The sequence below is a fragment of the Tropicibacter sp. S64 genome (assembly GCF_049803835.1).
Taxonomy (GTDB): Bacteria; Pseudomonadota; Alphaproteobacteria; order Rhodobacterales; family Rhodobacteraceae; genus Pacificoceanicola.
Window position 1 is genome coordinate 55,403 of sequence record NZ_JBNAGK010000016.1, and the last position, 57,032, is coordinate 112,434.

At 66.9% G+C, this 57,032-nt stretch carries 50 protein-coding genes (2 of these 50 running past the window's edge); 25 read left to right on the forward strand and 25 right to left on the reverse strand.

The genetic code is table 11. The features are described from left to right. The 4 genes in view from qhpC to qhpG are tightly spaced (at most 12 nt apart) and all read right to left on the reverse strand, a layout consistent with a single transcriptional unit that may run on beyond the window. Nucleotides 1-15, reverse strand: the start of a protein-coding gene (gene qhpC, locus ACP159_RS21760) for a quinohemoprotein amine dehydrogenase subunit gamma (protein WP_425101829.1). The gene continues 309 nt to the left of window position 1, outside the view; 15 of the gene's 324 nt are visible here — the first part of the coding sequence; it begins with the start codon at nucleotides 13-15; its stop codon lies off the left edge, out of view. Next, complete coding sequence (gene peaB / locus ACP159_RS21765; protein ID WP_425101830.1) at nucleotides 12-1,442, reverse strand: quinohemoprotein amine dehydrogenase maturation protein; 1,431 nt, start codon at nucleotides 1,440-1,442, stop codon at nucleotides 12-14. The genes qhpC and peaB overlap by 4 nt, the downstream gene beginning before the upstream one ends. A gap of 12 nt (nucleotides 1,443-1,454) precedes the next feature. After that, nucleotides 1,455-2,990 carry a quinohemoprotein amine dehydrogenase subunit alpha gene (gene peaA, locus ACP159_RS21770; RefSeq protein WP_425101831.1) on the reverse strand — a complete coding sequence of 512 codons (1,536 nt, stop codon included), beginning with the start codon at nucleotides 2,988-2,990 and terminating at the stop codon, nucleotides 1,455-1,457. Further along, nucleotides 2,987-4,249, reverse strand: a complete 1,263-nt coding sequence (gene qhpG / locus ACP159_RS21775) for a flavin-dependent monooxygenase QhpG (protein ID WP_425101832.1) — start codon at nucleotides 4,247-4,249, stop codon at nucleotides 2,987-2,989. Before qhpG ends, peaA begins: the two co-directional genes overlap by 4 nt. Before the next feature lie 167 nt (nucleotides 4,250-4,416). Here qhpG and qhpR point away from each other — a divergent pair, with 167 nt between their 5' ends. Beyond that, a complete protein-coding gene (gene qhpR / locus ACP159_RS21780; RefSeq protein WP_425101833.1) occupies nucleotides 4,417-5,463 on the forward strand; it encodes an AraC-like transcriptional regulator QhpR in 1,047 nt (348 codons plus the stop codon). Here the strand turns inward: qhpR and ACP159_RS21785 are convergent. Then, nucleotides 5,421-7,175 carry a phospholipase D-like domain-containing protein gene (locus ACP159_RS21785; protein ID WP_425101834.1) on the reverse strand — a complete coding sequence of 585 codons (1,755 nt, stop codon included), beginning with the start codon at nucleotides 7,173-7,175 and terminating at the stop codon, nucleotides 5,421-5,423. The genes qhpR and ACP159_RS21785 overlap by 43 nt on opposite strands. Nucleotides 7,176-7,217: 42 nt before the next feature. After that, nucleotides 7,218-8,498: a lamin tail domain-containing protein gene (locus ACP159_RS21790; protein ID WP_425101835.1), complete on the reverse strand. Its 1,281-nt coding sequence runs from the start codon at nucleotides 8,496-8,498 to the stop codon at nucleotides 7,218-7,220. Nucleotides 8,499-8,847: 349 nt separating this feature from the next. Between ACP159_RS21790 and ACP159_RS21795 the strand changes: the two genes are divergently transcribed. Then, the gene (locus ACP159_RS21795; protein ID WP_425101836.1) at nucleotides 8,848-9,342 is read left to right on the forward strand and encodes a CAP domain-containing protein; all 495 of its coding nucleotides are present in this window, start codon (nucleotides 8,848-8,850) and stop codon (nucleotides 9,340-9,342) included. A gap of 9 nt (nucleotides 9,343-9,351) precedes the next feature. On the opposite strand, the gene ACP159_RS21800 is transcribed toward ACP159_RS21795, so the two are convergent. After that, nucleotides 9,352-10,704: a cytochrome-c peroxidase gene (locus ACP159_RS21800; RefSeq protein ID WP_425101837.1), complete on the reverse strand. Its 1,353-nt coding sequence runs from the start codon at nucleotides 10,702-10,704 to the stop codon at nucleotides 9,352-9,354. Between the two features lie 32 nt (nucleotides 10,705-10,736). After that, entirely contained in the window at nucleotides 10,737-12,701 is a 1,965-nt protein-coding gene (locus tag ACP159_RS21805; protein ID WP_425101838.1) for a CRTAC1 family protein, read from the reverse strand. A 275-nt stretch (nucleotides 12,702-12,976) separates the two neighbouring features. On the opposite strand from ACP159_RS21805, the gene ACP159_RS21810 reads away from it, so the two are divergent. Next, nucleotides 12,977-13,501: a hypothetical protein gene (locus ACP159_RS21810; protein WP_425101839.1), complete on the forward strand. Its 525-nt coding sequence runs from the start codon at nucleotides 12,977-12,979 to the stop codon at nucleotides 13,499-13,501. A gap of 3 nt (nucleotides 13,502-13,504) precedes the next feature. Here ACP159_RS21810 and ACP159_RS21815 read toward each other — a convergent pair whose 3' ends face one another. From ACP159_RS21815 to ACP159_RS21860, 10 genes are all read right to left on the reverse strand, one after another. After that, on the reverse strand, nucleotides 13,505-14,080 hold the full coding sequence (locus ACP159_RS21815; RefSeq protein WP_425101840.1) for an NADPH-dependent FMN reductase: 576 nt from the start codon (nucleotides 14,078-14,080) through the stop codon (nucleotides 13,505-13,507). Continuing rightward, nucleotides 14,077-15,135, reverse strand: coding sequence for a pyridoxal phosphate-dependent aminotransferase (locus tag ACP159_RS21820; protein ID WP_425101841.1), 1,059 nt, complete (start codon nucleotides 15,133-15,135; stop codon nucleotides 14,077-14,079). Before ACP159_RS21820 ends, ACP159_RS21815 begins: the two co-directional genes overlap by 4 nt. Then, the gene (locus ACP159_RS21825; RefSeq protein WP_425101842.1) at nucleotides 15,132-15,812 is read right to left on the reverse strand and encodes a class I SAM-dependent methyltransferase; all 681 of its coding nucleotides are present in this window, start codon (nucleotides 15,810-15,812) and stop codon (nucleotides 15,132-15,134) included. Before ACP159_RS21825 ends, ACP159_RS21820 begins: the two co-directional genes overlap by 4 nt. After that, on the reverse strand, nucleotides 15,809-16,393 hold the full coding sequence (locus ACP159_RS21830) for an NAD(P)H-dependent oxidoreductase (RefSeq protein ID WP_425101843.1): 585 nt from the start codon (nucleotides 16,391-16,393) through the stop codon (nucleotides 15,809-15,811). Before ACP159_RS21830 ends, ACP159_RS21825 begins: the two co-directional genes overlap by 4 nt. After that, nucleotides 16,390-17,382, reverse strand: coding sequence for an NAD-dependent epimerase/dehydratase family protein (locus ACP159_RS21835; RefSeq protein ID WP_425101844.1), 993 nt, complete (start codon nucleotides 17,380-17,382; stop codon nucleotides 16,390-16,392). The genes ACP159_RS21830 and ACP159_RS21835 overlap by 4 nt, the downstream gene beginning before the upstream one ends. Further along, the gene (locus ACP159_RS21840; RefSeq protein ID WP_425101845.1) at nucleotides 17,379-19,250 is read right to left on the reverse strand and encodes a hypothetical protein; all 1,872 of its coding nucleotides are present in this window, start codon (nucleotides 19,248-19,250) and stop codon (nucleotides 17,379-17,381) included. Before ACP159_RS21840 ends, ACP159_RS21835 begins: the two co-directional genes overlap by 4 nt. Nucleotides 19,251-19,427: 177 nt before the next feature. Then, nucleotides 19,428-19,655: a hypothetical protein gene (locus ACP159_RS21845; protein WP_425101846.1), complete on the reverse strand. Its 228-nt coding sequence runs from the start codon at nucleotides 19,653-19,655 to the stop codon at nucleotides 19,428-19,430. A 224-nt stretch (nucleotides 19,656-19,879) separates the two neighbouring features. Continuing rightward, entirely contained in the window at nucleotides 19,880-20,788 is a 909-nt protein-coding gene (locus tag ACP159_RS21850) for an alpha/beta hydrolase fold domain-containing protein (protein WP_425101847.1), read from the reverse strand. 3 nt (nucleotides 20,789-20,791) lie between these two features. After that, nucleotides 20,792-21,844, reverse strand: a complete 1,053-nt coding sequence (locus ACP159_RS21855) for a glycoside hydrolase family 88/105 protein (protein ID WP_425101848.1) — start codon at nucleotides 21,842-21,844, stop codon at nucleotides 20,792-20,794. After that, nucleotides 21,841-24,306: a hypothetical protein gene (locus tag ACP159_RS21860; protein ID WP_425101849.1), complete on the reverse strand. Its 2,466-nt coding sequence runs from the start codon at nucleotides 24,304-24,306 to the stop codon at nucleotides 21,841-21,843. The genes ACP159_RS21855 and ACP159_RS21860 overlap by 4 nt, the downstream gene beginning before the upstream one ends. A gap of 82 nt (nucleotides 24,307-24,388) precedes the next feature. Between ACP159_RS21860 and ACP159_RS21865 the strand changes: the two genes are divergently transcribed. From ACP159_RS21865 to ACP159_RS21940, 16 genes are all read left to right on the forward strand, one after another. After that, complete coding sequence (locus ACP159_RS21865) at nucleotides 24,389-25,327, forward strand: alpha/beta hydrolase family protein (RefSeq protein WP_425101850.1); 939 nt, start codon at nucleotides 24,389-24,391, stop codon at nucleotides 25,325-25,327. Between the two features lie 111 nt (nucleotides 25,328-25,438). Continuing rightward, complete coding sequence (locus tag ACP159_RS21870) at nucleotides 25,439-26,713, forward strand: ABC transporter substrate-binding protein (RefSeq protein WP_425101851.1); 1,275 nt, start codon at nucleotides 25,439-25,441, stop codon at nucleotides 26,711-26,713. 77 nt (nucleotides 26,714-26,790) lie between these two features. Further along, nucleotides 26,791-28,221: a carbohydrate ABC transporter permease gene (locus tag ACP159_RS21875; RefSeq protein ID WP_425101852.1), complete on the forward strand. Its 1,431-nt coding sequence runs from the start codon at nucleotides 26,791-26,793 to the stop codon at nucleotides 28,219-28,221. 1 nt (nucleotide 28,222) lies between these two features. Continuing rightward, on the forward strand, nucleotides 28,223-29,305 hold the full coding sequence (locus ACP159_RS21880) for a carbohydrate ABC transporter permease (protein ID WP_425101853.1): 1,083 nt from the start codon (nucleotides 28,223-28,225) through the stop codon (nucleotides 29,303-29,305). Then, entirely contained in the window at nucleotides 29,302-30,384 is a 1,083-nt protein-coding gene (locus tag ACP159_RS21885) for an ABC transporter ATP-binding protein (protein ID WP_425101854.1), read from the forward strand. The genes ACP159_RS21880 and ACP159_RS21885 overlap by 4 nt, the downstream gene beginning before the upstream one ends. Further along, the gene (locus tag ACP159_RS21890; RefSeq protein WP_425101855.1) at nucleotides 30,381-31,385 is read left to right on the forward strand and encodes a Gfo/Idh/MocA family protein; all 1,005 of its coding nucleotides are present in this window, start codon (nucleotides 30,381-30,383) and stop codon (nucleotides 31,383-31,385) included. The genes ACP159_RS21885 and ACP159_RS21890 overlap by 4 nt, the downstream gene beginning before the upstream one ends. A gap of 93 nt (nucleotides 31,386-31,478) precedes the next feature. Further along, nucleotides 31,479-32,483: a Gfo/Idh/MocA family protein gene (locus ACP159_RS21895; protein WP_425101856.1), complete on the forward strand. Its 1,005-nt coding sequence runs from the start codon at nucleotides 31,479-31,481 to the stop codon at nucleotides 32,481-32,483. After that, on the forward strand, nucleotides 32,480-33,538 hold the full coding sequence (locus ACP159_RS21900) for a Gfo/Idh/MocA family protein (protein WP_425101857.1): 1,059 nt from the start codon (nucleotides 32,480-32,482) through the stop codon (nucleotides 33,536-33,538). Before ACP159_RS21895 ends, ACP159_RS21900 begins: the two co-directional genes overlap by 4 nt. A gap of 128 nt (nucleotides 33,539-33,666) precedes the next feature. Continuing rightward, a complete protein-coding gene (locus ACP159_RS21905; RefSeq protein WP_425101858.1) occupies nucleotides 33,667-34,305 on the forward strand; it encodes an aspartate/glutamate racemase family protein in 639 nt (212 codons plus the stop codon). A 218-nt stretch (nucleotides 34,306-34,523) separates the two neighbouring features. Then, complete coding sequence (locus tag ACP159_RS21910; protein WP_425101859.1) at nucleotides 34,524-36,119, forward strand: ABC transporter substrate-binding protein; 1,596 nt, start codon at nucleotides 34,524-34,526, stop codon at nucleotides 36,117-36,119. Nucleotides 36,120-36,178: 59 nt separating this feature from the next. Beyond that, nucleotides 36,179-37,132: an ABC transporter permease gene (locus tag ACP159_RS21915; RefSeq protein ID WP_425101860.1), complete on the forward strand. Its 954-nt coding sequence runs from the start codon at nucleotides 36,179-36,181 to the stop codon at nucleotides 37,130-37,132. 3 nt (nucleotides 37,133-37,135) lie between these two features. Then, entirely contained in the window at nucleotides 37,136-38,023 is an 888-nt protein-coding gene (locus tag ACP159_RS21920; protein WP_425101861.1) for an ABC transporter permease, read from the forward strand. After that, nucleotides 38,010-39,056, forward strand: a complete 1,047-nt coding sequence (locus ACP159_RS21925) for an ABC transporter ATP-binding protein (RefSeq protein WP_425101862.1) — start codon at nucleotides 38,010-38,012, stop codon at nucleotides 39,054-39,056. Before ACP159_RS21920 ends, ACP159_RS21925 begins: the two co-directional genes overlap by 14 nt. Further along, complete coding sequence (locus ACP159_RS21930) at nucleotides 39,053-40,030, forward strand: ABC transporter ATP-binding protein (RefSeq protein ID WP_425101863.1); 978 nt, start codon at nucleotides 39,053-39,055, stop codon at nucleotides 40,028-40,030. Before ACP159_RS21925 ends, ACP159_RS21930 begins: the two co-directional genes overlap by 4 nt. 8 nt (nucleotides 40,031-40,038) lie before the next feature. Beyond that, nucleotides 40,039-41,223, forward strand: a complete 1,185-nt coding sequence (locus ACP159_RS21935; RefSeq protein WP_425101864.1) for an amidase — start codon at nucleotides 40,039-40,041, stop codon at nucleotides 41,221-41,223. Continuing rightward, a complete protein-coding gene (locus tag ACP159_RS21940) occupies nucleotides 41,220-41,684 on the forward strand; it encodes a RidA family protein (protein ID WP_425101865.1) in 465 nt (154 codons plus the stop codon). Before ACP159_RS21935 ends, ACP159_RS21940 begins: the two co-directional genes overlap by 4 nt. Here the strand turns inward: ACP159_RS21940 and ACP159_RS21945 are convergent. The 7 genes from ACP159_RS21945 to ACP159_RS21975 form a co-directional block, all read right to left on the reverse strand. Further along, nucleotides 41,681-42,592, reverse strand: a complete 912-nt coding sequence (locus ACP159_RS21945; protein ID WP_425101866.1) for an N-carbamoyl-D-amino-acid hydrolase — start codon at nucleotides 42,590-42,592, stop codon at nucleotides 41,681-41,683. The genes ACP159_RS21940 and ACP159_RS21945 overlap by 4 nt on opposite strands. Before the next feature lie 101 nt (nucleotides 42,593-42,693). Beyond that, nucleotides 42,694-44,007 carry an amidase gene (locus ACP159_RS21950; protein ID WP_425101867.1) on the reverse strand — a complete coding sequence of 438 codons (1,314 nt, stop codon included), beginning with the start codon at nucleotides 44,005-44,007 and terminating at the stop codon, nucleotides 42,694-42,696. Beyond that, entirely contained in the window at nucleotides 44,004-44,729 is a 726-nt protein-coding gene (locus ACP159_RS21955) for a hydratase (RefSeq protein WP_425101868.1), read from the reverse strand. Before ACP159_RS21955 ends, ACP159_RS21950 begins: the two co-directional genes overlap by 4 nt. Nucleotides 44,730-44,908: 179 nt before the next feature. Then, nucleotides 44,909-45,295, reverse strand: a complete 387-nt coding sequence (locus ACP159_RS21960) for a hypothetical protein (RefSeq protein WP_425101869.1) — start codon at nucleotides 45,293-45,295, stop codon at nucleotides 44,909-44,911. 50 nt (nucleotides 45,296-45,345) lie between these two features. Further along, nucleotides 45,346-46,572: a S8 family peptidase gene (locus tag ACP159_RS21965; RefSeq protein ID WP_425101870.1), complete on the reverse strand. Its 1,227-nt coding sequence runs from the start codon at nucleotides 46,570-46,572 to the stop codon at nucleotides 45,346-45,348. A 32-nt stretch (nucleotides 46,573-46,604) separates the two neighbouring features. Continuing rightward, nucleotides 46,605-48,095 carry a tyrosinase family protein gene (locus ACP159_RS21970; RefSeq protein WP_425101871.1) on the reverse strand — a complete coding sequence of 497 codons (1,491 nt, stop codon included), beginning with the start codon at nucleotides 48,093-48,095 and terminating at the stop codon, nucleotides 46,605-46,607. A 363-nt stretch (nucleotides 48,096-48,458) separates the two neighbouring features. Next, on the reverse strand, nucleotides 48,459-50,336 hold the full coding sequence (locus ACP159_RS21975) for a multicopper oxidase family protein (RefSeq protein ID WP_425101872.1): 1,878 nt from the start codon (nucleotides 50,334-50,336) through the stop codon (nucleotides 48,459-48,461). A gap of 509 nt (nucleotides 50,337-50,845) precedes the next feature. Here ACP159_RS21975 and ACP159_RS21980 point away from each other — a divergent pair. From ACP159_RS21980 to ACP159_RS22005, 6 genes are all read left to right on the forward strand, one after another. Further along, nucleotides 50,846-51,712 carry an FAD binding domain-containing protein gene (locus ACP159_RS21980; RefSeq protein ID WP_425101873.1) on the forward strand — a complete coding sequence of 289 codons (867 nt, stop codon included), beginning with the start codon at nucleotides 50,846-50,848 and terminating at the stop codon, nucleotides 51,710-51,712. Continuing rightward, nucleotides 51,709-52,191, forward strand: coding sequence for a (2Fe-2S)-binding protein (locus ACP159_RS21985; protein WP_425101874.1), 483 nt, complete (start codon nucleotides 51,709-51,711; stop codon nucleotides 52,189-52,191). Before ACP159_RS21980 ends, ACP159_RS21985 begins: the two co-directional genes overlap by 4 nt. Then, nucleotides 52,191-54,425: a xanthine dehydrogenase family protein molybdopterin-binding subunit gene (locus tag ACP159_RS21990; RefSeq protein WP_425101875.1), complete on the forward strand. Its 2,235-nt coding sequence runs from the start codon at nucleotides 52,191-52,193 to the stop codon at nucleotides 54,423-54,425. Before ACP159_RS21985 ends, ACP159_RS21990 begins: the two co-directional genes overlap by 1 nt. A gap of 1 nt (nucleotide 54,426) precedes the next feature. Beyond that, the gene (locus ACP159_RS21995; RefSeq protein ID WP_425101876.1) at nucleotides 54,427-54,675 is read left to right on the forward strand and encodes a hypothetical protein; all 249 of its coding nucleotides are present in this window, start codon (nucleotides 54,427-54,429) and stop codon (nucleotides 54,673-54,675) included. Nucleotides 54,676-54,970: 295 nt separating this feature from the next. Further along, nucleotides 54,971-55,891 (forward strand): LysR family transcriptional regulator, encoded by a 921-nt coding sequence (locus tag ACP159_RS22000; protein ID WP_425101877.1) that lies wholly within the window; start codon nucleotides 54,971-54,973, stop codon nucleotides 55,889-55,891. A gap of 97 nt (nucleotides 55,892-55,988) precedes the next feature. Beyond that, nucleotides 55,989-57,032, forward strand: partial view of an alkaline phosphatase family protein gene (locus ACP159_RS22005; protein ID WP_425101878.1) — the 5' portion only. 630 nt of this gene lie beyond the right edge of the window; the window shows 1,044 of its 1,674 coding nt (coding positions 1-1,044); the start codon lies at nucleotides 55,989-55,991; the stop codon falls past the right edge of the window.

Genomic DNA, 57,032 nt, shown 5'->3' on the forward strand with positions numbered 1-57,032 from the left:
GTTCAGCGGTTTCATTTGTGGTTCGCCTTTCTCGGGGCAATGTGATCGTGGAAATACGCGGGGTTGGTGGCGATCAGGTCGCCGTAGACTTCGATGCCGAAGTCCACCCAGTCCCGCATCAGGTCGCAGTAGTGATAGGCCGGTTTCAACGGATCGCTGAAATGGGCATAGCTTTCGTGGTAGCAGCCGCCGGAACACAGGTTCCGGATACGGCAGGTGGCGCAGCCCTTGTTCGTGCGGTCGAGCCGGGATTCGAGGAAGCCCGCGAGGCGGTCCTTCTCGATGCCTTTATCGACGTCGCCGAACTTGAGGTCGGTGCCGGTGAAGCGATGGCAGAGGTTGATCGTGCCCGAGTGATCCACCGCCAGCATGCCGATACCCGCCCCGCAGGGCAGCGCCTTGGAGCGGCCTTCCCAGAGGTCCTGCATCAGCTGATGCATGTTGGAAAAGCCGATGTTGCGGCCATTGCGGGCCTCTTCGTGGTACTTGCGGCCGAGGGACTTCATTCCCTCGAAGACCTCCAGCAGCTCCTCGCCGTTGAGGTTGAACGCCGTCATGTCGCCGGACGTCACCGGGCTGAAACCGACCTCGGCAAAGCCGATGTCGTTTTTCAGGTGGTCCCAGATTTCCTCCACCGCCGTCACCCCGGCGGTCAGCGTCACCCGTGCCCCGACAGGCCGGGATTTGTACCGTGACAGCAGCATCCGCGCCTTGGCGGCGACGGCATCATAGGACCCCTTGCCACCCACCGTCTTGCGGTTCCTGTCGTGCAGCGCCTTCGGCCCGTCCATGGAGACGGTCAGGCCGAAACGGTGTTCGTCCAGCCAATCCACGAGGGGTTCGGTCAGCAAGGTCGCATTGGTCGTCAGCGTGAAGTTCACCTCCTTGCCCAAAGCGGCAAAGCGCGGCTCGGCGTGCGCCACCACATCGCGGATCAGCGGCATGTTGGACAGGGGCTCGCCCCCGAAGAAGACGATGTTGTAGGCCTCCCGGTCGGGGCTTTCCTTCAAGAGCAGGTCGATGGATTGCACCGCCGTGTCGAAGGCCATCTTGCGGCCTGCGTTCGGGGTGTCGAGGTCCTCCTTGTAGCAGTAGGTACACGACAGGTTGCAGCCGGTGTTGACGTTCAGGATGATCGTCGAGAGCGGGAAGTTCTCGATCCTGATGTCCGGCCGCTCCGCCTTCGCGGGGCTGCCGTCGGTGATGAGATCGAGGTCGATCAGTCCCTTGATCCGCCCGGCGAGGTCCGCCGGATCGGAGGCGGGGAAGCGGTCGCGCATCTCGGCTTCGGCCACTTCGCCGCGTTCGGCGAAGAAGCTGAGCACTTCGCCGTCGAGCGCGTCCAGCTCGAACAGTGAGGTGGTCGGAATGTGGAACAGCAGATCGCGGCTGTCCACCCGGACGCGGTGCGCGTTCTGGGGTTGGAACTTGAGATAGCCCATGTCAGTCCTCCCTCAGCGGATCGGCGGGTCGATGAAGCGTTGCACGGTCACGACAAGCCGCGCCGCCGCCGTCTGCCCCGCCGCCTCGGCCACCACCTTCAGATCACCGGCGTTGTTGGTCGAGAAGGGGCGCTCCGGGTTCGGACCGGCCATGGCCGGCTCGAAGATGCCGGTGGCGTCGATCTTGCCCGCAAAGGTTGCGTCCTCCATCGCCTCGGCGATCTCGTCGCTGTTCTCGAGACGCCAGTCCGCCGCGAGAGTGCCGACGCGGATGTCATCCTCCGTGCCGGGTTGCCCGTCCTGTCCGTTCCACCAGCCGATGGCCTTGAAGTGTGCTGGGACCGCTGCCGGGCCAACGTCAGAGCCGCCGCCGACGCGGGCGATGGTGAAGTCCGGCTCAACCGTGAGCGTGTCCACCGTGCCGTAAAGCGCGGCGGTGGCGGTGTTCTCGCCTGCGGTGAAGGTGAAGAGAGCAGCCTCCCCGGCTAGGTGGACGGAGGCGCCCGCCGCGTTGGCAGTGAGCTGATCGGCGAGGCCGTTCATGCCTTCGATCTGCACGTCATCGAGGCCCGTGCCGACGATCTGCGCCATGGCGTCCTGTCCCGGAATGGCCTCCGGCACCACGCCGAGCAACATCGGATCGCTGCCCGCCTTCGCCGCCTTGAACACACCGCCGAGGCTGTCGTTGTCGCGTTCGAACTGGCGTCCCGTGAGGCTGGTGCCATCCTCGGACATCGCCAGAACCTGCCGGTAGGCCATGCCGCCGACGGTGACATTCGCCCGCCATTCGTAGCCGGTATAGAGGTTCATCTGTCCCCCGATGGGCTCGGTGGAGCCATTGGCGAGGGTCAGTTCCCCGGAAATGGCATAGGGCGCGGCATCGCCGGTGACAGTGAGCACGCCATAGGCCGGGCCACTTTCGGGCAGGTCGGTCAGGACCACCCAATCGCCGGTGACGGCGGGCTTCTCCGCCGCCTCCCATGCTGTCCATGCGTCCGTTTCCAGCGGGTAGGTCTCCGCCAGAAGCGGTACGATCTCGTCCCTGGCGATCTTGTACCATTCGCGGTCACGGCCAAGCGCCTGGTATTCGATGGTCGGGAATTGCCCGACGTGGAAGTCGATGTGCAGCGCCCATTCCTCGGGCGTGCGCCGTTGCAGGCCGACCCGCGCGGCGGTGTGGCAGCGGGCGCACATGGAAGCGAGCGGCTCCTCCACCATCTCGATATGGTTCGGGTCCTTCTCCAGCGCATAGCGCCACGGGGCGGCTTCGGACGGGGCGAGGCCCTGCGTGTCGGCGAGGTAGGAGACCAGCGCCGCCTGATCCTCGCCGGAAATCTCCAGCCCGTGCGCCACGCGCATCCGCACGATGGTCATCAGCCAGCCCTCGGGCGTCTTGCGCTGTCCGGCGATACGGGAGAGCCCCGCGTCGGTCTCGGAATGGCAGCCGCCGCAGGACGCGGCCAGAAGCGCCGGGCCGTCCTGTGCGAGCGCCGCCCCGCCGGGCAGCAGGAGCGCGGCGGCACAGGCCGCCACCTTGGAATATCTCATGTCAGAACCTCCTTGTGTTTCGGGGCGGACGCGGCTGTCATCCCGCGTTCTGCCAACCAGTCGTAGAGACGCGCCGCCTGTTCGGGCGGCATGCCGGGAAGGATATGGGCCGCGAAGGATGCGCGGTCGGGGACCGGGGTGCGGCGAAGCTGCGCCAGCACCGGGCCAAGTTCGATGCCGAAGGCAAAGGCCGCGCCCTCCGGCTCCTGCGGCGTGACGAGCACATCGGTCTCCGCCAGCCGCCCGCCCCGGACCACCACCCGGCGGTCGAGGACAGGGGAGGGGGGCGGCGGGGTCTCGTAGGGCAGATCGTCCGGCCAGGCGCTGCGCCGGGCCCAGAACGGTGTCGCGAGTCCGGCGGCGCGGTAGAAGTCGCGGCCGACGCGAGCCTGTTTGAAGAAGGTGGCGGTGACGCGGTCCGTGTAGAAGCGTTCCGCGAGAGCCGTCCTGCCATGCAGCAGGGCATCGGCGAGCGGCGCGGCCATCAGCGCGGAGCCGAGCGCCCAGAACAGGCCATGCCCGGAAAGCGGGTCCATGGCGACGGCGGCATCGCCGAGCCGGGGCAAGGCCGGGTCCAGGGTTGGGACGGAAAGGCGCAGTTCGGAGGCGCGGACGACGAGGGGGCCGGTGGGTTCAACGCCAGTCATCCGACGCCAGACGCTTTCGGGATCGCGGGCGTTTTCGGCGTCCACGGTGACTTGCGCCCATGTGCCGATCCGCCAGAGCCAGCCTTCGGGCAGGGCGCGGACTTCGGCTTGGTCGATGGCATCCGACACTGGCGCCGAAATGCTGACGGAGGGCGTCCCGCGCACCCGCTCCGCGGCCACCGGCGCACGACGCCCGCGTGCCTCGAAGACCAGCCCGGCATGAATTCGGCCCTTCGTGGTGTCGATCACGCCCGGCGCGACGCGGGTCACGCTGGCGGAACACACCAGCACGCCCTCGTCCTTCGCCTGCGCCACGAGAGCGGCGTCGAAGGTCGGACGGGACAGGCTGTGTTCGGTGTTTTCGCTGGCGCTCAGGTCGCCCCAGACCACGCGGCGTGTCACCAGCGGACCAAGGCCGGCGAGGGGCAAGCGTTGTGCTTTCAAGGCGGCGATCAGCCGCTGCCCGGCGCCTTCCATCCGCCTCGCACCATGCGCGCCCTGCACAAGCGTCACCCGCGCTCCCGCCCGTGTGAGCAGGATGGCGGCAATCGTCCCCGCCGGGCCAGCCCCGGCAATGGCGATGTCCGGTCGTGATGATGCGTGTGCGTTCATGCCATCAGCTTAGGAGCGCCTTTGCGGGTTCGATCCGACATTTCCGGACAGACACCCGCAAATTTTGCTCCGGAAGGCCCGGAGGAGCATATTGCGATCACAAGGCGGCGTGTTAGGCTCGGCGGATCACGTCACCTTCAGGCATTTTCGGGGACGGCCTGCCCGCCATGAGCGAATCAGCCCACATCCTGACTTCCGCGATTCGCGACCCGCTGCGGACGGCGCGGGAGTTCGGCTGCGACGTGGACCGGCTGGTGCATTCGGCGGCCATCGACACCGCGTCGCCGGGCTTCGCCGCAGGCACCCTGCCGTTGCACCGCTTTGTGGCGCTGAATCAGCTGGCGGCGCGTGATCTGGCCGCGCCGCATTTCGGGCGGCTCGCGGCGCAGCGGTTCGACCTGTCCAGCATCGGCCCGGTGGGCCGCGCCGCCCTCGCCGCGCCGACTCTGGGGGCGGCGCTGCGGTTGCTGGAAAGCAGCTTCCTTGCAATCCAGGGCGAGACCGACCTGCGGCTCGAGGTTGCGGAGGGTGTCGCGACGCTCTCCTACCGGATTCTCGATCTGGACATCTGGCCACGGGATCAGGACGCGGAATTGACCATCAGCGTCATGATGCGCCTCGTGGGCAGCGTCGCCGGGCCGGGATGGCAGCCGCTTTCGCTGGGGTTCGAACATGGGGCGGGCGGGGCGGAGCGCCATGCCGGGGGCGATCCGCGCTGTCCGGTTGTCTACGGAGCACAGACCAACTCGGTCAGCTTTCAGGACGGGCTTCTGGATCGGCGGTTGCCCAGCTGTGACGCGATGCTGTTCGCGCGGCTTTCGGACGTGTTGCGGCGCAGGATCGACCTGCTGGAACAGGAGGCCAGCGTCACGGACAAGGCCCGTCGCCTGATCAGGCGCGGAATCGGCACACCGGCTGTGGATCAGACCGGCATTGCCCAGGATCTCGGGATGTCGCGGCGCAGCCTGCGGCGGCACCTGGCGGAAGAGGGCACGAATTTCGCGCTGCTGCTGGGGGAATGCCGGGACGAGATGGCCCGCAGGCTGCTGCGCGAGACGCAATTGCCGCTGGCGGAGATCGCGGACCGGCTGGGGTATTCCGAAACCAGCGGTTTCGAACGGGCCTTCCGCAACCGCACCGGCGCGACCCCGGCGCAGTACCGGCGCGGCGCTCAGGGCGCGACGCCGAACAACTCGCGGCGTTTCGACCGGTAATTCTGCGCACGGAAATGCCCCCGCACCCAAGTGTCCGTTTCGTGGAGAAAGCGGATATCCGGATCGCTGGTGCCATCCGCGGCTTTCCGATTGGCGACTTGGCGGAAGTAGAAGTGATTGAGAAGGCGGAAGAATTCCGTCAGATAGACGTCCGACACCCGGGTGTTTCCCCGGATCAGCAGCATGTTTTCGTCGTTCGACGTGAGCGACCCCGGCGAGAAATTGGCGGAGCCGGTGAAGACCATGGGATCGTCGGTCAGCACGTCGATGCCCATGTACTTCGTATGCACGAAGAAGACGTGCCCCGAGGTGCGGAAGTGATGCTCGCGCCACATCCAGTGTTCGAGTTTGAACCCCGGCACCTTGCGCCAGCGGCCCTTGCTGCCGGTGAAGCCGAGGCCCTGGCCGAAGACGACGCGGGTGTCCCGGTCGCGTTCCACCATTTCCTGTGCGCCCTCGCCCCGGCTGCGTTGTTCCATCAGCACGTACCGCAGGTAATCGCGGTCGTTGTCGAAATACCGCGCCAGCCGGGTGGTGACACCGAAGGCGGAGGTCAGGATGACGGTCTGCTCGGCCTCTTCGATCCGACGTCCGTACCAGTCGAGTTCGGTCGACCCGCTGCGCGGCGAGAACAGCGGGGTGATGGAATTCTCCGGCAACTGTTCGGGCGGCGGCGGGGTGCGGGCTTCGGTGAAGGCTCGCATCTCCTCGCGTTCCGCGTCACGGGCCAGCATCTCGAAGTAGTCGGCAAAGGCCCGCGCGACGGTCTCGTCGCGGACGATGTGGCCGGTGTTGCTCTGGCCGCAGAACCCCGACGCGGTGATGTTGGTGGAGCCGGTCCAGACCTGCACCGGGTGTCCGTTCTCCTTGAGCACCATGAACTTGTTGTGGGTGATGGCGATGAAGCGGATGCGTTCGCGGAAATGCAGGTTGGCGCGGCCCGTGTAGGGGGCAATCGCGGCGCGGTTCATCTTGCCGTAATTGGTCTCGACGCGCGCATTCTCCTTGCGGCTCCAGAAGTCCGCCTCGAAGGTGACTTCCACCCGCGCCCCGCGTGCGGCGGCGTCGGCGAGGGCTTGCAGGATCGGCGGATAGGTCAGCTCGTAGAAGCCGCAGTGCAGGCTGAACCGGCTGTCCCGCGCCTGCGCGATGAAATTCAGCGCCCCGTCGAGCAGCCCGCGCGAGAGCCATTGCGTCCGTTCGGACTGCGCGTCGTTCAACTCCGCCTCCAGTGCGGTCTCGTCCAAGGTGTCGTCGTTGGCGAAGCGTTCGGCGTAAGCCTGGCTGACGATGGCGCCACGGTTGAAGAAGACGGAATGATCGCCGATTTCCTCGGACTCGGTGCGGACGGTGATGTCGAGGTCGGTGCCGGGGCGCAGGTTTGACAGATCGCCATTGGCGGGGCGGAACAGGGGGCGGACCACGTAGTCGTATGCGCGGTCCGGCTCGGCCCAGAAGTGGCCCCATCGGAAGTCCTGCACCGGATGCGCGGCGGTGTCGAACCGCTGCGCCCGGTCCGGGTCCGGGACCACGGAGCGGAAGCATTTGAATCCCTTGAGCCACTGAATGTCGCCGTTCGAGCGCCGCAGCCCGACGCCGAAACCGAGAAAGCCGTCCAGCGCGTCCTCCCGCGCGTTCATGTGCAGCATGACGGTGCGTGTGCCGCTGATGGCGTGGACGGAAAACCCGTCCGCTCTGGTGGAAACCCGCATGGCCTTCTCTCCGATTTACCAATGCGCGACAGGCAGATGCCGTCAGCTGAAGATGATGGTGCGGTTTTCCGCCTTGGCCTGCGCCTTGGAGTAGGTGACCTGATGCACCCGCGCCCCGTCGCCGCGCAGCAGGTCGATGCTGCCGCCGGAATTGGACAGTTGCGCGCCCTTGCCGTCGAGCGTGACCGTCACCGGGACGCCCGGCTTCGCCGTGAGCGCCCCCAAGGGCGAGGATTTGCCGTTCTTGTCCCGCACCGACCAGCCGGTCAGGTCGATGTCCACCGGCCCGGCGTTGACCACGGTGACCATCTCCCGCCCGACGTCATTGCCCGTCGGATTGACCAGCGCGGCTAGGATGCGCACGTCGCCGGCGGTGCCGTCGCGCGGACCCTCGCCGCCGCCGATCACCGTGTCGTTCAGCGTCACCGGGTCGGCCTCGCCCAGGAACATCGGATAGAAGGTCCGTATGTGGCGATCGTTCGGGGAGCGGTAGAGCTTCATTTCGTAACGCGCCCCCTCGATCACCGCGACGCGTGGCGCCTTGGCCCCCACATGCGCGGCGACGGTGCCGAGCGCCATCAGCCCCTCGACGCTGCAGCCGACGAAGAAACCGCCGGTGGGTTTGGTCAGCGGGCGGACCTCCTGCCGGTCGTAATCAGGCGCGTTCCACTTGTAGGAGATGGTCACGGATTCCGGGAACTGGCGCTGACTCCGGCTGCCCCTGTTGCCGAGATAGACGATGCGGTCATCGCCCAGCCCCGGCACCACGGCGAGACCGTCATCCACCTGCCGGGCGAAGCCGTCGTCGAGATAGTACTTGTACCAGAAGTGATAGCCCTGCACCTTCGGCCCTTCCTGCTCGCCCACCACCACATGTTCGAAACCAGAAAGATGCGGATCGCCGCCCTGCTCGAACCGGCGGAACCAGTGGTCGATCAGCGTGGTGTGCCAGCGCTCGTCGCTGATCGGCGACTCGGTGCGCTCCTCGATATAGGCGCGGGCCACGCGCATTGGCGGGCTGTTCAGGATGGCGTCGACGAAATCGTGCTTCTCCGTGCGTTCCACCGCGTTGTCGACCTCCAGATCGGCCTCCGGAAGGGCGTAGTTGTTGAAGAGCTTGCGGCAAAGCGCGTAGGTCTGCGCCTTGCTGTCCGGGATGACCACCTCGGGCAGGACGCGCAGGTCCGGGTTGGTGTCGCTGCCGATCCCGGCATTCACCTTGACATAACCGGTCGCCGCGTCGCCCACCATGGAGGAGAGGATGGGCACGACGCCGCTCGAGTCCTGATCGCTGGTCCAGATCTTCTGGTAAATATCGGCCATGATGAATGTCCTTAAGGAAAAGGGAGTGGTTTGGGTTGTATCCATGCGAGGCCACCGGGCGGCGCGGGATCGGGAAAAGGGGCAGGCAAAGAAATGTATGATCTCAGTCTGGCAGATTCGCCATGGGTTGAAAAGTATTCTGGCGACTCGCGTAGTTTACGGGTTGCTGCGCCGTCTTCCGGTTTCTCGCGGCCCGCTCCGTCCGCAGCCCGCGCCAGTTCCGGCGCGCCATGTGCGGACAGCCGCCTATGGCACAGGCGGCCATTGCAGAACGGTGCGCGTGTGAGATACGTCCGTTCGGCGCAGCTGTGCCGTCCTGAACGGCCACAACCAGTCCGGGAGTGACGCGATGAAAGCCCTGTTTGCCGCAGCCCTGTCTCTGGCCCTGTCCGCCTGCGTGGCGGTTGTGCCTCTTACGCCGCAACACACGGCGCCGGCGCAGCGGACAGTCCTGTCCGTCGTGGCGCAGCCCAACACCAGTTTCACGAAGCAGATCAATGCGTTCCGCGCCGGGCAGGGTCGGGGTCCGCTGCGCCAGAGCGCTGCCCTGACCCGCGCGGCACAGGCCCATGCGGAGGATATGACCAAGCGCGGCTACTTCTCCCACGTTGCGCAAGGCGGCCCGAATGGCCGGACGCTGTCCGCACGGGCGAAGTCTGCGGGCTGCGGTGCGCGGGCGCTCGCGGAAAACATCGCCGAAGGCCAGCGTGACCAGACCACCGTGTTGAACGGCTGGGCGAAGTCGCCTTCTCACCGGGGGAACATGCTCAACCCGCGCATGACCGAGTATGGCCTCGGGCACGCGGGCAAGACCTGGGTGCTGATGCTCTCGTCCGGCTGCTGAACGCCTGCCTTAGTCCACCGGCAGGCCGCTCGGCACCTTCTCCGGTCGACCCATGGGCCGGTCCTTGGCTGTCTCGCCGGTCAGAGCCTCCAGGAAGGCGACGAGATCCGCGATGTCGTCATCGGACACCTGCGGCAGGTCGATGTCGATCCGCGCAAGGATGCGTTTGTTCTCTGCCTCGTTTTCGCGGAGCGCGAAATCGTGCTTGGCCAGCCACGGCACGGCGGGCAGCACGGCCATCTCGGCCCGCCACTTGGCATTGCTCTCGCGCGGATTGAAATGGTGGCGCACCATGGCCTCCAGCGTCGGCATGGCCCCGTTGTGGCCATAGGGCGCGGAGAGGGCGACGTTGCGCAGGGGCGGAACGCGGAAACGGTAGGCATCCTCCGGCAGGTCGGAAATCGCGAGGCGGCCCACGTCCCGCGGGATGGGATCGTTCAGCAACGTGTTGCCCGGGCCAAAGGGTGGCAGGCCGAGGGCGCGGAAACTCTGGTCTGTCATCAGCGGCCCGGAATGGCAATCCGAGCACCCGACCTCTCCGTAGAACAGCTCCATCCCGCGTTTCTGTGCCGGGTTGAGGGCGGTCTCGTCCCCCGCCAGGTATTTGTCGAAGGGGCTGTCGAAGTTCTGGTATTCCACGGCCTCGAACGCGGCGATGGCATTGGCGATCTCGACGATGGTGATGTCTTCGGGCGACTTGACCGTGTCGAAGGCCTCCTGGAACAGCGGCAGGTATTCGGGGATGGCGCGGATGCGCTCCTCGACCAGCGGCCAGACATAATGCGGCGCCTCGTAGGCGGCCCCGGCAATCGGGTTTTCGCCCGGCTCTCCGGCCATTTCGACGTCCGCCGTGAGCGGGAAGAGGGCTTGCGCCGCCAGAGCGGAGTTCAGCCCCTTGGGCAGGAAGATCCAGGCCGGGGTGCGGAAGCCGTTGCCGAAATCGTTGGATACCTCCACGCGGCCATCGTGGAACAGGAACTTGATGTCCTTGTGCCCGAGGTTCCAGAGCGGCGGCGCGTTGCGCGGCACGCGCTCCTCAATCTGCTCGATCCCGGCCCCGCCGGTGCGTTTTGGTCCTAGACCGTGCCCGCCTTCGCCAATGCCGAGGCTGACCCCGTCTCCGCCGAGGAAGTCGCTGTGATGGCAGGTCGAACAGGCGATGTTCTGGTTGCCCGACAGCACGTTGTCGTAGAACAGCAACTGGCCCAGCTTCACCTGCGCTTCATCGAACTGGATGAAATCCTCCAGCGTCAGCGGCTCCGGCAGGTCGAGATCCGCGGCATGCGCCGGTGCCACCGCGCCAAGCGCCAGCAGGCTGACGCCCAGGGTTCCTGCAAAGACTTTCACCGTACTGTCTCCCATCGTGTTTCCCCTGCCGGCACAATGCGCCGGTCTCAGTTCCGCGTGATGCGGTAGGTCGCCCCGGCCGCAAGCGGCCCGTCAATCTCGCTCGTGCCGCCCTCCGGCCAGTGCACCGTCAGACGCGCCACTTCGGTCCGGTCGCCGAGGCCGAAATGGGCCACCGGCGCGTCGAAGGACATGAAGCCGCCGCCGGACTGCACCTCGCGCATCATCTGCGTACCATCCGGCATCTCCGCCACCAGCCGCGCACCGACGCCGTGGCTGTTGCCGAGTGTGTCGCGCAGCTCCACCTCGATGGCATTACCTGTCTGCGAGCCGTTGCGGAAGAAGGAAATCGGCCCGTTCACCGGCTGCGTGATGATGTCCAGATCGCCGTCATGGTCCATGTCGAAGGCCACCCCGGCCGCGGTCATCAGGTAATCCTCCAGACCGAAGAGCCCGGAGGCTTCCACGAAGGTGCCCGTCCCGGTGTTGTGGTAGAACAGGTTCGACGGCGACACCTCGTTCGGCACCCAGGTGCCGTTGGTGATGTAGATGTCCTGCCAGCCATCGTTGTCGAAATCGCCGATCTTGTTGTCCCAGGTCCAGCCGCCGTATTCCACACCCTCTTCATGGGCGGTGTCGGTGTAGACCCCGTCCTTGAAGGTCAGGAGGACGTTGGTGCGCATGATCTGCGGCAGGGTGGTGTCGAAGACCTCCTGCAGGGGCCGCTCACGGGGCTTGAAATGGATGTCGCAAAAGGACCGCGCGATCTTCTGGTCATCGGCGATCAGGGCGCATATTTCCGGGTTTTCCTTCTGGATGGCCATATCCTTGAGCAGCATGGCATTGCAGGCCGCCTTCTCCGCGCCCTCCATCTCCTGGCATTTGCTGGCGTAGTCCGGATCAAAGCGGTTGCCGGACTTGTACCAGGACTTGATGTCCATGTTGTGCTCGCAATGCGCCTTCGTCGCGGCGTCCTGGATGCCGTCGCAGTAATTCACCAGCGGCTGCATCTTCAGGTGTTCCCAGACGAAGGACGACCGACCGGCAATCTGGGTGAAGTACAGCTCCGGCACGCCATCGTTGTGCAGGTCTGCCGACTTGATCGACATGGTGGTGTTGGTGGTGTGCGGAACCAGCCCGTCGCCCCGGGTGATCGCGGTGAAGCCGCCCTTGCCATCGCCCAGGTAAATGTAATCGGGCAGCTCGAAGTCATTGCCTTCGAGCAGGTCCTGCGTGCCGTTCAGATCGATGTCGCTGAACAGCATGACGAGGGATTCCCCGGGCAGGCCCGGCAGTTCGGAAAACTGGCTGCCGTCCATGACGCCGCCATCGTTGAACACCACGCGATTTTTGGATTCCTCGCCCGGGATGCGCCGATACCAGCCCGCCGCCCAGTTGCCGAGCGCCACGTCGAGGTCGCCGTCCCGGTCCGCATCGGCAAAGGCGAGCGAGATCGACAGCATGGCGTCCTCGCGGTTCAGGACCTTCTGCGGGTTGGCCGTGTCGAAGGTGCCCTCGCGGTTGAACACGATGTAATTGCCGGTGGCATAGGTGGCGAGGAACAGGTCGAGCCAGCCGTCGTTGTCGATGTCCACCAGTGCGGCGTTGAACACGTCGAGGTCGGCCACCGGGCCGACATCCGGCTGGGTGCGGGTGAACTGGCCGGTGCCGTCGTTGTGGTAGATGTAGATGCCGCGCTCGGTTGAGGCGAGCACGAGGTCGAGGTCGTCATCATGGTCAATGTCGCCGGTGGTCAGGCTTCGGCCTTCCCAGAACGGCGGCCACATGTCGGCCATGGAGAACTCCAGCGGCTTGTCGATGCCCTGCGTCGATCCTTCCACGCGCTGGAAGACGGTGTCATAGCCGGGCGAGCGGGGCGCGAAGGGGCGCGACGTCACCGTGACGGAAGGACCGGACGATTGCGCCGCGACATCCGTCGCGCCGGACACCAGCGCTGTTGCGATCAGAAGTTGCGCAAGGATACCGCTGCGCCACGTGGTGAAACTGGTCATCGACCCTCCTTCCCGAACCGGAACGCGGTTCGGCCAATGGCTTAACGCAATGTCACCATCATTCGCCATTTGCCGGATGAATTCAACCGCCTTCGTCTGTGCATTCCCGCACTCCGGCCACTGGATTCGTTGGATTTTTCATTCGGATTTCGAGAAAATTTGTGCATTCTTGGGTTGAGTTCGTCCGGACGCGCGTGTTGGGTCCGGCGAAACCGGACAACTTTCGGGCGCCGGGATCGCGACGGCCGCTCGGGCCTGATTGGCGGAGAGGGAGGATGGAGCCAGGATTTACCAAAGCGCTGATGATCGGCGCGACCGGCATGTTGGGCGAGGCCACGGATTGGGTGTCTGCGCACGCCGGGCAGGTGCTGCTGGTGGCGCGGGCGGCGGCTGTCTCGCCGCTGGCGCACCGCGAAAACGTGGTTCCGGTTGCGGCGGATTGGCGGGATGCGGAGGCGTTCGAACGCGCGATTGCGGCGGCGGACGGGTTCCACGGCGTCGATCTGGCGGTGCTCTGGATGCACGGCACCGGGGCGGAGGCGAAGCGGCGCGTCCTGGCGCGGCTGGCGTCGCAGCGGTGCCTCGTGGTCGACGTGCTGGGCAGCGCGGTCCTCAAGGATCTTCGGCAGCTTGAGGCCCGAAGCGAGGTCCTCGGACCGGCGGCGCGGCGCGTGACGGTTGTGCTCGGCGCGATGCCCACGGCCACGGGGCACCGCTGGCTCGACTGGCCGGAGATTTCGCGGGCGGTGATTGCCAGCATCGAGGAGGGCAGGGGCCGGGTGGTCGGCGAACGGCCCTGACGGTCAGGACAGCAGCGCCGGACGGGTTACTGCCAATGTCTGCGCCATCACCGAAAGCTCGCGGCAGAAGCGCTCCATGCGGGCACGGATCGCGGTGTCGGTCACTGTCGGATCGCCGGTTTCGCCTGCCGCGTAGTCGCTGTTCTGGGTGCAGACCTGGGTGACGATGGCGTGTCCGGCAAGACCGCGCGTCCACAGCCGCATCTGGTCAACCGCCTGACTGGTCCGGTTGCCGCCGTGGCTGGCAAGGCCGACCGGCTTGAAGGCGAACTGCGGGATGGCGAGATGGTCCAGCGCGTTCTTCAGCACGCCGCTCGGCCCGTTGTGGTAGATCGGCGAAGCGAGGATGAAGCCGCTCGCCTCGGTGGCCAGGCTGACGAGGCTGCGCACCGCCGCGTCGGGGCTTTCGGCCGGAGCCTTGTGATAAACCGAGTCGTGCAAGGGGAGGGGCGTTTCGCGCTGGTCGAAGATCGTGGCGGCGTGCCCGAGGGAGCCGAGCATCTGCGCGAGGTCCGCGCACAGGCCGCAGGTGTGCGACGGGTGGCGCAGGCTGCCGGGTATGATCAGGATCTTGCTCATGGTACGTCGGCGAGTGTAGGCCGCTGTGCCGCATTCTGCCAGCCCGCCAATGCCGCGCCAAGGCGATCGAAGACTGGCGTGATGGTCTCTGGTGGCAGGGCAAAGCAGCAGCGCAGGGCGGGTGCGCCTGAATATCCGAAGGCCTCGCCGGGCGTGGCGACGATCCCCGCGTGGGTCTGACAGTGTCGGGCAAGGTCGAGTCCGGTGCCCGCTGCGCCGGGCAGGCTGATCCAGAGCAGCGGCCCGCCGGAGGGGCGGCGGGCAGTGATGCCGTGCCTTGCGAGGGCGCTCAGCGCCGTGTCGCAGGCGGCTTCCAGCGCGGAAGCGGTCCGGGCCTGACGGTGCGGCGTCTTGAGGTCCTCGACCAGCAACTCCGCAGCGTGAAGCTGGTCGTTCGTACCCGGCGACATGGCCAGCAGCCAGTTGATGTCCGCGAGAGTGTGGATCGTCGCGGGGTCCGCGATGGCATAGCCGATGCGCAGCCCCGGCGCGGCGAACCGTTTGGAAAAGCTGCCAATGCGGATCGCGCCGGGGGCTTCTCCGATCAGCGGGCCGGTGGCGCCGCTGCCGGGGAATTCGAGACCGGCGTAGGTCTCGTCGAGGATGACCGTGGTCTCGAAAGCGATGGTCAGCAGGCGCTGGCGGTCGGCATCGGGGATGACGTTGCCGAGGGGATTGCCGGGTGAGTTGAGCAGGAGCGCCCCGACAGAATGTCGCGCGAGCGTCCGCTCCAGCTTCGGCAGCCAATCGTCGTCCAGAGCGTAGGGCAGCGCCGTCCGCCCGATCAGATCCAGCACGCCGCGATAGGCAGGAAAGCCGGGGCAGGGGATCAGGACGGGCTTGTCCCTCGGCACGGCATGAAACGCGCAGGTCAGCGCCATCGACGCCCCGGCGAAGATCGCCACTTGCTCCGGCGTGACACCATGGCGCTGCGCGAGGAGCTGGCGCAGGATCGGCAGGCCGTGGCGCGGGGCGTAGGCGCTGGATGTGTCCGGAGCCTTGCCGCAATACTGCGGGTCCAGCGTCCCGAGCGACAGGTTGACCGGCCCGGTCATGACACCCTCGTCACGTCCAGCCCGCAGTCGTCGAGCGGCAGGGTCACGGTCGGGCCGAAGCCGGGATCATCGCTCAGGAACGCGTGATACCGGGCGAAGTCCCGGGCAAAAAGCGGCACCAGCGGATCGTGCGCGAGCACCAGCGCCCCGGGGGCGAGGCGTCCCCGGGCGATCCGGGCAATCTCCGTATAGGCGTCCTTGCGCCCGTCCGGCTCGTCCACGTCGATGAACAGCAGGTCGATGGGCGGGCCATCGTGGCGCAGGTCCTCGCGGGCATCGCATGTGGCGAGCGTGACACCACCGGGCCGCAGATGCGCGAGGTTGCGGGTGGCAATCTGCGTGGCCCGCGCGTCGATGTCCGTACCTCGCGCAGTGAAAGCCCCGGGCCGGGCGTCCCGTCCGGCAACCAGCCAGGCGAAAGCAAAGCCGACATAGCTGCCGGCGGCGTAGATGTGGCGCGGCACAGCGCTGTAGCCGATGTGAAACAGCATCCGGCGCATCACCGGGCTGATGGTGGTCTGCGGCACCTCGAAGGTCGGCTCGATCCGGCGCTGCGCGGTCCGGTAGGCGCCGACATCGAAGGGCGGCCATCCGTCGGCCAGCCCTGCGTGGCTCAGCAGCGCGGCGGCGGTGTCGACGATGGCGGCGAGGGGGTCACTTTGCTGTTCGGCAGTCATGCGGGTTCTCCCGGGGTCAGGACGGCCTGCGCCAGTTGCGCGGAGGCGGCGATGAGTGCCTGCACGGCCGCCTCCCCTGCGCCGGGGGCGGCGGGATCGGGGACGACCACGGGCGGCGCAACCTGCCGCGCACCGACGGCGGCGAGGATGGTGGCGAGTTGGCTAGCCCCTTCGCGGGCGGACAGGGGATCGGAGCCGACGAGCAGCGAAACCACGGGCTTGCCCTCGAAGGGCGAGCGCACGCCGTCCGCATAGGCAGGGCCGCACATCACCTCGACGAAGGCCTTGAACGTGCTGCCAACGCCGCCCCAATAGGCCGGGACCGAGAGGATCAGGCCCTTGGCTCGCGCCACCTGCGTGTGCGTGGCGCGGACCTGCGGCTCCGGATGCTCCTGCGGCAGAAGCCCCTCGAACCCGGGCAGGGCGGCCTCGCGCAGATCGAGCGTGCCGATGCCCGGCACGACGCGTCCCAGGTAGCCTGTGGCGTGGCGCAGCAGTTCACGGCAGGCGGAGGGCTCACTGCGCCCCGGCGCCGGTTTCAGCGAAGCGCAGACCGCGAGGAGGGTGTGGGGGTCTGTCATGACGAAGCTCCTTCTGCTTCGGCGGCGATCAGGTTTGTTTCGCGTGCGAAATCGCGGATCGCGGCGTCTAGATCGTATCGGGTCGGGCCGAGCACCTGCGCCATGCGGCTGACCTGCAAGGGCGGGCGGGTGATCGGGCGGCTGGGCGCGTGGCGCGGCTCCAGCGTGACATCGGCCCGGCCCGCGACGGACTCGATGGTGCGAACCAGGTCACGCAGGGAGGTGGTGCGGGCGGTGCCGACGTTGATGATCTCCAGCCCCGGTGTTTCGAGCGCGGCGGCGGCAGCCAGCGCACGGCCCACGTCGCGGGCATAGATCATGTCGTCACAATCCTCCCAATCGCCTTGCAGGCGGATCGGCATCCCCTGCATCGCGCCGTAGAGAAGGTGTTCGACCAGTTGCGAGGAATGGCTGCCGTGGTCGAAGCGGTTGGGGCCGAAGACCCCGGCGGTGCGCAGGATGCGGATGGCGAGCGCGTCGCTTTGGCCGAGGTCCTGGAGCGCCGCTTCCATGGCGCGGATCACCGAGCCATAGGGGCCGATGGGACCGGCGGTGGGGGCGCTCTCGGGGATCGCCTTGATCCCTGCGTTTGGCGTGTCATAGACGGCGAGGCTGCTGACCGCGACGAGACGGGGAATGCCGCGGGCGATCATCTCCGCCCCGACAGTGCGCACGCCTTGCACCGCGATGTGCCGCGCGGTGTCCGGGTCGGCGATGGCCTTGTGCCCGGTCAGACCGGCGGCGAAGATCACCGCATCGTGCGGCCCGGAATCGGCGAAGAAGTCCCGAACGGTCCGCGCATCGGTCACGTCCAGCGCGGCGAGCCTGCCGTCGAACTGCCCGTATCGGCGCACGAAGCTGGCGGCGGGGGCCTTGTCGGCGGCGGTGACCTGCCAGCCCGCCTCGACCAGTGCGCGGATGGCGAATGTGCCGATCTGGCCGGTGCCGAGCACCGCGCAGGCCGGGGCGTCAACCCGGGGCGCGGTCATCGCTCCACCGCCCGGGCCGAGGCGACCTCCGATGCGCGGCCCCGCAAGGCGCCCGCGATGGAGGCCGGGGCCATGTCTTCGAGATCGACCTCCGGGATGGAGAGCGAGAGGCCGTAATAGGTGTCCCGGATGCGCAGCCCGGAGAGATCGCGCCGCGCCAGCGCGGCGGCATCGACGGGCCAGACGTCCTCTTCCTTGCCGATTTGCTCCAGAATGCTCAGCGCGTCTTGCTCTCGCCCGAGCGCCAGGTCGCAGGCGGCCAGACCGGCGAGATGGGTTTCCAGCCCGAGACGGCTGCGCAGGGCACGCGCCTCGCCGATGCCGGTGGCAAAGACCGCGCGGGCGGCGTCAAGGTCGCCGCTCTGGTAGAGCGCGGTGGCCTGCGAGCGGGCCAGCGCCTCCGCGCCGATGGGGCGGTCGGTCTCCTGCATCAGGGCGCGGGCTTCCGCAAAGACCGGCGCGGCGAAGGCGGCATCTCCGGCGCGGGCCATGAGCGCGGCCCGCATGCAACGCTGTTGTGCCAGCCATTCGCGCTCGTTGGCGCTGCCCTTTGCCAGAGATTCATCGAAGGTGCGGTTCAGAAGGTCCAGCGCCAGCGGATGATTTCCCCCGATTTCCATGAGGTTGCTCATGTTGCCAAGGAGGTTGTAACGCAGGTAGACTCGGTCGCGGCTGCGGCCCTCGCGCACCAGGTCGGACGCCCGGCGGAGGTGGTCGAAGGCGACGGGGAAGGCATCCTTGATGGGCTGCCCGGCAAACCGCGCGGCCAGAACCGCGTTCATCGCCCGGCCATTGTGGACCCAGGCGCGTTCCATGGCGGGATCGCCGGGATCGTCCGGCCCGGCCTGTTCAAGTGCGGCTTCGGCGAGGTCGAAACAGCGGTTGCTCCGCGCGACGTTGTAGCGGCGCTTCGACCAGATCAGGCCGGACACATACCACATGTGGCAGCGCAGCGTCGGGGCGGTGTTCAACGTGACCGCGTGGGCGAGTGTGTCGATGGCGGCGTCGTTCAGGCCGAGATTGACCATCAGCAGCGCGGCAAGGCGGCAGGTGTCGACATCCGGCTTTGTCTGCTGCGCGACCCAATCCGCCGCCCCGTCATAGTTGAGATTGGCGAGCCGACCCGTCGCGCCTCCGATGCCGAAATCCGGGGTTTTCCGGGGTTTCGGCGCGGCAATCAGGGTCTGATCGGCGGCCTCGTCGTGTTGTACGGGGTCGAGCACCGCGCGAATGGCCGCGAGGATGCCGCGCCGGGCATGCTGCGGCAGGTCCAGCCGGGCGGCGAAGGACGACGCAGCGGTTGGCGCGGGCAGGCGGGCCTCCGTCCAGATCCAGATGGTCCGCGCCTCCGCCGGGTCGATGAGACAGGCGCGGGCGAGCATCTTCAGCGTGGGCCGGTCGATGCGTTCGGCGTTCAGGATCACGACATGGCTGATGTCGAGGCGGGACAGGGCGGCGTTCAGGCTGCGGGCGGCACGGTCGATCAGGGTGCTGCTCTCGGCGCTTTCGCGGCTGATCCGGCGCAGCGCGGCGAGGGCATCACCGTTCTGTTGCGCGGCCTGTTCCAGCCCGCCGCTGGCGTCGAGCCGCGCCTCGACCTGACAGGCCTCCTCCATGGCGGCAATCACGCTGCCAAGATCCGGCGTCACCGGAACCCCGGCAAGACGCCGTTGCACGGCGCGCAGCACCGGCAGGGCGGTGGCGAAGGTGGCAAGATCGCCAGAAGGATTGACGACGGTGATCGGCTGTGCCGGGCTTTCGATCGCCCGGGCCGCGCTGTCTTCTGCATGCGCGCCGATGGGCAGGGTGATCCAGATGCGTTTCGCCGGGTCACCGGCTGGCGGCAAGAGAAGCTGGGACCGTTTCATGGAAATTCCCCCTGAAAATGAATGCATGAATTGAATCAGGTGCACGCGCCCGCGCTATCGGGCCGTGCCGTCAATGCTTCGCTGTCGCTCCAACACGGGTTATCGTGCCGGCCCGGTTTGCATGCGTGCACCTGAAACGGCCACGGGCCATCAAGGACGGCCCGCGAACCGGCGGAGTCAGAGCTGCGGAGCAGCCCAGGCAATGGCCCCCATGGCGAGCACTTCCTCGCCCGCGAGCCGTCCGGCCTTGGCCGCGTTGACCATTTCCTCAAGCGCCGCGATCATTTCCTTGCTGACCTCGGACTGCGCCTCGACGACCTGCTTGTCGTCCAGCGGGTTGATCGCGCGCAGCTGCTTGGTGGAGATCACTGCAAATTGGGCTTTACGATTGATTGTGGGTCTCATGTTTTCCTCCATGAAAATAAAGTGAAGACAACAACGAATTGAATAATGTCGGCGCATGAAATGTGCGGGCCTGGCGTCGAAAAGTCAACCCTGTGTTGATCGGAATAAATTAACACACGCAATAGTAAGCCACTTCCGAAACCCTCCGTGAAAAACGCGTTGCAACACCTGCCCGGGAGGCGGGCGGTGTGTAACGGGTCGGCGGTGGCCGGGCCGGAGGGCGGTCAGGCCAGACGGGCGTTCAGGAAGGCGATGGTGCGGTCCAGGATGGCGTCCGATGTCGCGCCATGAAAACAGTGGTCTGCCCCGGAAACGATGTCGAGTTCCGAGGGCGCGCCCGCATCACAAAGCAGTTGGTGCAACTGGACCGCGTGGTCATGGGTGACGAGGCGGTCGGTGTCGCCGTGTTGGTGCAGGAAAGGCGGGGCCTTGGCGGTGACATGGGCGACGGGGGAGGCCTGCCGCAGGGTTTCGCGCGGGGCCTCGGAGCCGTCCCCGACGAGCAGGTCCTCGGGCCGGTGGGCGACGATGCCCTGCATGGGCGGGCGGGTGCCGTCGGTGCGGAAGCGGCTGAGGTCCGTCGCCCCGTACCAGTTGATCGCGGCCTGCACGGCAGAAGACGTGCCGGTCTCGCCGATCTCCCCCTCGTGCGCGGGATCGTCGCCGGTCAGCGCCACCATGGCGGCGAGGTGGCCCCCGGCGCTTTCCCCCATGACGGCGAAGCGGTCCGGGTCGAGGGCAAAGCGCCCGGCATGGTGGCGCAGGAAACGGACGGCGGCCTTGCAGTCGTGCAGTTGCGCGGGCCATTTCGCCTCGGACGACAGGCGGTAGGAGATCCGGGCCATGGCATAGCCCGCATCGAGCAGGCGGTCTTCGATCCGCAGGGCGCGCAGCGCGGCGTTGTTGTACTTCGGCGTGCCGAGATACCACGCGCCGCCATGGATGTAGATGACCAGGGGATGCGGGCCGGGGCCTTGGGGCACGCGCAGGTCAAGCATCATGGGCCGGTAGCCGATGGTCAACGCATAGGCCAGGGTCGGCCAGTAGCGGGAGCCATCCGCCAGCGGGAAATGCTCGGTCAACAGGGCCTGCGGCTCCTGCGCGAGGGCGTCCGTGTATCCGTCGTTCTCCATGGCTCAGCTCCGCTGCAATTCGGTGAGGAACAGGAGGCCAAGCGCCTGCCCGTACGGCGCCGCGACGTTCGGCAGCGCGTTGTAGAAGGCCAGCGTGTCGCCCATGGGCGTGCCGTCAGAGACATCGGCGAGGATGCCGTCCGGACCGATGCGGGCGAGGATGGCGTCCCGAGCCCGTTCCGCGACGATCCGGGCTTCTGGCGGCAAGAGGCCCTCGCGCAGACCGGCAAGCGCGGCATAGCCGAAGCCTGCGGTGGCGGAGGCCTCCACCGGACCGGAAGGATCGTCGAGCAGGGTGTGGACCATGCCATCGGGGCGCTGGAGGCGGGCGACGGTGGCCATCTGGCTTTGCAGCACGGTTTGCAGGTAGCGGCGCAGGACCGGGTCCTGCGGCGGCGCGATGGTGAAGAGTTCGGGAATGGCGATGGAGACCCAGGCATTGCCCCGCGCCCATCGCGCCCGCGCGAAATGGTGCCGCCCCTCGAAGGTCCAGCCGTGGAAGAACAGCCCGGTCTCGGGATCGGCGAGGAAGCGGATGTGTACGAGGAACTGGTAATGCGCCTCGGCGACGAGGTCATCGCGACCTGACATGCGGCCGGTCTGGGCGAGGAAGAGGACGGCCATGACGAGGGTGTCGTCCCAGAGCTGGCCGGGGCGGCGGCCTTCCTTCACCACATGCTCGAAGCCGTCTTCCTCCGTGCGCGGCAGGTCGTTGACCAGCCAGTCCGCCCAGTCGAGGCAGAGCGCGCGCCAGTCCGCGCGTTCGAGACGTTCGGCAAGGCAGGCGAGGGCGAGCATGGGGGCGGTGGAATTGACCTGCCGGGGCGGCAGACCCCGCGCGATCTGGCGGTCGTACCAGCGCCCGAGCCTGTCGAAGGTGGCTTGGTCGCCCCGGGCTTCGGCCTCGCGGAAGGCGCCGTAGAGGCCGACGCCGACTTCCCAGTCCCATTCGTCGAAAAGGATTTCATCGGTGTCTTGCGCGTCGGCTTCGCCGATGCCCTTGAGCCGGGCGAAACCGAGGGAGAGGCGGGCGATGGCGGTGTCTATCTCGGTCATGGGGTAATGTCCCAGGGCTGAAGCGGATGGTCGTTCCAGGCGACCTGCGGAACGGAAGACAGCGGAGCGAAGGGCAGGGGGCTGCCGTTCTTTGTCGCGGAACCTGAGGCGTCGAGGGTCAGGCCGCAGGCGTCGAGCGACAGGGCGGTCCCGTCGAAGACGGGGATTGTCGTGGACAGTCGCCGGGCGAAGGCCTCCGCGCTTTCCTCCGGCAGGCGCAGCGTGACGCACCAGCCGGTCTGCGCGGCATGTGCCCGCCAGAGCGCCCCGCCGAAGAAGCCCTCCGCCTCGCAGACGAGCGGCGTCGAGCACCAGACGCCGACCTGATCGGCGAAGACATGCCAGTCGCCAGCCCGGGCAGGTGTGCCGAAGGCCTCCGGCGCGGCGAACAGCTGGGCGCAGGGCAGGGCAGTCCAGGGGCGGTCCACGTCGAAGACCATGAGCGCGGTCGGCCCGTCCTGTATGGCGGCGGGAGTGACATGGCTTCCGGCAAGCAGGGAGGGGCGGCGCTCGCCCCAGGCCCGCGCCTCGCCCGGGTGGTTGATCCAGAGCCGGGCGAGCGGATGACAGGCCAGCTGCACGTCGATTACCTGAGCCTGATGGCCCTTGCTGCCGGGGTAATGCGGGCGCACGGTCGAAAGCTGCGCGGCGGCGCTTTTCCAGAGCGTCAGGCGGCCCGCATGGTCGTGGCCCTGGGTATAGGAGGCGCGGAGGGTCTGGCCCTCGGGCGGGGCGGAGAGCTGTGCGAGCCGCTCGGGCGGGGCGTAGTCCGACAGGCAAAGCAGGCCGGTGGCGCGGTCGTAGCCGGTGGAAAACGGCAGGTCCAGAGCCAGCGCCATGACGCTGCCGAGTTCGGTATGCGGCCCGGCGAGCAACTCCTTTTCGTAGCACCGCCCCTGCGATCCGGCGGGCACGCGGCCGGTCGTGTGCAGGGCGGCCATGACGAAGATCGGATCGAGCACGGATTTCGCGCGCGGCCGCAGGTCCGGGGCCATATCGTGCAGGGTCAGCAGGCCGAGCAGGTCGATGGGGTAATAGGCGGCGGAGTTCCACTCGCACAGCCCGTCACGGTCGATGGCGTCGAACCAGCGGTGCAGCCGCGCTGTGGCTCTTGCGGCTTGCTCGCGTCCCGTGAGGCCGGAGTTCGCAAAGGTCTCCTCCGGAAAGAGATCCCCGGCGACCCGCTGCGCGGTGTGGAAACACAGGACGTGATTCTCGGACCAGAACCACATGACATCGTCGCCCGGCTCGTCGAGCCAGTAGCGATAGCCGAGGAAAGCCTCGCGCATCCGTTCGGCAAGGGTTTCGGGCAGGGTATCGCGGTAATCGCGGAAGAGCCGGAGCAACGGCAGGATCGAGAAGTCAGAGCAGTCCCAGCGCGCCTCGATCGTGTCGAGCGCGGCGGAGATGATCCGGTCTCGGCGCTCCGGATCGATGCCTTCGGCGGCGAGGCACAGCGCCACGGAAGGGTCGAAGCCACCCGCATTGGCAATCCGTGCCCGGGCTTTGGCCCGGCGCCCGGACAGGGTGCCGCCGAGCGCTGTGCCCGGGTGCAGAACGGTGGTGCCGAGCTGGCGGCGCAGGCGCGCGCCGCTGACGGTGATTTCGACGGTGATGGAGAGGCAGCCTGGGGGCCTTTTCCCGGCGGGGCCGAGGTCGATGGCGGGCGTCTGCGGTCCGAGATGGGTGTCCGTGACGGGGGTATCCGCCGGGTCCAGTGTCAGCCCGCCGCGGCCGAACGGAAGTGGGCCATGGATGCGGACGGGCAGGGACGCGGCAGGCGGAACATCGGTGACGAGGCGGATTGTGTCGCCGGGTTCATGGAACAGGCGGTCCGTCCTGAGCGCGGCGAGGACCTTGCCGGCGTCCCGCACCGCGTCAGTGTCGAAACCCTCGGGCAGGGCAGTTTCCACATCGCCACTCTCCAGAACCAACGCGAAGAAACAGGTGGTGTCGCGCTCGTGCAGGTCTTCGAGCCGGAGGGTGAGGGTCTGGGTCTCGCCGCTCAGGGTGACGGTGACGGCGCCCGATTGCGGGGTGTTGCGGGTGAACGGCTCGAACGGGGCCAGAGGCTCGCCATCGAGCCACAGCCGCACCCCGCCGCAGGTTGCCACGCGAAACCGCGCCTGCACCCCGGGAGCGCCCCGAATCAGGCAGCGGAAGGCGCGGGTGATCAGGGTGGGCCGGTGACAGAAACGGGAAAAGTCGATTTCCCCGTCCGGCCCCGCCAGCACGAGATCCGGGAATGGCCCGTCCGGACAGGGGATGCGCCGCGCGGGCAGCGACGCCTTCAACGCCTCCCGGCACGGCAGGTCCCCGGTGTTCACCCATCCGTTGACGAATCGGTAATCCACCGTGTCGGGCATCGGGCGGGCCGTGCCGGGGAAGGGGGTTTCCTTCGTCTCGGCCATGGCCCAGCCGGGCACCGCCGCGCCAAGGGCAAGCCTTGTCCAGTCTGTCATCGGGCTGCTCTCCTCCGCCTCGGGCGCAGTATTGACGGCAAGTCGGACGGCTTGCAATGCTGTGCGGGATCGGGGGATGAGGATGGCCAAGGCGCTGCGGGAACGGATTGCGGACCTGCTCGGTCCGGACTGGACAGAGGCGCGTCTGCGCGTGCTGGATCATCGCCCGCACGATTCCGCGTGCCTGCGCGAGGTGCTGTTCGAGACCGCGGACGGAGAGACTGCCCGGGCGCTGCATGCGCCGTCCAGAACCGGCGCGGCGGTGCTGTACTGCCATGCCCACGGCAACAGGTATGACATCGGAATCAGCGAGCTGACGGACGGCAGACCCGCCTTGCCGTCCCCCTATCTGGCGGAGCTCGTAGCGCGGGGGTGGGGCGTGCTCTGCCTTGAAATGCCCTGTTTCGGCAGCCGCTGCACGCCGGGCGAATCGGCGCGGGCAAAGGCGATGCTCTGGCAGGGCCGGACGCTCTTTGGCCGGATGCTGGGCGAGCAGCGGGCGGCGCGGGACTGGCTGGCCGCGCAGCCGGGCGTGGACCCGGACCGGATCGCCGTCATGGGCATCTCCATGGGCGGCACGCTGGCCTGGTGGCTGGCGGCGATGATGCCGGGATTCGCGGCGGCGGTCAGCCTGGCCTGCTTTGCCGATCTCGAAACCCTGGTGGACCTGGGCGCTCATGACGGGCACGGCATCTACATGACGGTGCCGGGGTTGCTGCCGGTCGTGGACAGCGGCACGCTGAGCGGCCTCGCCGCACCGACACCGCTGTTGCATTGCGTCGGATTGCGCGACTGGAGCACCCCCGAGCCCGCGTTCACGCAGGGCCGGACCGCGCTGGAGGCCGCCTACGGAAATGCTGGCGTGCCGGATCGCCTGCGCTTTGTCGTGGAGCCGGACGCCGGGCACGAGGAGACGCCTCTGATGCGGGAAACCTGCCTGTCCTTCCTAGAAGCGGCGCTCGCCGGACCATCGCGGGGGGTCACAAAACTGACGCGACAGAACCCTATGCAAAGCAGTTGACGAATGCCGCGCCTGTCGCCATGGTCGGCACTGATATATTAGTGTGACACTTTCGGGGCGGCGGAGGAGAGTCCGCCCCGGGGTGAGGATAAAACCAAACGGGAGGAAAGCATGACACGACTTCTGAAGAAAGGCGGACTGTCTCGGGCCGCTCTGATCATCGCGGCCTTCGGCGCGGCGACACCGGCGCTGGCGGTCGATCTGGATTTCATGATTTCGGACGTGGACGGCAAGGCGAACATCATTTCCGAGTTCGCCGCGCGCTACAAGGAATCGCATCCGGATGTGAACATCACGCTCAACACGGTGGGTTACAACGTGATCCGCGAGCAGCTGCCGGTGCAGCTCGAGGCCGGAACCGGCCCCGACCTGGCCTTCGTCACCGACCTCGGCGGGATGAATCCCTATTATGTCGACCTGACGCCCTACGTCGATGCGGCGGCCTGGGAGGCGGATTATGGCGCCGTGCTGCCGTGGTATCGCGCGGGCAAGGAAGGCGGCATCTACGGCTTCCACACCGAGATGACGGTGACCGGCCCGTACGTCAACCTGACCATGTTCGAAGAGGCGGGCGTCGACCTGCCTGAGCCGGGCGCGACCTGGGAGGACTGGGCCGAGGCGACCCGGCAGGTGCAGGAGGCCCTTGGCAGCTATGCCGGGATGGTCATGGACCGCTCCGGCCACCGCTTCGCCGGTCCGGCGATGTCCTACGGCGCGAAGTACTTCAACGACGACGGCACGCTGGTCATCGACGAGGGCTACGAAAAATTCGCCCGGATGATGGTGGACTGGCACAAGTCCGGCCTGATGCCGCCCGACGTCTGGCCCGCCGTCTCCGGCGCGAAATACGCCAATGGCAACGAGATGTTCTTCGGCCAGGAAGTGCCGTTCTACATGTCCGGTTCGTGGAACACCGGCAACGTGCAGTCCAACGTCGGCGACAACTTCGACTGGACCGTGGTGCCTGTGCCCTGTGGTCCGGCGGGCTGTGGCGTGATGCCGGGCGGCGCGGGTCTCGTGGCGTTCAAGTCCGGCGACGCGGAGCGGGAAGCCGCCGCGGCGGGGTTCGTGGCCTGGATGGGTGAAACCGAGCAGGCCCGCGAGTGGTACACCCGCACCTATGCGATCCCCGCCAATGCGACGCTGCAGGCCGAAGGGCTTGACTATGCCGGCGCCGGGGCCAGCGAGAACGTGGCCGAGGGCCTGATGGCCTTCACGAAGATGGCCGCCGTGGCCGCCGAGGAAACCCCGCAGGCCTACCAGCTTCAGGGCAGCCCCATCGGCTTCAAGATCTACAACGCCACGGTCGAGTATCTCTCGGCAGCGTTGAACGACGATCTGACCGTCGACGAAGCGCTGGAAAAGATCCGTGAAGCGGTGAAGTAAACCGCCCGGATCGGCGCCGGGCCCGACTGGTCCGGCGCCTCTGCCCTGCACATTCTTGACCCGAACGGAGTAACGCCATGTCACTGGCTGGTAGCCTGATGCTTGGACTCATGCTGGCCTGGGGGCTGGGCGGCACGCTGTGGCTGCTCACGACCCGCCGCTACCGGCTGACACAGGTGGGGCGGTTTGCCATGGACCTGCTCGGGTTTCCGGTCGAACTGGCACAGAGCGTTTTCGGCCGGGGCGGGGTGCCCTATGCGCTGCTGCTGCCGAACATGCTGATCTTCGGCCTGTTCACCTTCGCGCCGATGATCCTGAACTTCTACGTCTCCTTCACCGGCGGCTCCTCGATCGTCCTGTTCGACCGGCCCTGGGTGGGCTTCGAGAAATACGCCGACATTTTCGCCTGCGAGGATTACCTCGTGCCGAAGACCTGCTCCAACGCGGGCTACAACTTCTTTACCGGACTTTACAACACGCTCTGGTTCGTGGTGATCCAGGTGCCGATCCTCTGCGGCGCGGCGCTGCTGACGGCGCTGGTGGTAAACCGGGACATCAAGGGGCGCGGGTTCTGGCGGGCGATGTTCTTCTATCCGGTGATGCTCTCGCCGGTGGTGATTGCCAACATCTGGAACTGGGTCCTGCACCGCAAGGGTGTGCTGAACGCGGGCATGGAAGAGATCAACGGTGCCCTGAACGGGCTGGCCGGGATGGCGGGGTTCGACATGGTGGCCACGGTGATCCTCGCCATAGTGCTGATCGTGGTGACGGAGCGCGCCCTGCGAGCCTCGGACGAACCCTCGACCACATGGACCGCCGTCTTTGCCGTGATCTTCGCGCTGCTGACGCTCTGGTCCAACCCGCTGTCGATGCTGGGCCTCACCGGCAGCGGCTGGATTGGCGCCGGTCTCGGGGTCGCGCTGGTCTGGATCGTGGCCTCGGGCAAGGCCATCGCCCGCCCCGCGATCTTCGCCCTGGCCGCCCTGGCCGCCGTCATGCTCCTGACGATCCAGTTCTCCACCGTCTTCGACATGGGCCGCTACCGCCCGAACAACTGGCTGGTCACGCCCAACACCGGATGGCCCTTCTTCTGGCTGGTCTTCGTCTTCTGCTGGAGCCACATGGGTTTCTACATGCTGATCCTGCTGGCGGGGCTGCAGGCCATTCCGCGCGATCTCTACGAGGCCGCGAAGATGGACTCGACGCGGCCGCTCCGCGCCTTCACCCGCATCACCCTGCCACTGATCATGCCGACGCTCACCGTGGTGATCGTGCTGTCGCTGATCCGCAGCTTCCAGATCTTCGACGAGGTCTACCTGCTGACCGGCGGCGGGCCGGGTCGCGAGACCTACATGATCGTGCAGAACATCTACGAGGTCGCCTTTGCCAGTTCCGGCTCGCAGCCCGATTACGGTCAGGCGGCGGCGGGCTCGGTGCTGATGGCCTTCATCATCGCTTTCTTCACCTTCTTCCAGCTCTGGCTGACCCGCCGCCAATCGGAGCTTTGACATGAGCCGTCTTGCCACCTTCCTCACCCGCACCGCCGGCAGCCCCGACAAGGCCGATCGTTTCGGCATCACCGATTTCCTCGCCTATGCCTATCTCGCGCTTGGCGTGCTGATCGTTCTGGTGCCCGTTGCCTGGACTTTCTTCACCTCGATCAAGCCGGAACGGGCGGTGGACAACTTCGACACCCGCATCCTGCCGTATGATCAGATCAGCGCGGAGATCCCCGGGGAGGGCGCAAAGGATCTTTGGGTCTACACGGACGAGGACGGCAAGGAGACGCTGGTCTTCAAGGCCGGGCCGACGCGCAAGGAAACCGATGTCGCGAGACCGGACGCGCCGCAGGATGTCTTCACCGTGCCCCGGGACACCCTGACCCCGCATGAGGAGATCCGCGTTGCGGTGGAGAATTACCTCGACCCGGTGCTGAAACGGAACGGGCAGGAGAATTTCAACTTCTTCACCTACCTGTTCAACTCCGTCTTCGTCACGGTGGTGGCGACGCTGCTGACGCTGCTGATCAACGCAATGGCGGGCTTTGCCCTGTCGAAATACCGCTTCCGGGGGCGGCTGACCTTTACCATCCTGATCGTGGCGACGCTGCTGATCCCCGCCTCCATCATCCTCGTCTCGCTGTTCTTCGTGGTCTGGTCCTTCGGCATCTTCGGCTCGCTCTGGGGCGTGATCATCCCCGCCGCCGCCACGCCCACCGGCGTGTTCCTGCTGCGTCAGTACATGCTGACCATCCCGGACGAGCTGCTCGAAGCGGCGCGGATGGATGCGGCTTCCGAATGGCGCATCTTCTGGCGCATCATCATTCCGCTGTCACTGCCCGCGCTCAGCGTGCTCGCCATCCTCAGCGTGATCTGGCGCTGGAACGATTTCCTCTGGCCGCTGATCGTGCTGATCTCCGACCCGAACGCCCACACGCTGCAACTGGGCCTCACCCAGTTCGCGGGCGAGTTCAACACCGACTTCCACTACATCCTTGCCATGACCGTGGTGACCTTGCTGCCGATCACTTTGGTGTTCGTCTGGCTGCAACGTTTCATCACCACCGGCATCGCGACAACGGGGCTGAAATGACCGAGACTTCGAACGCGCTGGAACTGCGCCAGATCCGCAAATCCTTTGGCGCAGTGAACGTGATCCACGGCATCGACCTCGACATTCCCGAGGGCGAGTTCGTGGTCTTCGTCGGCCCGTCCGGCTGCGGCAAGTCCACGCTCCTGCGGCTCATTGCGGGCCTCGACGATCCGACGTCCGGGGACATCCTGCTGCAGGGCAAGCGGGTGAACTCGGTGCCGGCGTCCGAGCGCGGGCTGAGCATGGTATTCCAGAGCTACGCGCTTTACCCGCACATGTCCGTCCGGGCGAACCTCAGTTTCGGGCTCGAGAACATCAACATGCCGAAGGCGCAGATTGCCAAGCGGGTGGATGATGCGGCGAAGCTCCTGCAGATCGACCAGCTTCTGGAGCGCCGCCCGGGGCAGCTGTCGGGCGGGCAGCGCCAGCGCGTCGCCATTGGCCGGGCCATCGTGCGCGAGCCGATCATCTTCCTGTTCGACGAGCCTCTCTCGAACCTCGACGCCGAATTGCGCCTGCAGATGCGGGTGGAGATTTCCAACCTGCACGCGCAACTGGGCAACACGATGATCTACGTCACCCACGACCAGGTGGAAGCCATGACGATGGCCGACCGTATCGTGGTCCTGCGCGGCGGGCGGATCGAGCAGGTCGGACGTCCGCTCGACCTCTACAATCACCCGGCGAACAAGTTCGTCGCCGGGTTCATCGGCGCGCCGCAGATGAACTTCCTGAACGGCAGGCTGGACGGCAAGGTGCTGAAACTCGACTGCGGCATGGTGCGCGACGTGCCGGTGGTGTCGCCGGGTGCAGGGGATGCGGTGACGCTCGGCATCCGGCCGGAGGCGATCGGGGTCTCGCTGGACGGGCATGGCGACGAGCAGATCACCGTGCAGAACTACGAACAGCTGGGTGCGGTGACCTATATCTATGGCGCCTTCGCCAATGGCGAGACCCTGACCGTGCAACAGCCCCGGCAGATCCCGCTGAAACGCGGGCAAACGATCGGTGTGACCTTCCACACCGACAGTTTCCACATCTTCGGCCCCGACGAAGTGGCGATGGAGATGACGGCATGAAGTGCGCCCTGATCGGCCTCGGCATGGTCTCGAAGACCTATGGCGATGCGTTGGCGAACAGTGACATCGACCTTGCGTTGGTGCATGCGCGTTCGGCCAAGAGCCGCAAGGCGTTCCTTGAGACATGGCCGACCCTTGGTGCCGCCGAGGCGGAGAGTGTCGAGGCTGTCGCGGCCTCTGACGTGGATTTCGTCATTCTTACAACGCCGCCGAACGCCCGTGCGGAGATCGTCGACACGCTCAGCGCGGCGGGCAAGCCGATCCTGATGGAAAAGCCGGTGGAGCGGACGGTCTCGCAGGCCACGGCCTTGGTCGAGATGTGCGAGGCGCGGGGTGTGCCGCTTGGCATCGTGCTGCAACACCGGGCGCGGCCCGTGGTCGCCGACCTGCGGCGCGTGATGACCGAGCTCGGCCGTCTCCGCGCCGCCGAGGTCAATGTTCCGTGGTGGCGGCCGCAGGCCTATTACAACGAACCGGGGCGCGGCACCTATGCCCGTGACGGCGGCGGGGTGATGATCTCGCAGGCGATCCACACGCTCGACCTGATGTTGTCTCTAACCGGCCCGGTGTCGGCTGTGACTGCCATGGCCGCGACCACGCGGTTTCACGAGATGGAAGCGGAGGATTTCGTTTGCGCCGGCCTGCGGTTCCAGAATGGCGCGGTGGGGCAACTCTTTGCCACCACGGCCAGCTTCCCGGGACGGGGCGAGACCATCACGCTGCACTTCGAACATGGCTCCGCGCATCTCGAAGCCGGGGAGTTGCGGCTGTCGTGGCAGGACGGGCGGTCCGAGACCCTCGGCGCGGCGGCCACCTCCGGCGCGGGCGCGGACCCGATGGCCTTCACTTCCGACTGGCACCGTTTCGTCATCGAGGATTTCGCCACGAGCCTGCGCGACGCCCGCCCGCCGCTGATCCCCGGGCGCGCGGCGCTGGACGTGCACCGGCTCATCGACACGCTGGAACGTTCGGCGCGGTCGGAGCAGACGATCAGACTGTAAGCACCACACAGCCCCGGGCCTGCCCCGGAGCCTCACCGGAATCCCATGAGCTCCCGGGGCAAGCCCGGGACGCGACACAACACGAGAGACCCCATGCCCTTCAAACTCGGCGTCCTTGGCATCGACCATGGCCACATCTTCGGAATGCTCGGCAACATGACCGCGCAGGGCTGCACCTGCACGCACTACTGGACCGACGGTCCCGCCGTCACCGAAGCCAAGTTCAACGAAACCTTCCCGCATCTCGAAAAGGTCCCGGACCGGCGGGCCATCCTCGACGATCCGGCGGTCACGATGGTTCTGATCTCCGCAGTCCCCGCTGACCGGGCCGCGCTGGCCATCGAGGCGATGGAGGCGGGCAAGGACGTGATGGTGGACAAGCCCGGCTGCACCACGCTGGAGCAGCTCGAGGCGATCAAGGCCTGTCAGGCCCGCACCGGCCGCATCTGGTCCGTCAACTTCTCCGAACGCTTCGAGGTCCGCTCGACCACCCGCGCCTCCGAATTGGTCGCCGAGGGCGCGATTGGCCGCGTCGTGCAGGTCGTCACCCTCGCTCCGCACAAGCAGAACCTCAAGACGCGCCCCGACTGGTACTTCAAGCGCGAGCGCTATGGCGGCATCCTCACCGACATCGGCAGCCATCAGGTGGACCAGTTCCTGCATTTCACCGGCTCCACGGAGGTCACGGTCGGCCATGCGCTGGTGGAGAACACCACCATGCCCGAACACCCCGGTTTCCAGGATTTCGGCGAGATGACCCTCGTGGGCGACAAGGGCCATGGCTACCTGCGGCTCGACTGGTTCACCCCGAACGGTCTGCCCACATGGGGTGACGGACGGCTGTTCCTGCTCGGCACCGAGGGCACCATCGAATGCCGCAAGTACACCGACATCGGACAACCGCACCGCACCGACAACCTCTACCTCGTGAACGGCACCGAAAACCGGCATATCGACTGCTCCGACGCCGATCTGCCGTATTTCCCGCGCCTCGTCGCGGACGTGCAGGACCGCACCGAAACCGCCGCGCCGCAGGCGCACACCTTCCGCACCATGCACATCGCCATCTCCGCGCAAATGAAAGCCGAAGCCAAATGACCAGAACCGTTGTCATCGTCGGCGCCGGGATCGGCGAACAGCATATGGCGGGCTTTGCCGCCCTGCCGGAGCTGTTCACGGTCAAGGCGATCTGCGACCTCAATGAAACCCGCGCCAAGGGCGTTGCGGACAAGTACCCCGGCGTCGGCGTCACCGCCGATTTCACCGCCGTTCTCGAAGACCCGGAGGTCGACATCGTCGACATCTGCCTGCCCCCGCACCTGCATTTCAAGACCTGCATGGCGGCGTTGGAAGCGGGCAAGATCGTGGTCTGCGAAAAGCCCATGGTCTCCTCGCTGGCCGAAGCCGATGCGCTGGCGGCGAAGGTTGCAGAGACCGGCGGGTTCCTCTCGCCGGTGTTCCAGTACCGCTACGGCCTCGGCACCGCGCAGCTGCACGCGCTGATCGAGGCGGGGCTGGCCGGGCGCTGTTATGCCGGGTCGCTGGAAACCCATTGGGACCGCGACGCCGCCTATTACGCGGTGGACTGGCGCGGCACATGGGCGGGCGAGCAGGGCGGGGCGCTGCTCGGCCACGCCATCCACATCCACGACCTGCTGCCTTCGGTGCTCGGCCCCGTCGCCCGGGTCCATGCGGAGCTTGCCACGCGGGTTAACGAGATCGAGGTCGAGGATTGCGCCGCGTTGTCGATCCGCATGGAGTCGGGCGCGGTCATCACCTCGTCGGTGACGCTCGGCTGCGCCGGGAACATCAGCCGGTTGCGCCTGATGTTCGAGGGTTTCACGGTGGAATCCTCCCACGCCCCCTATGCGCCCGCAGAGAAAGGTTGGACCTTCACCGCCCGTGCGCCCCGGCAACAGGCGGAGATCGACGCGGTTCTGGCACAGGTTCAATCGGCGAAGACCGGCTACGCGGGCATGTTCGAGGCGCTCTCGGACGCGCTCGACGGCACGCCGGGCCGCGAGGTGACCCTCGTCGACGGTCGCCGCAGCCTTGAGTTCGTCACCGCCTGCTATCACTCGGGCCGCACGGGAATGCCGGTGGTTCTGCCGATCAGCGCGGAGCATCCTCTGTACCAGAGCTGGATGCCGTAAGCACTCTGCCTGCAAATTGGTCGACTATGGCCGCAAACCGCCCGGCGCTGGCGCACGGGCGGTGAACCCGTTGGCGCAGCTTTGGAAGACCGCGTAGCGTTGTCCGGCAACGACCGGGGAGGCCAGCCATGCCCGGGGTCATTCTGATGAACCCGAACAGCAATGCCGCGACGACCGACGCCATGGTCGCCATCGCGTCGCAGATCCTTCCGGATGTCACCGGATGGACCGCACCGGGGGGACCGGGGATGATCACCGGGCCGGACGCGTTGGATGCGGCGGCGCGGCTCATCGGTCAGGCAGAACTGCCGCCCGCCGACGGCGTGATCGTGTCGGCCTTCGGCGATCCGGGGCGGGCTGAGCTGGCGCGGCGGCTTGTATGCCCCGTCGTCGGCATAGGCGAGGCGGCCGCGCAGGAGGCGGCGGCCTTTGGCGCCTTCGCCGTGGCCACCACCACGCCGGGCCTCCAGAGCCGTATCGACGCGTTGATGACGGAACGAGCGGGTGCGGCGCGGTACGTCGGCTGCGTGCTGACGGCGGGCGATCCGCTGGACCTCATGCGGGATGCCGCCGCGCTGGACGCCGCGCTGATGGATGCGACGCTGCGGGCTGCACAGGCCGGTGCTCAGGCGGTGATCGTCGGGGGCGGGCCACTTGGCGAGGCGGCGGACCGGCTCTCGCCGCATGCACCCGTGCCCCTGATTGCGCCGATCCGGGCCGCGGCGCGGATGATGGCGGCGCGGCTCGGCCAGTCCGGAAAAACCTGAGTTGACGATGCCGCTTTATGCGGCAGTGCAGCATCAATCTGCCGAATTCCTGTGCATCACCGCCGAATGCAGTGAGCGGTAACGCCCTCTGACACGTTTCCTCGCTGGCCAGTGCGAAATCACCCTTGTCACCCTCTTGTCATGGTCGCCCCCCGACGGGCTGCCCCGACAAACGAACCCGCGCGGCCAAGCGCGGACATGACAGAGAGGAACAGACAATGAGACTATCCCGGAGCGTCAGCGCTCTTGCCACCGCCGTGGCGCTGTTCTGCGGCACCCTCGCGCAGGCCGAAGGCACGCTGCGGGTCGGCATGACCGCCGCCGACATTCCCCTTACCACCGGCCAGACCGACCAGGGCGGCGAAGGCATGCGTTTCATGGGCTACACGGTCTACGACTCGCTGATCGAGTGGGACCTGACAAGCGCCGACAAGCCCTCCGTGCTGATCCCCGGCCTTGCGACCGAATGGTCGGTGGGCGAGGACCAGCTGACCTGGACGCTGAAGCTGCGCGAGGGCGTGACCTTCCACGACGGCTCGCCCTTCACCGCCGAGGTGGCGGTCTGGAACTTCGACAAGCTGCTGGTGGACACCTCCGAGCAATACGATTCGCGGCAGGCGGCGCAGGGCAAGTCGCGCATTCCCGCCGTGGCCTCCTACAGGGCCATCGACGATCTGACGCTGGAGATCACGACGAAGACACCGGACGCGACGCTGCCTTATCAGCTGGCGTGGATCCTGATGTCGTCCAAGGCGAACTGGGAGGCGATGGACAAGGACTGGGAGAAGGTCGCGGCCTCACCCTCGGGCACCGGCCCCTGGAAGCTGGAAACCTTCGTGCCGCGCGAACGCGCCGTTCTGGTGCCCAACCCGGACTACTGGGACGAGACGCGCATCCCGCAGCTTGACGAGATGGTGCTGATCCCGCTGCCCGAGCCGAACGCCCGTTCCGCCGCGCTGATGTCAGGGCAGGTGGACTGGATCGAGGCGCCCGCGCCGGACACCATCCCGGCGATGGAGGGCAACGGCTTCGTCATCTCCTCGAACGCCTATCCGCACAACTGGACCTGGCACCTGTCGCGGCTCGAAGGGTCGCCCTGGAATGACATCCGGGTGCGCAAGGCCGCGAACATGGCAATCGACCGCGAGAGCATGATGCCGCTGCTCGGCGGGCTGATGGTCCCGGCGAAGGGCTTCCTGCCGCCGTCCTCGCAGTGGTTCGGCAATCCGGAGTTCGACCCCTCCTACAACCTCGACGCGGCCAAGGCGCTGATGGAAGAGGCGGGCTACGGCCCGGACAACCGTCTGACGGTGAAGGCGCTGATCTCGCCGTCGGGGTCGGGCCAGATGCTGCCGCTGCCGATGAACGAATTCGTGCAGCAGAGCCTCGCCGAGGTCTGGATCGACGTCGAGTTCATGGTCGTCGAGTGGAACCAGATGATCAACCTGTGGCGCGCCGGTGCCGCCGATCCGGCGGTCGAGGGCAGCCAGTCGATCAACTTCACCTACTTCATCCAGGACCCGTTCACCGGGCTGATCCGGCACCTCGACTGCAACCTGATCGCGCCCAACGGTACCAACTGGGGCCACTACTGCGACGAGGAGATGCAGGGGCTGTTCGACAAGATCAAGACCACCTTCGATCCCGTCGAACAGGACGCGGTGCTGAAGGCGACGCATGAGAAATACGTCAACGATGCGCTGTTCCTCTTCGTCACGCATGACGTGGCACCGCGGGCGATGTCCCCAAAGGTGAAGGGCTTCGTGCAGGCGCAGAACTGGTACCAGAACTTCTCCTCCATCACCATGGAATGAGGCTTCCCACCCCCGCCCGACCCAAGCGGGCGGGGGCTTTTCCCTGAAAGAACAAGACTGTGCTGACTTACCTGATCCGACGCCTGATCCTCGTCCTTCCCGTGGCCTTTGGCGTCTCCGTCATCTGTTTCATGCTGGTGCAGATTGCGCCGGGCGATCCCCTGACGGCCATCATGCCGGTGGACGCCACCGCCGAGGAACAGGCGGAGATGCGCGCCGCCTATGGCCTCGACAAGCCGCTGCCCGTGCAATACGCGATCTGGATCGGCAACCTGGTGCAGGGCGACATGGGCAAGTCCATCGCCACCGGGCGGCCCGTCGCGGGCGAGGTTTTCGGCGCGGTGCAGAACTCGCTGCTGCTGGCGCTGACCGCCGCGCTCATTGCCTTTCCCATCGGCATCTTCCTCGGTTTCCTCGCGGGGTATTTCCGCGACACCTGGATCGACCGGGCCGTCACGGCGATCTCCATCGCGGGGGTGTCGGTGCCGAATTACTGGCTCGGAATCGTCCTCGTCATCATCTTCTCCGTCAACCTCGGCTGGCTGCCCTCCATGGGCGCGGGGCCGGGGGGCTCGTCCGAATGGGAATGGAACTGGGCGCACATGCGTCACCTGATCCTGCCCGCCGTCACTCTGGCCGTGGTGCCCATCGGCATCGTCTCGCGCACGGTGCGGGCGCTGGCGGGAGACATCCTGACGATGGATTTCGTCATGGCGCTCTACGCCAAGGGCATGAGCCGTGCCGATGTGCTGCGTCACGTCGCCCGCAACGCCGCCGCCACCGCGCTGTCGGTCATGGGGCTGCAACTGGGCTACCTGCTCGGCGGGTCGATCCTGATCGAGACGGTGTTCAACTGGCCCGGCTCAGGCTTCCTGTTGTCCAACGCCATCTTCCAGCGCGACCTGCCGCTGTTGCAGGGCACCATTCTCGTGCTGGCGCTGTTCTTCGTGGCAATGAACCTGATCGTCGACGTGGTGCAGGCCGCCATCGACCCCCGCATTCAAAGGACCTGACCCATGGCCCTTTCCGAGACTCTCGCCGTCGAACCCGCCCCGGTGGCCAAGCCGCAGGGCTATTGGGCCGGCGTCGGTGCGCGGCTCATGCGCGACCCGCTGACGATGCTCTGCGCCGGGGTGGTGCTCGCGCTGATCCTCGCCGCGATCTTCGCGCCGTGGCTCGGGCTTGCCGATCCCTACAAGGGGTCGATGATCGCCCGCCTGAAGCCTTTGGGGACCGAAGGCCACCCGCTCGGCACGGACGAGCAGGGCCGGGACATGCTGGCCCGATTGATCTACGGCGGGCGGCTGACGCTGTTCATCGGGTTGATGCCGGTGGTCTTCGCCTTCTTCATCGGCTCCGCCCTCGGGATCGTTGCCGGCTATGTCGGCGGCATGACCAACACCATCATCATGCGCACGGTGGATGTGTTCTTTGCCTTCCCCTCCGTTCTGCTGGCCATCGCCATTTCCGGGGCGCTGGGGGCGGGCATACTGAACAGCCTCGTCTCGCTGACCATCGTCTTCGTCCCGCCGATCACCCGCGTCGCCGAAGCCGTCACCTCCGGTGTCCGGGCGCTTGACTACATCGACGCCGCCCGCGCCACCGGGGCCAGCGCCTGGACGGTGATCCGGGTGCATGTCATCGGCAACGTGCTCTCGCCGATCTTCGTCTATGCCAGCTCGCTGACCAGCGTGTGCATGATCCTTGCCGCCGGCCTGTCGTTTCTTGGCATCGGCGTGCGCCCACCGGAACCGGAGTGGGGGCTGATGCTCAACACCCTGCGCTCGGCGATCTACGTCAACCCGTGGCTCTCGGCGCTGCCGGGGGTGATGATCTTCATCACCTCGTTGTGCCTGAACCTGCTGAGCGACGGCCTGAGGAGTGCCATGAATGTCCGCGACTGAATACGCCCCTACGAAGGATACGGGCGGCCCGGCCCAGCCGCTGCTGATCGTGAAGGACCTGCAAAAGCACTTCCCGGTGCGGGGCGGTCTGCTGGGCCGCACGCAGGCGAAAGTGCAGGCGGTCGATGGAGTCTCGTTCGAGGTGAAGAAGGGCGAGACCCTCGGCATCGTCGGCGAGAGCGGCTGCGGCAAGTCCACGACTGCAAAGCTGCTCATCGGCCTGACCGAGAAGGACAAGGGCGACATTATCTTCGACGGGTTGCCGCTCGGCCGGGCCCTGCCGCTGAAAGAGTTGCGCAAGGGCGTGCAGATGGTCTTTCAGGACAGCTATGCCACGCTGAACCCCCGCCTGACCATTCTCGACTCCGTGGCCTTCGGAGCCAGGGTGCAGGGGCTGGGTGATCCGCAGGGGCTGGCGCGGAAGATGATGGACCGCGTCGGGCTCGACCCGGACCGCTTTGCCCACCGCTATCCGCACGAACTCTCCGGCGGTCAGCGGCAGCGGGTGAACATCGCCCGGGCGCTGGCCATGTCGCCGCGCCTCGTGGTGCTGGACGAAGCCGTTTCGGCGCTCGACAAGTCGGTTGAGGCGCAGGTGCTGAACCTGCTGTCGGACCTGCGCGACGAGTTCGGCCTGACCTACATCTTCATCAGCCACGACCTCAACGTCGTGCGCTATATCTCCGACCGCATCCTGGTCATGTACCTTGGCGAGGTGGTGGAGGTGGCGCCGGTGGACAGCATCTGGCAGAGCCAGGCGCATCCCTACACGCGCTCCCTGTTCGGGGCGATGCCTTCCATGGACCCGGAAAACCGCACGATGGAGCCGCCGCTGACCGGCGATCCGCCCAACCCGATCAACCCGCCGTCCGGCTGCCGTTTTCATACCCGCTGCCGCTTTGCCTCCGAGATCTGCAAGAGCAAGGCACCACGCCTCGCGGGGCTGGCGGCCAATGCCGCGCACAGGGTTGCCTGTCACCTGCACGACACGGGGTCTGGCCATCCGAGGGCCGGGCAGGGGGTGCCGGAATGACCAACCTGCTCGACATCCGCAACCTGACGGTCCGCTTCACCGGCAAGCGCACGGTGCATGCGATCAACGATGTTTCGCTCACCATGCAGCAGGGCGAGACGCTGGCGCTGCTCGGTGAGAGTGGCTCCGGCAAATCGGTGACGCTGAAGGCCTTGCTGGGCCTGCTGCCGCCGAAGCGCACGCAGATCGAAGGGTCGATCCACATGGGCGGCACCGACGTGCTGTCGCTCTCCGGCAAGGCGCTGCAACGCTACCGGGGCGGCGATGTGTCGATGGTGTTCCAGGAACCGGCGTTGGCGCTGGACCCGGTTTACACCGTGGGCCACCAGATCGCCGAGGCAGTGATGCGGCACAAGGGGGTCTCGAAGGCCGATGCGCTCTCGACCGCGCTCGACATGCTCGACCGGGTGCGCATCCCCTCGGCCAACCGCCGGTTGCACAATTATCCGCACGAACTCTCCGGCGGAATGCGGCAGCGGGTGATGATCGCGCTGGCGCTGGCCTGCCGCCCCCGGCTCTTGCTGGCGGACGAGCCGACCACGGCGCTCGACGCCACGGTGCAGATCCAGATCCTGCTGCTCCTGCGCGAGTTGCAGAAAGAGTTTGGGATGGGGGTGATCTTCGTCACCCATGACATCGGCGTGGCGGTGGAAATCTCCGAACGCGTCGCGGTCATGTACGCCGGGCAGATCGTCGAGGAGGGCACCACGCGGGAGATCATCCGCGACGGGATGCACCCCTATACGCAAGGGCTTCTGGCGGCCAACCTGCATGATGTGGAGCGCGGAACCCGGCTCAACGCCATCCCCGGTGCGCCGCCCGCGCTGGAGGTGAAACCGGATGCCTGCTCCTTTGCCCCGCGCTGTGCCAGGGTAACCGAAGCCTGCCGCGGGGGGCTGCCGCCGATGCGCGAACCCTGGGCGCGGCGCCGCGTCGCCTGCCTGCACGCGGAAACCCCGATTGCCGCCGAATGAGGCCCTGAATGCTTCTCGAAACCGATCCTTACCGCTGTTTCATGCCTTATCCGCCGGTGGCCGTTGCGCATGGCACCGGGCCGCTGGACGGGCTGACCCTCGCGGTCAAGGACATCTACGACGTGACGGGCTATCGCACCGGCTCGGGCTGTCCCATGGCGCTGGCCATGTCGGAGGTGAAGACCACGACCGCCCCGGCGGTGCAGGCGCTCCTCGACGCGGGCGCGCGCTTTGTCGGCAAGACCCATACGGACGAGCTCGCCTGGTCCATGTACGGCATGAACGCGCATTTCGGCACGCCGGTGAACCCGGCCGCGCCGGACCGCATTCCCGGTGGTTCCTCCTCCGGGTCCGCCTGCGCGGTGGCGGGCGGGCTTTGTGACATTGCCGTTGGCAGCGACACCGGCGGTTCGGTCCGTGCGCCCGCAAGCTTCTGCGGCATCTGGGGCATTCGGCCGACCCATGGTTTGATCCCGCTGACCGGCGTACAGCCACTCGCGCCGTCCTATGACACCTGCGGCCTCTTTGCCCGCGACGGCGACACGCTACAGCGGGCCATGGCGGTGCTGCTCGGCGAGGACTCCGCGCCTGTGCCGGATCAGCCGGACTGGCTTTGGCCCGCCGACATGCACAAGCAACTCGGTCCCGAGGCGCGGGCGGTCTGCGCGGCGGCCTTCGACGGGATACCGGCGCGGGAGGTGCTGATCTACCCCGACCCGCGCGGCAGGGAAGCGGCGTTCGAGATGTTCCTGACCACCATGGGCGGCGATGCCCGGGACGCCATCGTGCCGTTCATCCGCGCCTCCGGCATGCCGCTGGTGCGCGGCATCGACGGGCGGGCCGATGCGGCGGAGGCGTTGACGGATGCCCAGATCGCCGCGGCCGGTGCCGCAAGGGCCGCGTTCCGCGCACGGGCGGCGGAGATCCTCGGCACTTCGGGCGTCTTGCTCGCGCCTACGGTTCCGGATGCGCCCTTCCGGCTGGATGCGCCCGTGGAGGTCTTTGACAGCTACCGGCTCGAAGCGCAGAAGATGCTCTGCGTGGCGGGTCTGGCGGGCCTGCCGCAGGTGACCTTCCCGGCGGGCCGCGTCGACGGTGCGCCCTACGGCGTCTCGCTGATCGGCCCGCGCGGCTCCGACCTGTCCCTGATCCGCCATGCCATGGCACTGGCGGACCGCAAGGTGCCCGCATGAGCTGCTCTGTCGAGGCGAAACTGGCGGCGATGGGACTGGCCCTGCCGCCTTCCGCTCCGTCGCGGGCGCTGTTCCTGCCGGGCAAGATCAGCGGCAACCTGCTGTTCCTCTCCGGGCAGATCTGCGAATGGGAAGGCGTGCCGCAGTACTTTGGCCCGATCGCCCCGGGTTTCGACGTCACCGAAGGGCAGGCCGCCGCCCGTATGTGTGCGCTGAACCTGCTCTATTGCATCAAGACCGTCGCCGGATCGCTGTCGCGGGTTTCGGGTGTCATGAAACTGAACGGCTATGTCGCCGCGACGGCGGAGTATGGCGAGGGACCGTTCATCGTCAATGGCGCCTCAAAGTTGTTCATCGACCTCTATGGCGAGGCGGGACGCCATGCCCGCACAGCCGTCAACGTCGCCTCGCTGCCCGCCAATGCGCTGGTGGAGGTCGAAGCGGTGGTGGAGTTGCGCTAACGCTTCGGCGCGGTGATCAGCCCGTAGTCGCCCGGCTCGCGGTGCGCGGCGAAGTTGAAGATATTGGCGCGGATCTCGGCGCAGCGGTCGAGATCGACGCGGGCGGTGATGACCTCGTCCGCCACAGTCGCGGCCTGAGCCACGATCTCGCCGGTGGGGGCGACGATGCAGCTGCCGCCGATCAGGTCGCAGCCCTCTTCCCTCCCTGCTTTCGCCGCCGCCACCACCCAGAGCCCGTTCTGATAGGCCCCGGCCTGCAGCGACAACGCATTATGGAAATGCTGCAAGTGGTCGTGTTCCGGCGCGGGCGGGTAGTGCTGCGGCGTGTTGTAGCCAAGCATCACCATCTCCGCGCCGCCAAGGCCGAGCATCCGCCAGGTTTCCGGCCAGCGCCGGTCGTTGCAGATGCACATCCCGAGCCGCCCGCCCGCGCCGTCGAACACGGGAAAGCCGAGGTCGCCTTTTTCGAAGTACCGCTTTTCAAGATGCTGGAAGGCCCGCCAAGGCTCGTTTTCGCGGTGGCCGGGGAGGTGGATCTTGCGATACTTGCCCCGGATCACGCCGTTTTCAACGAAGATCGCGGTATTGAAATAGCGCCCCTCGGGCGTTTTCTCCGCATAGCCGAGGTGGAAGGCCACGCCGAGCCGGGCCGAGAGGTCGAACAGTGGCTGCACCTCCGGGTTGGGCATGGCCGTCTCGAACCAGCGGTCGATCTCTTCGGGGTCCGTCATGAACCAGCGCGGGAAGAAGGTGGTCAGGGCCAGTTCGGGGAAGACCACCACCCGCGCCCCCCGCTCATGCGCTTCGCGAAGCATCGTGCACAGGCGGGCAACGGCGCTGGAGCGCGGTTCGTCGCGGGCGATTGGGCCCAGCTGGGCACAGGCGGTGATGAAGTGGCGTTGGGTCATGAGGGTCTCCCGGGTGTCCGGGACAGGTCAGCATGGGCTGTGGGGATTGTCAGCCGCAACCCGCCGCGCCAGTCTGCACCTCCGGCAGTGCTGCCGGCTTTTCAGGCATCCAGCTGCCGCGCGACATCCAGAAGGCGGGCCTCCGCCCCGGGACCGGCGATCAATTGCATGCCCACCGGCAGGCCCGCCACGCGGCCCGCCGGAAATGCCAGCGCGGGCAGGCCCGCCGCGTTGACCCAGCCGGTATAGACCGCGTGTCCGCGGGGGCCGACGGTTTGGCCGTCGATCCTGTCCGGGAAAGCCTCCCCCGCGGGCCAGGGCATCGCCGCGGCGGTCGGCATCAGCACGGCGTCGAAGCCCCAGAGCCCGCGCACCGCCTCGCGCAGGGCGTACACGCGTGTCAGGGCCGCGAAGAGGTCAACGGCCGTCAGTGCCGCGCCGCGCTGTGCCATGGCCTTGTACTTGTCCGCGGCCGCCTCCATCACCGCCGGATCGCGGCGGGCGAGGTGGGCCAGGCCGATGTCCGCGATGCTGCCCCAGACCTCGTTCAACGGATCGAGATCGAGCGGCAGATCGCCGGTTTCGACCACGTGGCCAAGTGACCGGAGTCTCTCCATCGTCTCGGAGAAACACCCGAGGATTCCGGGATCGCAGGGCGCGTCGGGGAGCCGCGCCACGGCGAGGATACGCAACGGTCCCGATGCCACGGCGGGCAGGGGGAACAGGACCGACTGCAGCAGCGCAAGATCGCGGGCGGAGCGGCAAACGGGGCCGACCGTCTCGAAATCGAGCAGCACCTGCGGCAGGCCGCCGCCCCGCGCCACGGTGCCGATTCCGGGTTTCAGTCCCCAAAGGCCGGTATAGCCGCAGGGCCGCCGGATCGAGCCGCCGCCATCGGTGGCCAGACCCGCTGCCGCCATGCCGGAGGCCACTGCGGCGACCACCCCGCCGGAGGACCCGCCCGGGGTCAGGGCCGGATCGAACGGATTGCCCGTGACGCCGAAGGTGGCGTTGCCGGTGTAGCCCTCGACGGCGAATTCCGGCGTATTGCCCTTGCCGAGCACGATCGCCCCGGCCTGCCGCAGCCGCGCCACCGGGACTTCGTCATGGTCCGGCACCCGCCGGGCCAGGGCAGCGTTGCCCCAGGCGGTGGGCAGACCGGCAGCAACGAGGTTGTCCTTGACGATCACCGGCAACCCATCGAGCGGCCCGAGCGGGGTCCCGGCGGCCCAGCGGTCCCGCGCTGCCTCGGCCCGCGACAGGACATCCTCCGCGCGGGCGGAGAAGGCGTTCAGCGACGGATTGTGCGTCTCGATGGCGGCAAGGTGGTCTGCCATGATCCGGGCCGGATCGGTGCTCCCTGAGCGGAAGCCATCCAGCAGGGCGCAGGCATCGGGCAGGGCATGCCCCGTCATGCAGCCATGATCCGGCAGCTGATCGTGCCCAGCCCCTCGATGGTGCCGGTGACGTCTGTGCCGGTGGGGTGGTAGGTGCAGCCGGTGAGCGAGCCGGTGATGACGATCTGTCCCGGCTGCAGACCGCCACAGTGATCGCCCACGTGCTCGACAAACAACGCAAGGTTGGCGAGGGCCGAGCCGCCGGGAACGTCCAATGCGCCGTCGATCACGTGATCGCCGCAGCGCTGGCTGGCGGTGAGGGTGCCGAAATCGCTGCCGTCCCAGTCCTCCAGCGCCGGACCGACGACCAAACCGTCGTTCAGTTGCATGTCCATCAGCTTGAACAGCGGATCGGGCGCGTCCCCGTCCAAACGTGTGTCCACCAGCTCCAGAACGACGCGGGGCCGGAAAAAGTCCTGCGGGGTGTCCATCATGCCGGGGGCGCGCGGCCGGATCAATTCGAAGGCGACTTCCAGTTCGATCCCGAGCCTGCCCCGGGCGGGGACCTCCTCTCCGGAGGCGTAGACGCGCCGTTGCGGGATCGGTGCAATCATCGGCTCGCCCGGGAACAGCGGGCCGACCTTGAACCCGGCGACCGGGCCGAGCTGTGCGGTGACGTTTGTCTGCACGGCGAGGGCCTCGGCGTAGGACGGCAGGACCAGCGCGGAGACATCGGCGCGGGTGCCGCTGTCGCGGGCCTGCAGGAGGGCATTGGTCAATGTGTCGGCGAGGGATGTCATGATCTTACCTTCAAGCGGCGGGCCCGGGACGTGATTTCGGATGGCGGGAGTCAGCCCTGCCGGGCTGCGAGTGCGGCGCTGTCGGGCGCCGTTTGATCCTTGGTGTGCCAGAAGCCTGCGCAGGGCGCAACGGTCACGGCGCGCGGCGCGTCAGGAACCCGCCGGGACGTGCTCTGCGTTCACTTGTCTGCCTTCGGTTTGAGCGGCCGGATCAGGTCGAGGGCCTTGTCGAATGCCGCATCCTCGATCCCGTCGACCTCCAGCGCCCCGTGCAGACGCATCGGGTCGCCTTCGACGAGGACGGTATTGCTCTGCCGGGCGACCTGGGTTCGGAGGCCGAGCGCATGAAGGCGGTCGAGCAAGGCGTCGAAGCCCGGGTCATCGGCAGACATGTCATGGTCGATCAGGGCGCGGCGAAAATCCTCCCGCGTGTCGAACTGGTGCGGCTGCGGCGGATCGGAGGCGGGCGCGGCCCCGGTTTCGGCCTGCAGGATCAGCCGGGTGGGCGCATCCGCGGGCAGGGCCTTGAGGGCGTCCTGAAGTTCCTGACGTGTCTTGCGATCCATGGTCGACCAACCCCCGGGGTTCGTTCCGCCGAACCCGTGTTCAATTCTAGTCACGTTCCAAGGTGCCAGACAATCGGCGGAATCCGCATCAGCCCCGCGCCTTGACGGATATCCGGCACCGAGGGCAGCTTGCGCGCCGCCCGCACAAGCTCTTCGATCAGGTCGGCCAGCGCGATCTGCGGATGCGCCTCGAGGATCAGCGCCGCCATCCCGGAGACGATCGGCGTGGCCATCGACGAGCCGTTCCACGCCTCGTACCCGCCCCCCATGACGCAGGAGCAGACCTCCTTTCCCGGTGCCACGATGTGCGGAACCGAGTAGCTGACCCCGTCCGGCATCAGCGTGCCGCCGCCGGACGAACTCCAGACCCGGCCATCGCGGGTGGAGGCGCCGACGGCCAGCACATCGGCGTAGTTTCCCGGGCTGCGCGTGGTGTTCGGCCCTTCGTTGCCGACAGCGATCACCGGCAACACGCCCATGCGCCGGGCCAGCGCGATCGTCGGTTTCATCGAGCCGTCATAGCCGTGCAGACCCGCCGACATGTTGATGATCGAGACTTCCGGCTGCTGGACCACGAAATCGAGGGCGAAGATGAAGTCGGAGACATTGCCAAGCCCGCGCGGCAGCATGACGTAGTTCATCAGGTCCGCCCCTGGGGCCACACCCACCGCAGAGCCGGCAACGAGCCCCGCGACGTGGGTTCCGTGCCCGTCGGTGTCCCGCGTGGTGATGGCACGCGGGGTGTTGGTGGTCCGGTCGAGCTCCCACGCCGTGGTGATCCGCCCGTCGATCTCGGGCACCGCCTTGATGCCCGTGTCGAGGATCGCGACCCCGACACCCGTGCCGCGTCCGGTGAACCCGGCGTCACGGGCGGCGGTCAACCCCACCGCGTCGAGATGCCAGGCATCCACGGCGCTGGCGTCACTGACCGACAAACCGCTGGCCACAGGCGGGATGATGGACAGCGGCAGGTCCTCGACCACGTCATACTCCGGCAAGGATTGCCGCAGGCTGTCCAGTGCATCCGGGTCTTCCATGTCGAAGACCATGACGCCGGTGGCCGAAGTGGTCTCCTCAGGGTGGGCCACGAGGGTCGCGTCGAGACTGGACAGGGCGCTGACCGGGTCCATGCCCCGGTTTTGCACCCCGATGCTGCGCCGGACGGATTTGACCCGGGCCACCTGCCGCGCCCGCGCCTCCGGCGCCGGCGAGACATCGGCAAGACTCAGGGAGGCGACGACGATGTCGTTCCTCGGCAAGGCAAGATATCGGGCCATGGCACGCCTCCCCCGGTTCCCTCGCGGTGCGTTTAGTGCGCCGTTTTCACGTGGACGGACAGGCTCGGATCGCCCGCCCGCGACAGCGGGAACCGCGTCATGCCGTCCTTGCCGCGGACAAGATCGAGACGCGCGGCAAGCTGGCGGCCTTCGACGGCGTGGCGGTCGACTTCGAAGGCGGTCGAGAACACGCCCTGCTTGCGGCAGGTCGCGCATTCGCGCGGCGACTTTGGCTGGAACATCGCCCGGGTGGCGATGGGTTCGCCATCGGCGGTGAGCGTGATGCGGAAGCTGCCCGGAATGTCGAGCCGGTTGATGCCGTCGATGGAGACCAGAATGCGGTCCGGATCGACGATGCGCAGGCCCTTGTGCGAGCGCTCCGACAACACCAGCGGGACGACCGGCGCGGGGACCGTCTCGCCCGGCGGGTGCAGGTAGTCGGCGTCCATCTCCGCCACGATGTCGATGGTCTTCGGCACCGTGTAGCTGAAAGGTTTCAGCCCGTTGAGGATCGGGTCGGTGATCCAGTCGACCCTGCCGTCCACCAGCGTCTTGAAATCGGCGACGGTGGTGCCGGAATGCGCCTGCTGCCAGCGCCACCACAGCCGGTCCCAGTTGCAATGGAAGAACCAGAACAGCGGATCGAAGGCCGCCCATTCCTGCTCGGCCAGCGTCGTGCCGCAGGCCACGTGGCCGTTGTCATGGGCGCGGATGATCGCGCCGTAGACCGGCCAGCCGTTGAACCCCTCCCACCGGCCGGCGCCGAGTGCCGCGGCGATGTCGCCCGGCACATCCGAGTTCACGAGTTCGGCGAGAATGTCCGGCCCGTCATCGCGCAGGGTGCTGCTGCCCGCGGCGGCAAAGACCGAGCCGTCCGGCGCGAGCAGGTCGCGGGGGAAGGTGTATTTGTCGAAAGGCGGCTTCGTCAGCACCTCGGGGAATTCACCGCTGGCGATGTCCCAATACGGCAGGGTGACCTCCTCGCAGCCTTCGATGGAGCGCAGCGCGTCCTCGAACAGTTGCAGGTAGGCCCGGTGCCACGGGTTGTAGGCGTCCTCGTGGTGGCGGCAGTTCAGCGGCGCCGGGAACCAGTGGATGCCTGCAAGATTGAAGTACCCCATGGGATTGGACGGATCGCTGGTGTCCAGCGCCATGATGCCCTCGAACGCCTTGCGCAGCGTGGCAAGCTCCTCGGTGCCTTCCTCGTAATCCGCGATGTTGCGGCGGATGCGGCTGGCGCCGCTGGCGGTCAGCAGTCTGTCTTCCGTCTGGGGCGCCACGCCGCGCGGGTAGTCGTCCCGCATCCAGTTGTAGAAGGTCTCCACCTGCTCCGCGGGCCAGCGCCGGGACGGTTGCGGCGGCATGTTGCCGTCGCGGACCTGGAAATAGATGTTCAACGCGCTGTCCTTCACCCCCTGATAGGTGCGCAGGTCGACGCCCCGGCTTTCCATGCATTGCATGTCCTGCTCTTCGAACAGGAACCGGATGTCCTTGAGATAGGTTGGATGCTCGATCGGATGCATGATGCCGTTCCTTTCACTGTCGGCCGCGCAGGCCGGGATAGAATTGGACCCAGACGTTGTCCGTGCTGGCGTGCTGCAGATGGCAGGCAAAGCACGCGTCGTCGGGGAAGGGCAAAACAGGCCAGCGAAGCGCGGTTCATGGCTGCCTCACCGCACGGCCACGCGCCTTTGACCACCCGGGGTCGCCAGGCGTGCGACCGATCCCGACCGGGGCCGGTTCGGTCAGGTCAGGCGCGCCCTTTCCGAAATGAAGGGCCTGCAACGGTTGTGTCAAATCTGGATCGTTCGAACGTTTGCGGGAACGCCACAGGCCGACAACAGACTGAGCCAATTCCAGGTCCTCCCAATAAAATCATTTTCTTCTCAATGCTGGTGCGCTGACTGGACTCCTCCCGTGCCATCCGGCAGCCCGATTTCGACGATCTGCATCATCCCCTGGTCCTCGTGATCGAGAATGTGACAGTGCAAGACGTATTTTCCGATGTAGCGCTGGTAACGGGTGCGGACCTTGATCCGGTAGGGTGTGCCCGCTGTCATGGTCGCAAAGATCGTATCCTTCCAGGTCCCCTTGAGTCCGGCATAGATCGAAGTGTTGCCGGGGTCGTCGGTGCTGACGTCATTGCCGTCGGGGTCGAGGATCTCGATGATCTGGAAGGGGTTCACGTGGATGTGGAACGGGTGCCCCGCAAGGAAGGACCGGATCTGCCATTCCTCGGTCGCGCCAAGCGGCAGCAGGTGGTTGACCACGTCTGGATCGAAGGGTTTCGGGTCGATCAGCGTTCCGGAATCATCGAAGCTGCCGATCTCGAAACTGGTCGGGCTGGCGGCCGTGTCGATGAAGAACCCGACGCGACGTATGGTGTCCGTCCGGGTGTCCATCAGGGACGGGTGCGGCACGAAGCGGGTGAGTTTCAGCCCGTCCCGCAGGTCGGCGACGATCTCGCTCGCAACGTCCGTCGGCATGTAGGCCTGCGCGGCATTGACCAGCGCATCGGTCAGCGTCGCACGGGTATCGCCGCCCGCCGCCGGGCCGTCCGCGACCTCCACGAAGCCGAGCAGCTTGCGGCTCTTGGGAACGGCGCTCACCGTCTCGTTGCCGGGGGCGTCGCCGTCGATCACACAATAGTTGCCCGGCTCCGGGAAGACCATGAGCAGGTCCTCGCGATACCCGGGATGCAGCCGCGCCGCGCTCTGCGTCCGGATCGCCGCACGGGTCAGGCCATCGGTGGCCATGGCGTATTGGTCGATGGGGTCCGGTGCGCAGACGTCGTCGACGAAGTCCGCCTGACCGGCCTCGTCCCGCGTCGACAGCCTCGGCAGGTCTGTTCCTTCGGGCAGCTGCACCTTGTGGAACCGCAGGTTGACCGAGTCGCGCACACCCGCATGGATGACCCGCCAGCGTTCGGGCTCGCCCGCGACGGCATCCCGGAATGTCGGCACCACAAGGCCGTTGATCGTGGTGAACCGGCCGGATTTCGTCCAGTCTGTCGGGCCGAACTGGTCGTACCCTTCGATGGTGCCCACATCCGAGGGATCGCAGACCCACGCCCCCGCCGGCGTCTTCTTGATCTTGTTGTTGCTGTCCCGGCAGGCGTACTGGATCTGCTGCAGCAGCACCACGCGCTCCCGGAAGGCGGAGCCGTCTTCCCGGACCAGCAGCGTGTCGATATCGCCGTTCTTCGTGGGGTCCGGAAAGCGGTTCCCCTTGATGATCATCGCCCCGGCCATGCCGCTGGAGACCTGGAGCGCGGTGGAGCCGTGAAGATGCGGATGATACCAGAAGGTTCCGGCGGGGTGGTCCGTGGGGATGTTGTACTCGTAGGTAAAGGTCGTGCCGGGCACGATTTTCAGCAGGACGTTGTCCGAGTTCCCCGTTGGACTGATCCAGAGCCCGTGGGTGTGCATGTTCGTGGAATTGAAGCAGTGCGGAACATTGACGTTGTCCGTCAGCTCCGCGCAGGAGGGATCGTTCCGAGGCAGCTCGTTCACGATGGTCAGCCGGAAGGTGTTGCCGGGTGCCAGTTCCACGGTCGGGGCGACGAAGGGAACCGCGACGCGCGTGCTGTCCCCCTGGTAGGCGCGCAGCCGGACCTTGTCCATCCGCCCGCTCTCCGGGTTGCGGATCTGACCGTCGACCATCCGGGCGTGGACGGTCCAGGCAACATCGCCCGGGACCCCGGAACTGAGCACCGTTGGCGAGTTTCGCCCGGCCAGTATGGCATAGGCGGGGTTTTCGACCACGGGCGTGTCCTGCGCACCGGCGACAACGGGCAAATGCGCCAGAAGAAACGCCGCAACGAGACTGCACGGGCGAGGGAAATGCAATGGGATTGCCGGTGAATGAAACATAATGACTCCGGAAGAATAGGAATCAACCATAGCATGAAGCTACAAAAAATGCGCTCTCAAAAAGGTATCTCCCTGATGGAGAGTCGTAGCCCGGACCGCTCCCTCATTGCAGTTTGCAAGGTCCCGGTCGGCCCTGAATCCGCCACGACCACTGATGATCCTGCCGACCGCGGCAGTGGGCAGATGTTTTCCGGTGGCGCGGCGGGATCAGGCCGAGTCGGGCGGAGGGGCGAAAAAACTCCCATCAAAGCATCTTCCATTCCGCCGACTTCTTTGATCCAAATGGCGGGAGGACCGACCGGACCGCGACGGGGACATCCCATGCCGCGCGTGACCGGACGCCGGTCCCGGATCAGTGCACCCGGGACAGCGGCGCAGCGGCAAGACACGAAGGAGACAACATGCGGTATCATAGTCCAACGAGCTTTGAGGATGCCTGGGGGATCGCGGCGGCAGCTTCCGGTGTCACGCGGTTCCTTGCGGGGGGCACGGATGTGCTGGTTCAGATGCGGGCCGGGATGGTGCTGCCGGACGACCTGATCGACCTCAAGAAGATCGCGGGCGTCTCTGACATCGCCCGCACCGAGGACGGCGGCTGGCGGATCGGCATTGCTGTACCCGGGATTGCCCTCGGGGCGCATGCGGCGCTGAAGGCGGACTGGCCCGGCGTGGTCGAGGGCATGGAACTGGTCGGCTCGACGCAGATCCAGGGCCGCGCGACGCTGGCAGGCAACCTGTGCAACGGCTCACCGGCGGCGGACAGCGTGCCCGGCCTCGTGGCTGCCGGTGCCACGGTGGAGGTCACCGGCCCGGATGGCACCCGCACGGTCCCGGTCGAGGAGGTTCCGGCGGGGCCGGGCAAGACCACCCTCGCCAAGGGCGAACTCATCAGCGCGATCCTGTTGCCACCGCGAGGGGACAAGGGCGGCGACGCCTATCTGCGCTTCATCCCCCGCACCGAGATGGACATCGCTGTGGTGGGCGCGGCGGTCAGCCTGACACTCGATGGCGAGACGGTCTCTGCCGCCCGCGTGTCGCTGGGTGCGGTGGCCCCGACCGTGATCTTCGTTCCCGAGGCAGCGCAGGCCATCGTCGGCACGACGCTGGACGAGGCGGCGCTGAACGCCATCGAGGCCGCCGCCAAGGCCGCCGCCAAACCCATCAGCGACAAGCGCGGCACCGCCGAGTTCCGGACGGAGATCGCCGGCGTGTTGGCAAAGCGGGCCGCAAAGATCGCCTACGCCCGCGCGAAGGGAGAAAAAGCATGAGCAAGATCCACGTATCCACGACCATCAACGGCGACGCGGTCGAATTCCTCGCCGATCCGCGCGAGACGCTGCTGGACTGCCTGCGCGACCACGTGGGCCTGACCGGCTCCAAGGAAGGCTGCGGCACCGGCGATTGCGGCGCGTGCAGCGTCGAGCTCGACGGAACGCTGGTGTGTTCCTGCCTCGTGCTGGGTGTCGAGGCCGATGGCAAGTCCGTTTCGACCATCGAGGGCATGGCGGACGGCAACGCGTTGCACCCGCTGCAGCGCAAGTTCATCGAACATGCGGCGCTGCAATGCGGCTTCTGCACGCCGGGTATCCTCGTCGCGGCGAAGAAGCTGCTGGAGGTCAACCCCGACCCGACCGAGGACGAGGCCCGCTATTGGCTGGCAGGCAACCTGTGCCGTTGCACCGGCTATGACAAGATCATCCGCGCCGTCATGGATGCGGCGGCGGAACTGCGTCAGGAGGTGGCGTGATGGCGAAAGATGAGCTGAACACATTCAAACTGGTCGGCACCCGTCCGGACCGCCCCGATGGTCTCGACAAGGTCACGGGCCGCGCGCGCTATGGCGCGGATTTCTCGCTGCCGGGGATGCTCTGGGGCGCGGTCGTGCGCTCGCCGCATGCCCATGCGAGGATCGTCCGCATCGACGCCACGAAGGCGCTGGCGCTGGAGGGGGTGAAGGCGGTGGTCACCCGCGCCGACTTCCCCGAGGGGCTGTCCGGCGAGGACTGGAACCTGCAGGAAAACACGATTGCGGGGGAAAAGGCGCTTTATGACGGCCATGCGGTGGCTGCCGTCGCCGCCACCTCGAAGCTGATCGCGGAGGAAGCCGCCCGGCTCGTCGAAGTGGAGTACGAGGTGCTGCCCCACGTCACCGACGTCGACGCGGCCATGGCGGATGGCGCTCCGGTGATCCGCGAAGGCGCCGCCGACGCGACCGTGCCGGAGGGGCTGCACCCCAACGTGGTCAAGTACATGGAATTCGGGCGCGGCGATGTCGAAGCCGGGTTCGCCGAGGCCGATCTGGTCATGGAGAAGTCCTACAAGACCGAGGCCACCCACCAGGGCTACATCGAGCCGCACGCCTGCGTCGGCCAGATGGGTGCGGACAACAAGGGCGAGATGTGGGTCTGCACGCAAGGGCAGTGGTTCATCCGCAAGATGTGCACCGCCGTGCTGGGCATCGAGGCCTCTCAGCTGCGCGTGACCCCTTCGGAGATCGGCGGCGGCTTTGGCGGCAAGACGACGATCTTCATGGAGCCGTTGTCGCTGGCCCTGTCGAAGAAGGCGGGCGGCCGTCCGGTCAAGATCGTCATGACCCGTTCCGAGGTTCTGCGTGCCACCGGCCCGACCGCGTCGGCGTCGATGGACGTCAAGATTGGCATGAAGAAGGATGGCACCATCACCGGGGCCAAGGCGGTGTTCCGCATGCAGGGTGGCGCCTTCCCCGGTGCGCCGGTGGACATGGCGCTCTACTGCGCCTTTGCCGGGTACAAGCTCACGAATGTGCAGCACATTGGATACGATGTTCTGGCCAACCGCCCGAAATGTGCCGCCTACCGCGCACCGGGCTCGCCCATGGGCGCTTTTGCGGTTGAAAGCCTCGTGGACGAAATGTGCAGGGAGCTGAAGCTGGACCCGATCGAGGTGCGCCTGAAAAACGGCGTGAAGACCGGGGATCAGGCATCCTACGGGCCGAAATTCGGCTCCATCGGCCTGACCGAGGTGCTGGAGGCGGTGAAGGATCACTCGAACCTGAAGGCTGAATTGGGCGAGAACCAGGGCCGCGGCTTTGCCGTGGGCTACTGGTTCAACCACAATGGCGAGACCTCGGTCAGCATGGCCATCGGCGAGGACGGCACCGCGCAGGTCTCCGTCGGCACCCCGGACATCGGCGGCAGCCGCGCGTCCATCTGCCTGATGGTGGCCGAGACACTGGGCATTCCCTATGAGGATGTGCGGGTCAACGTGGTGGAGACCGGCGCTTTGGGTGTGAACGAGCCGACACACGGCAGCCGCGCGACCTTCGCCACCGGGAAGGCCGCGGTCGAGGCAACGCAGGGCGCGATCAAGGAAATGTGCCGCCGGGCCGCCGCGGACTGGGGCATCGACGCGGAGGCGGTGGAATGGGCCGATGGCGCGGCGCAGCCCGCCGGGCCGAACGCGGGCAAGTTCCCCCCGATGACGATCAAGGAAATCGCCGCGAAGATGGGCTCCACGGGCGGGCCGATTTCGGGCCACCATGAATCGGTGCCGGACGGCGTCGGCGCATCGTTCGGCGCGCATGTGGTAGACGTGGAAGTCGATCCGGAGACCGGCCGGGTGACCATCCTGCGCTACCTCGTGGTGCAGGACGCGGGGCGGGCGATCCACCCGTCTTACGTCGAAGGCCAGTACCAGGGCGGCGCCGCGCAGGGCATCGGCTGGGCGCTGAACGAGGAATATGTCTACGACGACAAGGGCCGGCTCGCCAATTCGGTGTTCCTCGACTACCGCGTGCCGGTGGCGTCGGACCTGCCGATGATCGACACGGTCATCGTCGAAGTCCCGAACCCCGGCCACCCCTACGGCGTGCGCGGTGTCGGTGAAACCGGCATCACCCCGCCGCTGCCAGCCATCGCCAATGCCATCCATGATGCCGTCGGCGTCCGGATGACGCATCTGCCCATGAACCCGCCGAAGATCCTGGCGGCACTGAAGGGATAGGATGGCACAGGTCACGGTTCACCTCTGGTCCGGCCTGCGCCGCCTGACCGACGGCGCGGAGTCGGTCGAGGTCGAGGCCTCGACCGTGGGCGAGGCGCTGGATGCCCTCTGCGGGCTGCACCCCGGCGTCAAACCCGTGCTGGACGCGGGCGTTTCGGTGGTCATCGACGGCGAGATGACCACCTCGCGCCACCAACCGGTCCAGCCGGTCAACGAGCTGTTTCTCATGCAGCGGCTCAAGGGCGGCTGAACGCCACATTGGACAGGAAGGCCCCCGCACCCAGGTCGCGGAGGCCTTGACGTTGCGTCGCTCTCAGGACGCGCGACGCGGCCGCTGCACCCGGACATTCCGAACAGACCCGCACCGGGCAGGTGGCGCAGACATTCGGTCCGCGCCGGTGCCGCCGGTCGCCATCCTTGATCGGCACTCTGCGCCGGACGTGTTCGGTCGGGCCGTGCGCCGCCGGGACAGAGGTTGCGCAAGGGGTAGAGGAAAAAATCTTCAGGGTATAAGGTTTGGGAATAGGGTGAGGGAGGCGCACCCGGTGATAAAGATCCAGCATATCGAAATGCTGCTTGCCATCGAACAGGCGGGCAGCATCCGGGCCGCGTCGAAACGGCTGGGCAAGACGCAGCCCGCGGTGACCAAAGCGCTGCGGCAGGCCGAGGCCGAACTGGGCGCGGCGATCTTCAAACGGGCACCGACCGGTGTGGCGGTGACCGAAGACGGGCAGCCGATCCTGCACCGCGCCCGGCTTGTCCATTCGGAATTGCGCAAGATGCAGGAAGAGGTGGACCAGCGCCGCGGCCTTGGCACCGGCCGCCTGACGGTCATCGTCTCGCCGCTGGCGGCATCGCGGCTGATCTCCCGGACGATCCGGTTGTTCCGCCGCCGCTATCCCAAGGTGCACATCCAGATAACAGGCGGGCACGAGCCGATGGCCTTTGGCCCCGTCCGCGACGGCCTGGTCGATCTGGTGATCGGGCCGGAGCCGCGCGGAACCGACTCCACCGGCCTGTCGACACGCTTTCTGGTCGAGACCCCGATTTCGGTGATTACCGGCAAGTCCTCGCGCTGGCTGGGTGAGACGCGGCTCGCGGCGCTTGCGGAAGGTGACTGGACGATGATCGGCACCCGCGTCCGTCTGCCCTACCTGCAACGGCACTTCACGCGGCATGGGATCGTGCCACCCGAGCCGATGGTGACGTCGGACTCCCTGTTCAGCGTTCTGTCGCTGATCGAGGATGGTGATTTTCTCTGCACCTTTCCGCAGCGCCTGCTGGCGCAGGTCATGGCAAAATGGAACATCGTCGCGCTGGACGTGGACCCGCCCCTGCGCGCCGCGCGGATATCTGTAACCACCTCTTCAGAGCGCCTGCCGACCCCGGCCCTGCAATACTTCATCGACTGTGTCGAGCAGGTCTCGCGCAACACCTTCGACGAAGGCGATGCCCGAGAGTTATAGCCATAAACTTTCCGCCTCTATCCCGAAACGGTCATGACGGCTATCCCCGTTGCATCCGGGGAACGCCAAGCACCCCGGGCAGGGGAGGGAGACCGCGATGAATATCCTGTTCATCATGTATGACCAGTTGCGTTTCGATTATCTCAGCTGCGCCGGTCATCCGCATCTGCACACGCCAAATTTCGACCGTGTCGCCGCGCGGGGCGTCCGGTTCACCAACGCCTATGTACAGTCGCCGATCTGCGGCGCCTCCCGGATGAGTTTCTACACCGGGCGTTACGTCTCCTCGCACGGGGCGCAATGGAACGGCTTTCCGCTGCGCGTGGGTGAGGTCACGCTCGGCGATCACCTGCGCGAGACGGGCATGGCCTGTTGGCTCCTGGGCAAGACGCACATGAAGGCGGACGCCAAGGGCATGGCGCGTCTCGGCCTCGCCGCCGACAGCCTGATCGGCGCACGGCAAGCCGATTGCGGTTTCGACGCCTGGGCACGGGACGATGGCCTCTGGGGCAGCGGCCCGGATGGCTTCTACGACCAGAAGCGCTCGCCCTACAACGAATACCTGAAAGCCCGGGGCTATGACGGTGAGAACCCCTGGGCAGATTATGCCAACGCCGGTATCAACGACGATCAGATCGCCAGTGGCTGGATGTTCCTCAATGCCGACAAGCCCGCCAACATCCGCGAGGAAGACAGCGAGACGCCGTGGCTGACCTCCGAGGCGATCCGGTTCGTCGACAGCACGCAGGGGCCATGGTGCGCCCATGTGAGTTTCATCAAGCCGCATTGGCCCTACATCGTGCCCGCGCCCTATCACGCCCTGTACGGCCACAACCAGATCCAGCCGCCGGTGCGCCACCCCTCCGAACGGGATGATCCGCACCCGGTCCTCGCCGCCTACCAGGGCACCCGCGTGGCGGAGGCGTTCCAGCGCGACGACGTGCGCGAGACCGTCATTCCGGCCTACATGGGCCTGATCAAGCAATGTGACGACCAACTCGGCCGCCTGCTGGATCATCTGGAACAGACCGGGCGGATGGAGGACACGATGATCGTCCTGACCTCCGATCATGGTGATTACCTCGGCGATCACTGGCTCGGGGAAAAGGACTTCTTTCACGAAGCCTCGGTCAAGATCCCG

Coding starts and splice junctions, on each gene's coding strand:
- ACP159_RS21905 (WP_425101858.1), top strand. CDS start 33,667: ATGCCCGGGGTCATTCTGATGAACCCGAACAGCAATGCCGCGACGACC.
- ACP159_RS21970 (WP_425101871.1), bottom strand. CDS start 48,095: ATGCATCCGATCGAGCATCCAACCTATCTCAAGGACATCCGGTTCCTG.
- ACP159_RS21855 (WP_425101848.1), bottom strand. CDS start 21,844: ATGACCGAGATAGACACCGCCATCGCCCGCCTCTCCCTCGGTTTCGCC.
- ACP159_RS21870 (WP_425101851.1), top strand. CDS start 25,439: ATGACACGACTTCTGAAGAAAGGCGGACTGTCTCGGGCCGCTCTGATC.
- ACP159_RS21960 (WP_425101869.1), bottom strand. CDS start 45,295: ATGGATCGCAAGACACGTCAGGAACTTCAGGACGCCCTCAAGGCCCTG.
- ACP159_RS21835 (WP_425101844.1), bottom strand. CDS start 17,382: ATGACCGCGCCCCGGGTTGACGCCCCGGCCTGCGCGGTGCTCGGCACC.
- ACP159_RS21955 (WP_425101868.1), bottom strand. CDS start 44,729: ATGACATCCCTCGCCGACACATTGACCAATGCCCTCCTGCAGGCCCGC.
- ACP159_RS21830 (WP_425101843.1), bottom strand. CDS start 16,393: ATGACAGACCCCCACACCCTCCTCGCGGTCTGCGCTTCGCTGAAACCG.
- ACP159_RS21840 (WP_425101845.1), bottom strand. CDS start 19,250: ATGAAACGGTCCCAGCTTCTCTTGCCGCCAGCCGGTGACCCGGCGAAA.
- ACP159_RS21885 (WP_425101854.1), top strand. CDS start 29,302: ATGACCGAGACTTCGAACGCGCTGGAACTGCGCCAGATCCGCAAATCC.
- ACP159_RS21980 (WP_425101873.1), top strand. CDS start 50,846: ATGCGGTATCATAGTCCAACGAGCTTTGAGGATGCCTGGGGGATCGCG.
- ACP159_RS21880 (WP_425101853.1), top strand. CDS start 28,223: ATGAGCCGTCTTGCCACCTTCCTCACCCGCACCGCCGGCAGCCCCGAC.
- ACP159_RS21890 (WP_425101855.1), top strand. CDS start 30,381: ATGAAGTGCGCCCTGATCGGCCTCGGCATGGTCTCGAAGACCTATGGC.
- ACP159_RS21860 (WP_425101849.1), bottom strand. CDS start 24,306: ATGACAGACTGGACAAGGCTTGCCCTTGGCGCGGCGGTGCCCGGCTGG.
- ACP159_RS21930 (WP_425101863.1), top strand. CDS start 39,053: ATGACCAACCTGCTCGACATCCGCAACCTGACGGTCCGCTTCACCGGC.
- ACP159_RS21805 (WP_425101838.1), bottom strand. CDS start 12,701: ATGACCAGTTTCACCACGTGGCGCAGCGGTATCCTTGCGCAACTTCTG.
- qhpG (WP_425101832.1), bottom strand. CDS start 4,249: ATGAACGCACACGCATCATCACGACCGGACATCGCCATTGCCGGGGCT.
- ACP159_RS21845 (WP_425101846.1), bottom strand. CDS start 19,655: ATGAGACCCACAATCAATCGTAAAGCCCAATTTGCAGTGATCTCCACC.
- ACP159_RS21910 (WP_425101859.1), top strand. CDS start 34,524: ATGAGACTATCCCGGAGCGTCAGCGCTCTTGCCACCGCCGTGGCGCTG.
- ACP159_RS21815 (WP_425101840.1), bottom strand. CDS start 14,080: ATGAGCAAGATCCTGATCATACCCGGCAGCCTGCGCCACCCGTCGCAC.
- ACP159_RS21825 (WP_425101842.1), bottom strand. CDS start 15,812: ATGACTGCCGAACAGCAAAGTGACCCCCTCGCCGCCATCGTCGACACC.
- ACP159_RS21790 (WP_425101835.1), bottom strand. CDS start 8,498: ATGGCCGATATTTACCAGAAGATCTGGACCAGCGATCAGGACTCGAGC.
- peaB (WP_425101830.1), bottom strand. CDS start 1,442: ATGGGCTATCTCAAGTTCCAACCCCAGAACGCGCACCGCGTCCGGGTG.
- ACP159_RS21925 (WP_425101862.1), top strand. CDS start 38,010: ATGTCCGCGACTGAATACGCCCCTACGAAGGATACGGGCGGCCCGGCC.
- ACP159_RS21995 (WP_425101876.1), top strand. CDS start 54,427: ATGGCACAGGTCACGGTTCACCTCTGGTCCGGCCTGCGCCGCCTGACC.
- peaA (WP_425101831.1), bottom strand. CDS start 2,990: ATGAGATATTCCAAGGTGGCGGCCTGTGCCGCCGCGCTCCTGCTGCCC.
- qhpR (WP_425101833.1), top strand. CDS start 4,417: ATGAGCGAATCAGCCCACATCCTGACTTCCGCGATTCGCGACCCGCTG.
- ACP159_RS21985 (WP_425101874.1), top strand. CDS start 51,709: ATGAGCAAGATCCACGTATCCACGACCATCAACGGCGACGCGGTCGAA.
- ACP159_RS21895 (WP_425101856.1), top strand. CDS start 31,479: ATGCCCTTCAAACTCGGCGTCCTTGGCATCGACCATGGCCACATCTTC.
- ACP159_RS21920 (WP_425101861.1), top strand. CDS start 37,136: ATGGCCCTTTCCGAGACTCTCGCCGTCGAACCCGCCCCGGTGGCCAAG.
- ACP159_RS21800 (WP_425101837.1), bottom strand. CDS start 10,704: ATGGGAGACAGTACGGTGAAAGTCTTTGCAGGAACCCTGGGCGTCAGC.
- ACP159_RS21900 (WP_425101857.1), top strand. CDS start 32,480: ATGACCAGAACCGTTGTCATCGTCGGCGCCGGGATCGGCGAACAGCAT.
- ACP159_RS21940 (WP_425101865.1), top strand. CDS start 41,220: ATGAGCTGCTCTGTCGAGGCGAAACTGGCGGCGATGGGACTGGCCCTG.
- ACP159_RS21965 (WP_425101870.1), bottom strand. CDS start 46,572: ATGGCCCGATATCTTGCCTTGCCGAGGAACGACATCGTCGTCGCCTCC.
- ACP159_RS21990 (WP_425101875.1), top strand. CDS start 52,191: ATGGCGAAAGATGAGCTGAACACATTCAAACTGGTCGGCACCCGTCCG.
- ACP159_RS21820 (WP_425101841.1), bottom strand. CDS start 15,135: ATGACCGGGCCGGTCAACCTGTCGCTCGGGACGCTGGACCCGCAGTAT.
- ACP159_RS21850 (WP_425101847.1), bottom strand. CDS start 20,788: ATGGAGAACGACGGATACACGGACGCCCTCGCGCAGGAGCCGCAGGCC.
- ACP159_RS21810 (WP_425101839.1), top strand. CDS start 12,977: ATGGAGCCAGGATTTACCAAAGCGCTGATGATCGGCGCGACCGGCATG.
- ACP159_RS21945 (WP_425101866.1), bottom strand. CDS start 42,592: ATGACCCAACGCCACTTCATCACCGCCTGTGCCCAGCTGGGCCCAATC.
- ACP159_RS21875 (WP_425101852.1), top strand. CDS start 26,791: ATGTCACTGGCTGGTAGCCTGATGCTTGGACTCATGCTGGCCTGGGGG.
- ACP159_RS21935 (WP_425101864.1), top strand. CDS start 40,039: ATGCTTCTCGAAACCGATCCTTACCGCTGTTTCATGCCTTATCCGCCG.
- ACP159_RS21785 (WP_425101834.1), bottom strand. CDS start 7,175: ATGCGGGTTTCCACCAGAGCGGACGGGTTTTCCGTCCACGCCATCAGC.
- ACP159_RS21865 (WP_425101850.1), top strand. CDS start 24,389: ATGGCCAAGGCGCTGCGGGAACGGATTGCGGACCTGCTCGGTCCGGAC.
- ACP159_RS21950 (WP_425101867.1), bottom strand. CDS start 44,007: ATGACGGGGCATGCCCTGCCCGATGCCTGCGCCCTGCTGGATGGCTTC.
- ACP159_RS21795 (WP_425101836.1), top strand. CDS start 8,848: ATGAAAGCCCTGTTTGCCGCAGCCCTGTCTCTGGCCCTGTCCGCCTGC.